This window comes from Vibrio sp. 10N.247.311.12, from assembly GCF_041467515.1.
GTDB classification, from domain to species: Bacteria; Pseudomonadota; Gammaproteobacteria; order Enterobacterales; family Vibrionaceae; genus Vibrio; species Vibrio crassostreae_C.
This window is the reverse complement of record NZ_JBFSUV010000027.1, coordinates 1-56,676: the sequence shown is the minus strand read 5'-3', so window position 1 is coordinate 56,676 and position 56,676 is coordinate 1. Positions and strand designations below refer to the sequence as shown.

59 protein-coding genes (1 of these 59 only partly in view) are annotated in these 56,676 nt (G+C 46.0%); 35 read left to right on the top strand and 24 right to left on the bottom strand.

All coding sequences use genetic code 11. The annotated features are described in order from the left end of the window. The 3 genes from recF to dnaA all read right to left on the bottom strand — a co-directional run. Window positions 1-292: the beginning of a DNA replication/repair protein RecF gene (recF, locus tag AB6E30_RS13320; protein ID WP_372103880.1), read on the bottom strand. It extends 788 nt beyond the left edge of the window; the window shows 292 of its 1,080 coding nt (coding positions 1-292); its start codon is at window positions 290-292; its stop codon lies beyond the left edge, outside the window. A 53-nt stretch (window positions 293-345) separates the two neighbouring features. Continuing rightward, a complete protein-coding gene (gene dnaN, locus AB6E30_RS13315) occupies window positions 346-1,446 on the bottom strand; it encodes a DNA polymerase III subunit beta (protein ID WP_017058809.1) in 1,101 nt (366 codons plus the stop codon). Between the two features lie 81 nt (window positions 1,447-1,527). After that, a complete protein-coding gene (gene dnaA, locus AB6E30_RS13310) occupies window positions 1,528-2,949 on the bottom strand; it encodes a chromosomal replication initiator protein DnaA (RefSeq protein ID WP_017058808.1) in 1,422 nt (473 codons plus the stop codon). 311 nt (window positions 2,950-3,260) lie between these two features. On the opposite strand from dnaA, the gene AB6E30_RS13305 reads away from it, so the two are divergent. The 23 genes from AB6E30_RS13305 to glmU all read left to right on the top strand — a co-directional run bounded on the left by AB6E30_RS13305 (window position 3,261) and on the right by glmU (window position 23,455). Then, window positions 3,261-4,010 (top strand): amino acid ABC transporter substrate-binding protein, encoded by a 750-nt coding sequence (locus AB6E30_RS13305; RefSeq protein ID WP_009848135.1) that lies wholly within the window; start codon window positions 3,261-3,263, stop codon window positions 4,008-4,010. Between the two features lie 135 nt (window positions 4,011-4,145). Beyond that, window positions 4,146-4,817 carry an amino acid ABC transporter permease gene (locus AB6E30_RS13300; protein ID WP_009848134.1) on the top strand — a complete coding sequence of 224 codons (672 nt, stop codon included), beginning with the start codon at window positions 4,146-4,148 and terminating at the stop codon, window positions 4,815-4,817. After that, window positions 4,814-5,551, top strand: a complete 738-nt coding sequence (locus AB6E30_RS13295; protein ID WP_017063027.1) for an amino acid ABC transporter ATP-binding protein — start codon at window positions 4,814-4,816, stop codon at window positions 5,549-5,551. The genes AB6E30_RS13300 and AB6E30_RS13295 overlap by 4 nt, the downstream gene beginning before the upstream one ends. Before the next feature lie 206 nt (window positions 5,552-5,757). Beyond that, window positions 5,758-5,892, top strand: coding sequence for a 50S ribosomal protein L34 (rpmH, locus tag AB6E30_RS13290; RefSeq protein WP_004735800.1), 135 nt, complete (start codon window positions 5,758-5,760; stop codon window positions 5,890-5,892). Window positions 5,893-5,937: 45 nt separating this feature from the next. Next, entirely contained in the window at window positions 5,938-6,261 is a 324-nt protein-coding gene (rnpA, locus tag AB6E30_RS13285) for a ribonuclease P protein component (protein ID WP_017055478.1), read from the top strand. Next, the gene (gene yidD, locus AB6E30_RS13280) at window positions 6,228-6,485 is read left to right on the top strand and encodes a membrane protein insertion efficiency factor YidD (RefSeq protein ID WP_004735802.1); all 258 of its coding nucleotides are present in this window, start codon (window positions 6,228-6,230) and stop codon (window positions 6,483-6,485) included. The genes rnpA and yidD overlap by 34 nt, the downstream gene beginning before the upstream one ends. A gap of 2 nt (window positions 6,486-6,487) precedes the next feature. After that, complete coding sequence (gene yidC, locus AB6E30_RS13275; protein ID WP_017058806.1) at window positions 6,488-8,110, top strand: membrane protein insertase YidC; 1,623 nt, start codon at window positions 6,488-6,490, stop codon at window positions 8,108-8,110. 130 nt (window positions 8,111-8,240) lie between these two features. Next, on the top strand, window positions 8,241-9,602 hold the full coding sequence (gene mnmE, locus AB6E30_RS13270) for a tRNA uridine-5-carboxymethylaminomethyl(34) synthesis GTPase MnmE (RefSeq protein ID WP_029235098.1): 1,362 nt from the start codon (window positions 8,241-8,243) through the stop codon (window positions 9,600-9,602). A 50-nt stretch (window positions 9,603-9,652) separates the two neighbouring features. Next, entirely contained in the window at window positions 9,653-10,087 is a 435-nt protein-coding gene (gene mioC / locus AB6E30_RS13265) for an FMN-binding protein MioC (RefSeq protein ID WP_017058804.1), read from the top strand. Between the two features lie 481 nt (window positions 10,088-10,568). Further along, window positions 10,569-12,464, top strand: coding sequence for a tRNA uridine-5-carboxymethylaminomethyl(34) synthesis enzyme MnmG (mnmG, locus tag AB6E30_RS13260; RefSeq protein WP_017058802.1), 1,896 nt, complete (start codon window positions 10,569-10,571; stop codon window positions 12,462-12,464). Further along, window positions 12,464-13,096, top strand: a complete 633-nt coding sequence (rsmG, locus tag AB6E30_RS13255) for a 16S rRNA (guanine(527)-N(7))-methyltransferase RsmG (protein ID WP_017058801.1) — start codon at window positions 12,464-12,466, stop codon at window positions 13,094-13,096. Before mnmG ends, rsmG begins: the two co-directional genes overlap by 1 nt. A gap of 14 nt (window positions 13,097-13,110) precedes the next feature. Next, complete coding sequence (locus tag AB6E30_RS13250; protein ID WP_029235097.1) at window positions 13,111-13,884, top strand: ParA family protein; 774 nt, start codon at window positions 13,111-13,113, stop codon at window positions 13,882-13,884. A gap of 23 nt (window positions 13,885-13,907) precedes the next feature. Next, complete coding sequence (locus AB6E30_RS13245) at window positions 13,908-14,789, top strand: ParB/RepB/Spo0J family partition protein (RefSeq protein WP_372103878.1); 882 nt, start codon at window positions 13,908-13,910, stop codon at window positions 14,787-14,789. 191 nt (window positions 14,790-14,980) lie between these two features. Then, on the top strand, window positions 14,981-15,370 hold the full coding sequence (locus tag AB6E30_RS13240; protein ID WP_010433210.1) for a F0F1 ATP synthase subunit I: 390 nt from the start codon (window positions 14,981-14,983) through the stop codon (window positions 15,368-15,370). 8 nt (window positions 15,371-15,378) lie between these two features. Then, the gene (atpB, locus tag AB6E30_RS13235) at window positions 15,379-16,176 is read left to right on the top strand and encodes a F0F1 ATP synthase subunit A (protein ID WP_017058797.1); all 798 of its coding nucleotides are present in this window, start codon (window positions 15,379-15,381) and stop codon (window positions 16,174-16,176) included. 48 nt (window positions 16,177-16,224) lie between these two features. Beyond that, window positions 16,225-16,482: a F0F1 ATP synthase subunit C gene (gene atpE / locus AB6E30_RS13230; protein WP_004411110.1), complete on the top strand. Its 258-nt coding sequence runs from the start codon at window positions 16,225-16,227 to the stop codon at window positions 16,480-16,482. A gap of 59 nt (window positions 16,483-16,541) precedes the next feature. Then, window positions 16,542-17,012: a F0F1 ATP synthase subunit B gene (gene atpF, locus AB6E30_RS13225; protein WP_136977451.1), complete on the top strand. Its 471-nt coding sequence runs from the start codon at window positions 16,542-16,544 to the stop codon at window positions 17,010-17,012. A gap of 15 nt (window positions 17,013-17,027) precedes the next feature. Continuing rightward, window positions 17,028-17,561: a F0F1 ATP synthase subunit delta gene (atpH, locus tag AB6E30_RS13220; RefSeq protein ID WP_010433233.1), complete on the top strand. Its 534-nt coding sequence runs from the start codon at window positions 17,028-17,030 to the stop codon at window positions 17,559-17,561. Window positions 17,562-17,574: 13 nt separating this feature from the next. After that, window positions 17,575-19,116 (top strand): F0F1 ATP synthase subunit alpha, encoded by a 1,542-nt coding sequence (gene atpA, locus AB6E30_RS13215; RefSeq protein WP_102321083.1) that lies wholly within the window; start codon window positions 17,575-17,577, stop codon window positions 19,114-19,116. Between the two features lie 48 nt (window positions 19,117-19,164). Continuing rightward, window positions 19,165-20,031 carry a F0F1 ATP synthase subunit gamma gene (atpG, locus tag AB6E30_RS13210; protein ID WP_016794171.1) on the top strand — a complete coding sequence of 289 codons (867 nt, stop codon included), beginning with the start codon at window positions 19,165-19,167 and terminating at the stop codon, window positions 20,029-20,031. 34 nt (window positions 20,032-20,065) lie between these two features. Beyond that, on the top strand, window positions 20,066-21,469 hold the full coding sequence (gene atpD, locus AB6E30_RS13205) for a F0F1 ATP synthase subunit beta (protein ID WP_048610850.1): 1,404 nt from the start codon (window positions 20,066-20,068) through the stop codon (window positions 21,467-21,469). A gap of 18 nt (window positions 21,470-21,487) precedes the next feature. Further along, complete coding sequence (locus tag AB6E30_RS13200; protein WP_004735742.1) at window positions 21,488-21,910, top strand: F0F1 ATP synthase subunit epsilon; 423 nt, start codon at window positions 21,488-21,490, stop codon at window positions 21,908-21,910. 183 nt (window positions 21,911-22,093) lie between these two features. After that, window positions 22,094-23,455 carry a bifunctional UDP-N-acetylglucosamine diphosphorylase/glucosamine-1-phosphate N-acetyltransferase GlmU gene (gene glmU / locus AB6E30_RS13195; protein ID WP_017071780.1) on the top strand — a complete coding sequence of 454 codons (1,362 nt, stop codon included), beginning with the start codon at window positions 22,094-22,096 and terminating at the stop codon, window positions 23,453-23,455. A 124-nt stretch (window positions 23,456-23,579) separates the two neighbouring features. On the opposite strand, the gene punC is transcribed toward glmU, so the two are convergent. Beyond that, a complete protein-coding gene (gene punC / locus AB6E30_RS13190; RefSeq protein WP_017063021.1) occupies window positions 23,580-24,791 on the bottom strand; it encodes a purine nucleoside transporter PunC in 1,212 nt (403 codons plus the stop codon). A gap of 163 nt (window positions 24,792-24,954) precedes the next feature. On the opposite strand from punC, the gene punR reads away from it, so the two are divergent. Continuing rightward, window positions 24,955-25,869, top strand: a complete 915-nt coding sequence (gene punR / locus AB6E30_RS13185) for a DNA-binding transcriptional activator PunR (RefSeq protein ID WP_372103875.1) — start codon at window positions 24,955-24,957, stop codon at window positions 25,867-25,869. Between the two features lie 97 nt (window positions 25,870-25,966). On the opposite strand, the gene ilvA is transcribed toward punR, so the two are convergent. Genes ilvA through ilvG form a run of 5 tightly spaced genes read right to left on the bottom strand, consistent with a single transcriptional unit; the run spans window position 25,967 to window position 32,302 of the window. After that, a complete protein-coding gene (ilvA, locus tag AB6E30_RS13180; RefSeq protein ID WP_372103872.1) occupies window positions 25,967-27,511 on the bottom strand; it encodes a threonine ammonia-lyase, biosynthetic in 1,545 nt (514 codons plus the stop codon). A 2-nt stretch (window positions 27,512-27,513) separates the two neighbouring features. After that, window positions 27,514-29,355: a dihydroxy-acid dehydratase gene (ilvD, locus tag AB6E30_RS13175; RefSeq protein ID WP_136977456.1), complete on the bottom strand. Its 1,842-nt coding sequence runs from the start codon at window positions 29,353-29,355 to the stop codon at window positions 27,514-27,516. 33 nt (window positions 29,356-29,388) lie between these two features. Next, window positions 29,389-30,357 carry a branched-chain amino acid transaminase gene (locus AB6E30_RS13170; RefSeq protein WP_136977458.1) on the bottom strand — a complete coding sequence of 323 codons (969 nt, stop codon included), beginning with the start codon at window positions 30,355-30,357 and terminating at the stop codon, window positions 29,389-29,391. Between the two features lie 12 nt (window positions 30,358-30,369). Beyond that, window positions 30,370-30,654 (bottom strand): acetolactate synthase 2 small subunit, encoded by a 285-nt coding sequence (gene ilvM / locus AB6E30_RS13165; RefSeq protein WP_017055442.1) that lies wholly within the window; start codon window positions 30,652-30,654, stop codon window positions 30,370-30,372. A gap of 1 nt (window position 30,655) precedes the next feature. Continuing rightward, window positions 30,656-32,302 carry an acetolactate synthase 2 catalytic subunit gene (gene ilvG / locus AB6E30_RS13160; RefSeq protein ID WP_102321080.1) on the bottom strand — a complete coding sequence of 549 codons (1,647 nt, stop codon included), beginning with the start codon at window positions 32,300-32,302 and terminating at the stop codon, window positions 30,656-30,658. A gap of 472 nt (window positions 32,303-32,774) precedes the next feature. Here ilvG and AB6E30_RS13155 point away from each other — a divergent pair, with 472 nt between their 5' ends. Next, window positions 32,775-34,298, top strand: coding sequence for a YifB family Mg chelatase-like AAA ATPase (locus AB6E30_RS13155; RefSeq protein ID WP_017058783.1), 1,524 nt, complete (start codon window positions 32,775-32,777; stop codon window positions 34,296-34,298). Between the two features lie 62 nt (window positions 34,299-34,360). Here AB6E30_RS13155 and AB6E30_RS13150 read toward each other — a convergent pair whose 3' ends face one another. The 6 genes from AB6E30_RS13150 to AB6E30_RS13125 all read right to left on the bottom strand — a co-directional run bounded on the left by AB6E30_RS13150 (window position 34,361) and on the right by AB6E30_RS13125 (window position 39,483). Then, complete coding sequence (locus AB6E30_RS13150; RefSeq protein ID WP_017066751.1) at window positions 34,361-35,317, bottom strand: DUF2860 domain-containing protein; 957 nt, start codon at window positions 35,315-35,317, stop codon at window positions 34,361-34,363. 142 nt (window positions 35,318-35,459) lie between these two features. Further along, window positions 35,460-36,059, bottom strand: a complete 600-nt coding sequence (locus AB6E30_RS13145) for a thiol:disulfide interchange protein DsbA/DsbL (RefSeq protein ID WP_017063015.1) — start codon at window positions 36,057-36,059, stop codon at window positions 35,460-35,462. A 55-nt stretch (window positions 36,060-36,114) separates the two neighbouring features. Continuing rightward, entirely contained in the window at window positions 36,115-37,101 is a 987-nt protein-coding gene (locus AB6E30_RS13140) for a serine/threonine protein kinase (RefSeq protein WP_137001712.1), read from the bottom strand. 74 nt (window positions 37,102-37,175) lie between these two features. After that, entirely contained in the window at window positions 37,176-38,594 is a 1,419-nt protein-coding gene (gene ccoG, locus AB6E30_RS13135) for a cytochrome c oxidase accessory protein CcoG (RefSeq protein WP_372103869.1), read from the bottom strand. 326 nt (window positions 38,595-38,920) lie between these two features. Then, window positions 38,921-39,184 (bottom strand): YihD family protein, encoded by a 264-nt coding sequence (locus AB6E30_RS13130; RefSeq protein ID WP_009848104.1) that lies wholly within the window; start codon window positions 39,182-39,184, stop codon window positions 38,921-38,923. A 131-nt stretch (window positions 39,185-39,315) separates the two neighbouring features. Next, window positions 39,316-39,483 carry a hypothetical protein gene (locus tag AB6E30_RS13125; RefSeq protein ID WP_004739323.1) on the bottom strand — a complete coding sequence of 56 codons (168 nt, stop codon included), beginning with the start codon at window positions 39,481-39,483 and terminating at the stop codon, window positions 39,316-39,318. Window positions 39,484-39,766: 283 nt separating this feature from the next. Here AB6E30_RS13125 and AB6E30_RS13120 point away from each other — a divergent pair, with 283 nt between their 5' ends. Both AB6E30_RS13120 and AB6E30_RS13115 read left to right on the top strand, forming a co-directional pair. Then, window positions 39,767-40,558 carry a sporulation protein gene (locus AB6E30_RS13120; RefSeq protein WP_017071762.1) on the top strand — a complete coding sequence of 264 codons (792 nt, stop codon included), beginning with the start codon at window positions 39,767-39,769 and terminating at the stop codon, window positions 40,556-40,558. Between the two features lie 156 nt (window positions 40,559-40,714). After that, the gene (locus tag AB6E30_RS13115) at window positions 40,715-41,368 is read left to right on the top strand and encodes a hemolysin III family protein (RefSeq protein WP_017058777.1); all 654 of its coding nucleotides are present in this window, start codon (window positions 40,715-40,717) and stop codon (window positions 41,366-41,368) included. On the opposite strand, the gene AB6E30_RS13110 is transcribed toward AB6E30_RS13115, so the two are convergent. From AB6E30_RS13110 to def, 6 genes are all read right to left on the bottom strand, one after another. Further along, entirely contained in the window at window positions 41,365-41,955 is a 591-nt protein-coding gene (locus tag AB6E30_RS13110; protein ID WP_136977463.1) for a DUF3157 family protein, read from the bottom strand. The genes AB6E30_RS13115 and AB6E30_RS13110 overlap by 4 nt on opposite strands. Window positions 41,956-41,981: 26 nt before the next feature. Continuing rightward, a complete protein-coding gene (locus AB6E30_RS13105; RefSeq protein WP_048618336.1) occupies window positions 41,982-43,427 on the bottom strand; it encodes a TrkH family potassium uptake protein in 1,446 nt (481 codons plus the stop codon). An 80-nt stretch (window positions 43,428-43,507) separates the two neighbouring features. Beyond that, entirely contained in the window at window positions 43,508-44,884 is a 1,377-nt protein-coding gene (trkA, locus tag AB6E30_RS13100; protein ID WP_004735766.1) for a Trk system potassium transporter TrkA, read from the bottom strand. A gap of 109 nt (window positions 44,885-44,993) precedes the next feature. Next, entirely contained in the window at window positions 44,994-46,274 is a 1,281-nt protein-coding gene (gene rsmB / locus AB6E30_RS13095) for a 16S rRNA (cytosine(967)-C(5))-methyltransferase RsmB (protein WP_372103866.1), read from the bottom strand. Window positions 46,275-46,366: 92 nt separating this feature from the next. Beyond that, complete coding sequence (fmt, locus tag AB6E30_RS13090; RefSeq protein ID WP_017058773.1) at window positions 46,367-47,314, bottom strand: methionyl-tRNA formyltransferase; 948 nt, start codon at window positions 47,312-47,314, stop codon at window positions 46,367-46,369. A gap of 37 nt (window positions 47,315-47,351) precedes the next feature. Next, window positions 47,352-47,864 (bottom strand): peptide deformylase, encoded by a 513-nt coding sequence (def, locus tag AB6E30_RS13085; protein ID WP_017058772.1) that lies wholly within the window; start codon window positions 47,862-47,864, stop codon window positions 47,352-47,354. A gap of 140 nt (window positions 47,865-48,004) precedes the next feature. Here def and AB6E30_RS13080 point away from each other — a divergent pair, with 140 nt between their 5' ends. From AB6E30_RS13080 to AB6E30_RS13065, 4 genes are read left to right on the top strand one after another with little or no spacing between them, the layout of a single operon-like run. Then, window positions 48,005-49,096 carry a LysM peptidoglycan-binding domain-containing protein gene (locus tag AB6E30_RS13080; protein ID WP_372103863.1) on the top strand — a complete coding sequence of 364 codons (1,092 nt, stop codon included), beginning with the start codon at window positions 48,005-48,007 and terminating at the stop codon, window positions 49,094-49,096. Next, window positions 49,093-50,205, top strand: a complete 1,113-nt coding sequence (gene dprA / locus AB6E30_RS13075; protein ID WP_372103860.1) for a DNA-processing protein DprA — start codon at window positions 49,093-49,095, stop codon at window positions 50,203-50,205. The genes AB6E30_RS13080 and dprA overlap by 4 nt, the downstream gene beginning before the upstream one ends. Window positions 50,206-50,208: 3 nt before the next feature. Further along, window positions 50,209-50,685 (top strand): DUF494 family protein, encoded by a 477-nt coding sequence (locus AB6E30_RS13070; protein WP_029235095.1) that lies wholly within the window; start codon window positions 50,209-50,211, stop codon window positions 50,683-50,685. Window positions 50,686-50,697: 12 nt separating this feature from the next. After that, window positions 50,698-51,267: a type I DNA topoisomerase gene (locus AB6E30_RS13065; RefSeq protein WP_017063003.1), complete on the top strand. Its 570-nt coding sequence runs from the start codon at window positions 50,698-50,700 to the stop codon at window positions 51,265-51,267. An 88-nt stretch (window positions 51,268-51,355) separates the two neighbouring features. Here AB6E30_RS13065 and AB6E30_RS13060 read toward each other — a convergent pair whose 3' ends face one another. Continuing rightward, window positions 51,356-52,486 carry a 5-(carboxyamino)imidazole ribonucleotide synthase gene (locus AB6E30_RS13060; protein WP_372103857.1) on the bottom strand — a complete coding sequence of 377 codons (1,131 nt, stop codon included), beginning with the start codon at window positions 52,484-52,486 and terminating at the stop codon, window positions 51,356-51,358. Window positions 52,487-52,491: 5 nt separating this feature from the next. Further along, on the bottom strand, window positions 52,492-52,977 hold the full coding sequence (purE, locus tag AB6E30_RS13055) for a 5-(carboxyamino)imidazole ribonucleotide mutase (protein WP_004735777.1): 486 nt from the start codon (window positions 52,975-52,977) through the stop codon (window positions 52,492-52,494). A 195-nt stretch (window positions 52,978-53,172) separates the two neighbouring features. On the opposite strand from purE, the gene AB6E30_RS13050 reads away from it, so the two are divergent. The 4 genes from AB6E30_RS13050 to AB6E30_RS13035 all read left to right on the top strand — a co-directional run bounded on the left by AB6E30_RS13050 (window position 53,173) and on the right by AB6E30_RS13035 (window position 55,862). Further along, window positions 53,173-53,730 carry an L-threonylcarbamoyladenylate synthase gene (locus AB6E30_RS13050; RefSeq protein WP_017058767.1) on the top strand — a complete coding sequence of 186 codons (558 nt, stop codon included), beginning with the start codon at window positions 53,173-53,175 and terminating at the stop codon, window positions 53,728-53,730. Between the two features lie 19 nt (window positions 53,731-53,749). After that, window positions 53,750-54,667, top strand: a complete 918-nt coding sequence (hemF, locus tag AB6E30_RS13045; RefSeq protein ID WP_372103854.1) for an oxygen-dependent coproporphyrinogen oxidase — start codon at window positions 53,750-53,752, stop codon at window positions 54,665-54,667. A 77-nt stretch (window positions 54,668-54,744) separates the two neighbouring features. Then, window positions 54,745-55,575 carry a shikimate dehydrogenase gene (aroE, locus tag AB6E30_RS13040; protein ID WP_017067739.1) on the top strand — a complete coding sequence of 277 codons (831 nt, stop codon included), beginning with the start codon at window positions 54,745-54,747 and terminating at the stop codon, window positions 55,573-55,575. 17 nt (window positions 55,576-55,592) lie between these two features. Then, window positions 55,593-55,862 (top strand): DUF1488 domain-containing protein, encoded by a 270-nt coding sequence (locus AB6E30_RS13035; RefSeq protein WP_017058764.1) that lies wholly within the window; start codon window positions 55,593-55,595, stop codon window positions 55,860-55,862. On the opposite strand, the gene AB6E30_RS13030 is transcribed toward AB6E30_RS13035, so the two are convergent. Continuing rightward, window positions 55,859-56,404, bottom strand: a complete 546-nt coding sequence (locus tag AB6E30_RS13030) for a gamma carbonic anhydrase family protein (protein ID WP_017058763.1) — start codon at window positions 56,402-56,404, stop codon at window positions 55,859-55,861. The two genes, AB6E30_RS13035 and AB6E30_RS13030, sit on opposite strands and share 4 nt — an antisense overlap. Window positions 56,405-56,676: the final 272 nt, after the last annotated feature.

Here is a 56,676-nt window from a genome sequence, read left to right as displayed (position 1 = left end):
TTTTAACCTCTGTCGTGCCATCGCGCTGCTTATTAATGCCAATTGGCAGCTCAAATTGATCCGAGGTCATAAAACGACCATGTACAAACAGCTCACTACACTCGTTTTGTATGATACGACCGGTAAGTGAACTCTTGAATGAGCGACCATGTCCGAGCAGATACACAGCTTCAAGGATACTGGTTTTGCCGCTTCCGTTAGCCCCTATAAGAAAGTTAAAGCCTGATGACGGTTGAATGTCACAGGCTTCAATATTTCTAAACTGCTTAACGATTAAGCGCGATAAAGGCATAACGTCTTCATATTAATCTTCAATCACGACTCGGTAGGTCAACATAGGGCTGCTTATAAGCGAATTGGCATAACAACGTACATCGCGCTGTCATCTTGTGCGTTCTCGATAAGAGCACTCGCATTGGCGTCTGACATTGAGATGCGAACCTGTTCACAACGCAGTGTGTTCAGAACATCCAATACGTAGCTTACGTTGAAGCCAATCTCTAGCGCGTCACCGTCGAAGTTAACATCGAGTACTTCTTCTGCTTCTTCTTGCTCTGGGTTGTTCGCGGTAATGCGCATCTCGCTATCCGCAAGGTTAACGCGAACACCACGGAATTTTTCATTCGATAGAATCGCAGCACGAGAAAATGCTGAACGTAATTCATCACAGCCAGCTTCAAGTGTCTTGGTGGTATTTTGCGGCATTACGCGGCGATAATCAGGGAAACGACCATCAACCAGCTTAGAAGTGAAGACATAGTTGTTCACTTCAGCTCGCACGTTAGAGTTACCAATTTGCAGTGTTACTGGCTGTTCAGGTGCATCCAATAGCTTCACTAACTCTTGAACACCTTTACGAGGAACAATGATCTGCTTCTGAGCAAAATCCGCACCCAGTTGTGCTTGAGATACTGCCATACGGTGACCATCGGTCGCTACGCTGCGCAGGATAGAGCCTTCAATCTCAAACAACATACCGTTGAGGTAGTAACGAACATCTTGGTTCGCCATTGAGAATTGTGTTTTCTCGATAAGACCGCGAAGTTCAGCTTGTGTCACTGACACTTCAACTTCACTGCTCCAGTCTTCAATATTTGGAAAATCTGCCGCAGGTAATGTTGCTAAAGAGAAGCGGCTACGACCAGAGCGAACCTGAATACGGTCACCATCCAATACCACAGTGATCACTGAGTTATCTGGCAATCCACGGCAGATATCTAGGAATTTACGTGAAGGTACGGTAATGCTACCCGCTTCGAAATCACCTTCAAGCGTTACACGGCTGATCAGTTCAACTTCTAGATCCGTCGCTGTCATCGACAACACGTTATCTTCTACTTTAATCAGTAGGTTTCCTAGAATTGGAAGCGTTGGCCTGCCACCGAGTGCGCCAGATACTTGTTGTAATGGCTTAATCAGGTGACTACGTTCAATGGTAAATTTCATATCTTGCTCTTACGGTCTAAATGGCACTGCGTAATAGTACGTGGCCAAGATTCTGCTTATTAAGGTTAAGAATACTGTGTATTAAGAAGAAAGGGTACGAATCAAGTTCGAATAATCTTCTTTAATGTCGTGGCTCTCTTCACGCAGCTGAGCAATCTTACGACAAGCATGCAGTACCGTCGTGTGGTCACGACCACCGAATGCATCGCCAATCTCAGGCAAGCTGTGGTTTGTTAGCTCTTTCGCCAGTGCCATCGCCAATTGACGTGGACGAGCAACAGAACGAGAACGACGCTTAGACAATAGATCAGCGACTTTGATTTTGTAGTACTCGGCTACTGTCTTTTGAATGTTATCAATCGTGACCAGTTTTTCTTGCAGTGCAAGTAGGTCACGCAGTGCTTCACGCACGAAGTCGATCGTGATCGGGCGGCCAGTGAAGTTTGCATTCGCAATAACACGGTTCAATGCGCCTTCCAGTTCACGAACGTTAGAGCGTAGACGCTTGGCAATAAAGAACGCCACTTCATCCGCAAGGTGAATTTGGTGGTCTTCGGCTTTCTTCATCAAGATCGCAACACGTGTCTCAAGCTCTGGTGGCTCAATCGCTACCGTCAAACCCCAGCCGAAACGAGATTTAAGACGATCTTCTACCCCGTTGATCTCTTTTGGATAACGGTCAGACGTTAGGATGATCTGTTGATTGCCTTCAAGCAGCGCGTTAAAGGTATGGAAGAACTCTTCTTGAGAACGCTCTTTATTAGCAAAGAATTGGATGTCATCGATAAGCAATGCATCAACACTACGGTAGTAGCGCTTAAATTCTTCGATCGCGTTGTTTTGCAGAGCCTTTACCATATCCTGAACAAAACGCTCTGAGTGCATGTAAACCACTTTCGCATTCGGCTTATTATCAACAATGGCGTTACCCACCGCATGCAACAAGTGCGTTTTACCTAAACCAGTGCCGCCGTATAGGAACAACGGGTTGTAGGCTGTACCTGGGTTATCAGAAACCTGACGTGCCGCAGCCAAACCGAGTTGGTTCGACTTACCTTCAACAAAGTTATTGAACTTATGTTTTGGGTTCACGTTTGAGCGGTGATTCAAGTCAACCGCGACAGGCTCTTCATCACGCCAGATATTATGGACAGGTTTGCGAGCTTGTAATTGCGCAGGTGCTGATGACTCAGCGGCCACATCAGCTGCAGTGCGAGTCTGAGTTGGTGTCGGTGTCGCAGGCTTTGGTGCAATCACACGCTTGCTTCCCACTTCAAAATGAAGATGTGGGATATCGTTACCGCAATATTCTTGCAGCAGACGGTTAATGCTATTTAGATACTTATCACGAACCCAATCGAGTACGAAACGGTTCGGTGCAAATAGAGTTAGAGTATTGTCATTGAGTTCCGCTTGTAACGGACGAACCCACATACTGAATTCTGTAGCTGGTAACTCTTCTTGAAGCTGTTGCAAACACTGCAACCAAAGCGAAGATGACACGGTGCCCTCACTCTATTTAAAGTAATATGAAATGACCGCTAATTTTACCTGTTGATAAGTCAGATCACCAGCAATTGATCACAGATCCAGTGAATAAGATCCAAGTTATTCACAATAAATTTGTAATTTATCGGTGGATCCACACATCTTGCCCCTAATTTACTCACACAATGATCCACTTATGCCCGGATCCTTGCTAGTTATCCCCAAATCGGGAATTCAATCTGGTTATGGTTAATAACATCTGGTTATTTATTCTAGTGAGCATTTTCCCAGTAACATCCAAACCCATAAATATAAGGAGTTACCAAATGAATAACTGGATTAAGGCTGCAATTGCGGCTATCGCACTCTCTGCTGCTACTGTTCAAGCTGCGACTGAAGTTAAAGTCGGCATGTCTGGTCGCTATTTCCCGTTTACGTTCGTTAAACAAGACCAACTACAGGGTTTTGAAGTGGATTTATGGGATGAGATCGGTAAGCGTAACGATTACAAGGTTGAATACGTAACGGCAAACTTCTCTGGTCTGTTTGGTCTTCTTGAAACGGGTCGCATCGATACCATTTCAAACCAAATTACAATGACGGATGCACGTAAAGCGAAATACCTATTCGCAGACCCATACGTAGTAGACGGCGCACAAATTACCGTTCGTAAAGGTAATGACAGCATTAAAGGCATCGAAGACCTTGATGGCAAGACAGTTGCGGTAAACTTAGGCTCAAACTTTGAACAACTGCTTCGCAGTTACGACAAAGATGGCAAGATCAATGTAAAAACCTACGATACAGGTATTGAACATGATGTGGCACTGGGCCGCGCCGATGCATTCGTAATGGATCGCCTATCAGCACTAGAGCTTATCAAGAAGACTGGTCTACCATTACAACTGGCGGGTCAGCCATTCGAAACAATTGAAAACGCTTGGCCTTTCGTCGACAACGATAACGGCAAAAAACTGCAAGCAGAAGTAAATGAAGCATTAGCAGCAATGCGCGCAGATGGTACGCTAGAAAGTATCTCTCAGAAATGGTTTGGTGCGGACATTACTCAGAAGTAATTACTCACTTTCACCATTCAAGGCCCACTGCTTTATACAGCGGTGGGCTTTTTGCTTTTATGCACTGATTAAAAAACCTGATAGAACAGTACTTACATATAGAACAACACTGCCAATAAAAATACGAGATAGATTATGGGATTTGACTTTAATTACATGCTAGAGCTGTTGCCGATACTACTGAAGTATTTAGGCACCACGATGGAGATGGCGACTTGGGGCTTGTTCTTTGCTCTGATCCTGTCTCTGATACTGGCGAATATTCGTGTATTCAAAATCCCAGTGCTCGACCAACTGAGCCAGCTGTACATTAGCTTCTTCCGAGGCACACCATTGTTGGTGCAGCTGTTCCTCCTTTATTACGGCTTACCACAAGTCTTCCCGTGGATGGTTGGGTTGGATGCCTTCAGCGCCGCTGTGATTGGCTTAACCCTGCACTTTGCCGCGTATATGGCAGAAAGTATTCGTGCCGCGATTATCGGTATTGATCGCAGCCAGATGGAAGCCAGCCTTTCGGTCGGTATGACAACCAGCCAAGCGATGCGCCGAGTGATCTTACCGCAAGCAACTCGCGTGGCACTGCCGTCGTTGATGAACTACTTCATCGATATGATCAAGTCGACTTCACTTGCCTTCACCCTAGGTGTCGCCGAAATCATGGCTAAAGCTCAGATGGAGGCTTCTTCAAGTTTCCGCTTCTTCGAGGCTTTCTTAGCAGTCGCACTGATTTACTGGGGCGTGGTGGTTATCCTCACTCGTATTCAAATTTGGGCCGAAGTGAAACTGAATAAGGCGTATGTACGATGATCAAATTACAAAGTATCCACAAGCAGTTTGGTGACACCGAAGTTTTGAAAGGGATCGACCTAGAAATCAAACAAGGTGAGATAATTGTCATCATAGGTTCAAGTGGTACGGGTAAATCTACCCTACTGCGTTGTGTGAATTTTCTAGAGCAAGCCGATCAAGGCACGATTTCGATTGATGATATCAAGGTTGATACTCAGAAACACACTAAGGCAGAGGTGCTTGCACTGCGTCGTAAGACCGGTTTTGTGTTCCAAAACTATGCACTGTTCGCTCACCAAACCGCGAGACAGAATATTGCTGAAGGTTTAATTACCGTTCGTGGTTGGAAAAAACAGCAAGCCCATGAAAAAGCACAACAAATACTTGATGATATTGGCTTAGGTGACAAAGGTGATAGCTACCCAGCCGCGCTCTCTGGTGGCCAGCAACAACGGGTGGGTATTGGCCGTGCAATGGCACTACAACCCGAGCTTTTACTGTTTGATGAGCCGACTTCAGCGCTCGATCCTGAGTGGGTTGGCGAAGTGCTTAACCTAATGAAAAAACTGGCAAATCAGCATCAAACCATGCTGGTGGTTACCCATGAAATGCAGTTCGCGAGAGAGGTCGCAGACCGAGTGATCTTCATGGCTGACGGTCATATTATCGAGCAGGGATCTCCACAGGATATTTTTGGTAATCCACAGGATCCTAAATTAAAAAAATTCTTAAATAAGGTTGGGATCGACTAAGGATCCTTGTGATTTTAGTTATTCTACGTATAATCCCCCGACCGGAATTTTAGTTAACCCAATCATTGACACTTTTTGTGACAGTGATTACAATTCCGCCTCTTTGTTGAGAGGCGTCGGTTTTCCTTTCTTATATAAAGAAGAGAAAAAATGCCCACGCCGGGTTTAACAAAAACCTAAAACTACTGATCAGTAAGGTAATTACAATGAAACGCACTTTTCAACCTACAGTTCTAAAGCGTAAGCGTACTCACGGTTTCCGTGCTCGCATGGCTACTAAGAACGGTCGCGCAACAATCAATGCACGTCGTGCAAAAGGCCGTAAGCGTCTTTCTAAGTAATCTTTGATTATTTTGAATAAGCTAGCCTTCGGTCGGGAGTTACGCTTGTTAACTCCCGAACATTATCAAAATGTCTTCAAGCAAGCTCATCGAGCTGGCTCCCCTCATTTCACCATCATTGCCCGAAATAACTCTCTTTCAAATCCTCGTCTTGGATTAGCCGTTCCGAAAAAGCAGATTAAAACCGCCGTGGGTCGTAACCGATTCAAGCGTCTTACTCGTGAAAGCTTTCGTAACACTCAACACAAACTTCCTAACAAAGATTTTGTTGTAATCGCTAAGAAGAGCGCGCAAGATTTAAGCAATGAAGAAATGTTCAAGCTACTCGACAAATTATGGCTTCGCCTGTCTCGCCCTTCGCGTGGATAGCGCTAATACCCATCTATTTTTATAGATGGTTTATTAGTCCACTCATCGGCCCACGCTGCCGATTTACTCCAACCTGCTCTTTATATGCGATAGAAGCGTTGAAAGCTCACGGTTTTGTAAAAGGGTGTTGGTTATCAGGCAAACGTCTATTAAAATGCCATCCTTTGAACGAAGGGGGCTTTGACCCCGTTCCACCAGTCCAAAAACAAGACAGAGATAAATAACGATGGATTCTCAACGTAATATCCTGTTAATCGCATTGGCTTTGGTTTCTTTCCTACTGTTCCAACAATGGAACGTAGCTCAGAATCCAGCACCACAAGCGGTTGAGCAGGCACAATCTGGCAGCACCCTACCAGCGCCATCTTATGCAGATGATCTAGACCCGGCTCCTGGTCAAGTTGCTTCTTCTGCTAAAACTATCACAGTAACAACTGATGTACTGACTCTGTCAATTGATACGGTTGGTGGTGATGTCGTTAAAGCAAACCTAAACGATTACTCTGCTGAGTTCGATTCTGAAGATACGTTTGTTCTTCTTAAAAACGAACCAGGTCACCAATTTATCGCACAAAGCGGTCTAGTGGGTCCTCAAGGTATCGATTTAAGCAGCACAAACCGCCCAAGCTACACAGTTTCAGCAGACAGCTTCACGCTTGCTGATGGTCAGGATGAACTACGCATCCCGATGACTTACCAAGCGAACGGCCTTGATTACACGAAAACATTCATCCTTAAGCGTGGCAGCTACGCAATGGATGTTGAATACGATGTAGTCAACAACTCTGGTAACAACGCGACATTCGGCATGTACGCTCACCTGCGTCAGAACGTAATGGATGACGGCGGTAGCCTAACAATGCCAACTTACCGTGGTGGTGCTTACTCTACGGAAGATACGCGTTACAAAAAATACAGCTTCGACGACATGCAAGATCGCAACCTGTCTCTTAACCTAGCAAACGGTCAAGGTTGGGCAGCGATGATTCAGCACTACTTTGCAAGTGCATGGATCCCACGCGACGAAGCAGGCAGCAACCTTTACACTCGTGTAATTGGTAACCTTGGCGACATCGGTGTTCGCATGCCGAACAAAACCATCGCTACTGGCGACGAAGCAAACTTCAAAGCAACGCTTTGGGTTGGTCCTAAACTTCAAGACCAAATGGCTGCTGTTGCACCTAACCTAGACCTAGTAGTTGACTACGGTTGGTTATGGTTCATTGCTAAACCACTTCATACTCTGCTTTCGTTCATTCAAGGCATCGTTGTGAACTGGGGTCTGGCAATCATCTGTCTAACTTTCATCGTTCGTGGTGCTATGTACCCACTAACGAAAGCTCAGTACACGTCTATGGCGAAAATGCGTATGCTTCAGCCTAAGCTGACTGCAATGCGTGAGCGTATCGGCGACGACCGTCAACGCATGAGCCAAGAAATGATGGAGCTTTACAAGAAAGAGAAAGTAAACCCACTAGGTGGCTGTTTACCTATCCTTCTGCAAATGCCTATCTTCATTTCGCTATACTGGGCACTAATGGAGTCTGTTGAACTGCGTCACTCACCGTTCTTCGGTTGGATTACTGACCTTTCAGCACAAGACCCATACTACATCTTGCCACTTCTGATGGGTGCTTCAATGTTCCTAATCCAGAAGATGAGCCCGACAACTGTAACGGATCCAATGCAGCAGAAGATCATGACCTTTATGCCGGTTATGTTCACATTCTTCTTCCTGTTCTTCCCTTCAGGTCTGGTTCTATACTGGCTAGTATCGAACATCGTAACTCTGATTCAGCAAACGCTTATCTACCGCGCGCTGGAAAAGAAAGGCTTACATTCTAAGTAAGTTCGATAATAGAAAGAGACAAAGAAAGGCGACCAAAAGGTCGCCTTTTTGTTTTTAGCTGATTACAATTCAGCTAATTGATTAATCGTGAGCGCCCCTTTTTGGCTTTCACATGCTAGCAGGCACAACTATGACTACAGATACGATTGTTGCTCAAGCGACTGCACCCGGCCGTGGCGGCGTCGGTATTATTCGCGTTTCAGGCCCACAAGCAGCCCAAGTTGCGCTTGAAGTTACCGGCAAAGTACTGAAACCACGTTACGCTGAGTACACCCCTTTTAAATCTCACGATGGTTTAGAGCTAGACCAAGGCATCGCGCTTTACTTTCCTAACCCGCACTCGTTTACCGGTGAAGACGTTTTAGAGCTGCAAGGCCACGGTGGTCCTGTGGTAATGGATATGCTCATCAAGCGCATCCTCGCTATTCCAGGGCTACGCGCAGCACGCCCAGGTGAGTTCTCGGAGCGTGCCTTCTTGAACGACAAGATGGATTTAACCCAAGCAGAAGCGATTGCTGACCTCATTGATGCCAGTTCAGAAGAAGCGGCGAAATCAGCTCTGCAATCGTTACAAGGCGAGTTTTCAAAACGCATTAATACGCTGGTGGATTCTCTGATTCACTTACGCATCTATGTTGAAGCCGCTATCGACTTCCCAGAAGAAGAGATTGATTTCCTTGCTGACGGTAAAGTAAGTGCTGACTTACAAGCTATCATCGACAACCTCGAAGCGGTTCGCCAAGAAGCCAATCAAGGTGCCATCATGCGTGAAGGCATGAAGGTGGTGATTGCAGGTCGTCCTAATGCCGGTAAGTCGAGCTTACTGAATGCATTATCGGGTAAAGACTCCGCGATTGTGACTGATATTGCAGGTACAACCCGTGATGTACTTCGTGAACATATCCATATTGATGGTATGCCACTGCACATTATTGATACCGCAGGCCTGCGTGAAGCCTCGGATGAAGTCGAAAAAATCGGTATTGAACGCGCTTGGGAAGAAATTGCTCAAGCCGATCGCGTTTTATTTATGGTCGATGGCACCACTACCGATGCAACCGACCCGAAAGATATCTGGCCAGATTTCGTTGATCGTCTGCCGAATAACATCGGAATGACCGTGATTCGTAACAAAGCCGATCAAACCGGTGAAGATCTCGGGATTTGCCATGTTAATGATCCAACTCTGATTCGACTATCAGCAAAGACGGGACAAGGCGTTGATGCACTACGTAATCACTTAAAAGATTGCATGGGCTTTGCTGGTGGCAATGAAGGTGGCTTCATGGCACGTCGTCGCCACTTAGATGCCCTAGAACGCGCATCTGAGCATCTAGATATTGGCCAGCAACAGCTCGAAGGCTATATGGCAGGGGAAATCTTGGCAGAAGAACTGCGTATAACGCAGCAACACCTTAACGAGATTACTGGTGAATTCAGTTCCGATGACCTACTCGGCCGTATCTTCACCTCTTTCTGTATTGGTAAATAACCTTTAAAGGCCGGCTCATGCTGGCCTTTTTCTTTAGTAAGGACAGCTTAATGATCCACATTATTACAGGCAGCACCTTAGGTGGTGCAGAGTACGTTGGCGATCACCTTAATGATCTTCTTGAAGAGCAAGGCCACGAGATCACCCTTCATAATCAGCCTGAATTCGATGATATTCCCCAACAAGGCTTTTGGTTGCTGGTGACTTCAACTCATGGTGCGGGTGAATTTCCAGATAATATTAAGCCGTTTATCGACGCATTGACCCAGCAATCTCCAGATTTAAGCCCGGTTCGCTTTGCTGTCGTGGCGCTTGGTGATTCGAGTTACGATACCTTCTGTTTGGCGGGAAAATCAGTCCACAGCCAGATGAAAGAGCTCGGTGCTCAGCCTATTTCTGACTGTTTTACCATCGATGTATTGGAAACTCCGGTACCAGAAGACGCAGCAGAAGCTTGGTTCAACGATCATAGCGACCAGTTTTAACCTCTCTCCTCTCTCAAAAAGCGGCTTATGCCGCTTTTTTTGTCTCTGAACATCGTGATTGTGAATAACTTTTTTCAAAAACATCGAAAATTAGCGATCTATTTTCAATTTCTGCTGTGGATAAGATCATACATATACGGTGATTAACCTATAGTTATCCAAATAACAAGTTTTAGGCTAATTTCCTCCTGTGAATAAGTAGCCATTTTGATCCCAGCTAATCCTCATCCTGATCAAAGTTAGATCACATCATTTGATCCAAAAAAGATCCATGATCTCGTTGATCATTTCCGACTTATCCACAGACACCCTCGATCCTAATAATAGATCTAATAAAAGATCTCCTTAAAGATCTTATCTATATTAATTAAAAACAGCTTTTTCGAAAAATCCCAAAAACGTTTTCTCAGGCTATGAAAACAGGTAGAATATCGCTCCTTTTTATCAATCTAGAAAACGTTTGAATACCTGAGGTCGGTTCATGCTTTATCACGAAAAATTTGACGTCATCGTTGTTGGTGGTGGCCATGCAGGAACGGAAGCCGCACTCGCATCTGCACGTACTGGTCAAAGTACGTTATTACTTACTCATAATATCGATACACTAGGACAAATGTCTTGTAACCCAGCCATTGGCGGGATCGGTAAGGGCCACTTGGTAAAAGAGGTCGATGCAATGGGTGGATTAATGGCGCAAGCTATTGATCATGCAGGTATTCAGTTCAGAACATTGAACGCATCAAAAGGCCCTGCGGTTCGTGCTACTCGTGCACAAGCTGACCGCGCACTGTACAAAGCCTTTGTTCGTAACGTTCTTGAAAACACGCCAAACCTGACTTTGTTCCAACAGTCGGTTGATGACTTGATCGTTGAACAGGATCAAGTGGTAGGTGTGGTAACGCAGATGGGCCTTAAGTTCCGCGCAAGCGCTGTGGTTCTGACTGTGGGCACATTCCTAGGCGGCAAGATCCATATTGGTATGGAAAGTTCTTCAGGTGGCCGTGCTGGTGATCCACCATCGATCGCACTGGCTGACCGTCTTCGTGATCTTCCATTCCGAGTTGATCGCCTGAAAACAGGTACTCCTCCTCGTATCGATGCGCGTAGCGTTGATTTTTCTGAGCTTGAGGTTCAGCACGGTGATAACCCGACGCCTGTTTTCTCGTTCATGGGCAGCCGAGCTCAACAACCTCGTCAAATTCCATGTTACATCACGCATACCAATGAAAATACGCATGACGTAATTCGTGCCAACCTTGATCGCAGCCCTATGTACGCGGGTGTGATTGAAGGCATTGGCCCTCGTTACTGCCCTTCGATTGAAGACAAAGTAATGCGTTTTGCTGACAAGAACAGTCACCAAATTTTTATTGAGCCAGAAGGTCTAACGACTCACGAGCTATACCCGAATGGTATCTCTACCAGTCTGCCGTTTGATGTACAGGTTCAAATTGTTCGTTCGATGAAGGGCTTTGAAAATGCTCATATCGTTCGCCCTGGCTATGCGATTGAGTACGATTTCTTTGATCCTCGCGACCTTAAGCTGACTTACGAAACTAAGTTTATCAAAGGTCTATTCTTTGCGGGTCAAATCAACGGTACCACTGGCTATGAAGAAGCGGCTGCACAAGGCTTGATGGCCGGTCTGAATGCAAGTTTGTTTACTCAAGGCAAAGAAGGCTGGAGTCCACGTCGTGACCAAGCTTACATGGGCGTGCTTATCGACGACCTATCTACCATGGGTACCAAAGAACCTTACCGCATGTTTACGTCTCGCGCGGAATACCGTCTGCTGCTTCGTGAAGACAACGCCGATATCCGCTTGACTGAAAAGTCGCGTGAACTTGGCCTTGTTGATGACGCTCGTTGGGCTCGTTTCAACGAGAAGATGGAAAACATGGAGAAGGAGCGTCAACGTCTGAAAGAGACTTGGATTAATCCAAAATCTGAAGATATTGATCAACTGAACCAAATTCTGAAAACACCAATGTCTCGTGAAGCGAGCGGTGAAGATCTTCTTCGTCGCCCTGAAATGACTTATTCACAACTAACGGCATTGGATCGTTTTGGCCCTGCACTGGAAGATCAACAAGCGTCTGAGCAAGTTGAGATCCAAGTGAAGTACGATGGTTACATTCAGCGTCAACAAGACGAAATTGAAAAATCACTGCGTCATGAAAACACCAAACTGCCTGCTGATATCGATTACAGCAAGGTAAAAGGACTTTCTAACGAAGTGGTTCTTAAACTAACGACAGCTAAGCCTGACTCAATTGGTATTGCTTCGCGAATTTCAGGTATCACACCTGCAGCAATCTCAATTCTGTTGGTTTACTTGAAAAAACACGGCCTGTTGAAAAAAGGTGAGGAAGCATAATGAGCGCATTACGCGAAAAACTGGATCACCTTATTGGCCAGACTGAACTTGAAGTATCTGAAAAACAACGTGGCCAGTTGGTTGGCTACGTTGAGTTACTGAACAAGTGGAACAAAGCTTATAACCTAACATCAGTTCGTGACCCACAAGAAATGATGGTGAAACATATCTTAGATAGCATCATTGTTAGCACTCACTTACAAGGTAAGCGCTTTATCGATGTGGGTACGGGACCTGGTCTTCCTGGGATTCCGCTCTCAATCATGAATCCAGACTGCGAGTTTTACTTGCTAGACAGCCTAGGTAAGCGTATTCGTTTTATCAAACAGGTGATTCATGAGCTGGGTATCGACAACGTGGTACCGGTTCAAAGTCGCGTTGAAGAATTTCAACCAGAAGAAAAGTTTGATGCAGTGCTCAGTCGTGCATTTGCGTCAATGACAGACATGGTAGAGTGGTGTCACCATTTACCTAAAGAGCAATCCGGTGTATTTTTGGCTCTTAAGGGACAACATCCTAGAGACGAAATCGACCTGTTACCTGAATGGTGTTCAGTGACAGACATTAAAGCTTTGCAAGTGCCAGAGCTTGATGGAGAGCGTCATCTAGTTACTTTATCGCGTCAGGGATAATCAGCGAGGCCATAGTGGGTAGAATCGTAGCAATTGCCAACCAGAAGGGTGGCGTAGGAAAAACAACAACTTGCATTAATTTAGCAGCATCAATGGCGGCAACAAAACGCAAGATATTGGTTGTTGACCTCGATCCTCAAGGTAATGCCACTATGGCGAGCGGTGTCGACAAGTATCAAGTCGAAGCAACAGCTTACGATTTGTTGGTTGAAGACACCCCATTTGATGAGGTGGTTTGCCGGAGTACATCTGGCAATTATGACCTCATCGCCGCGAACGGTGATGTTACTGCGGCAGAAATCAAGCTGATGGAAGTGTTTGCTCGTGAAGTTCGTTTAAAAAATGCACTCGAACCCATTCGCAATAACTATGATTTTATCTTTATTGATTGCCCGCCCTCATTAAACCTTCTTACAATCAACGCGATGGCTGCGGCCGACTCCGTATTGGTTCCTATGCAATGTGAATACTTTGCTTTGGAAGGTTTGACTGCATTGATGGATACCATCAGTAAGCTAGCGGCTGTTGTAAACGAGAACCTGAAGATCGAAGGTCTTCTGCGTACTATGTACGATCCTCGCAACCGCTTATCGAACGAAGTATCTGATCAACTCAAAAAACACTTTGGTAGCAAAGTCTACCGAACTGTGATCCCTAGAAATGTGCGTCTGGCAGAAGCCCCGAGTCACGGCAAGCCAGCAATGTACTACGACAAATATTCCGCAGGAGCTAAGGCTTACCTTGCTCTTGCTGGCGAAATGTTGCGTCGTGAAGAAGTCCCAGTATAGGTCCAACCAAAGGAATTCGCTCAATGTCTAAGCGTGGTTTAGGAAAAGGGCTAGATGCATTGCTTGCAACTAGCTCATTGGCTCGTGAAAAACAGCAAGTTGCTTCTCATAGTCAGGCGTTGTCGGCTGATGGTGAGCTTATTGAACTGGCTGTTGGTTGCTTGAAGCCTGGTGTATATCAACCGCGTAAGGATATTGCGCCTGAAGCGCTAGAAGAGCTGGCAGCATCAATTCAATCTCAAGGCATTATCCAACCGATCGTAGTTCGCCCATTGGCGCACGACCAGTTTGAGATTATTGCAGGTGAACGTCGTTGGAGAGCGGCTCGTGAAGCTGGTCTTAAACAAGTTCCATGCTTGATCAAGAGAGTAGAAGACAAGGCCGCGATTGCGATGGCATTGATCGAGAACATTCAACGTGAAGATCTGAATGTTATCGAAGAATCACAAGCGCTAGAGCGCTTGCAGAACGAGTTTTCACTGACACATCAGCAGGTCGCCGATGTGATTGGTAAATCCAGAGCTACCGTTAGTAACTTATTACGTCTAAATCAGCTCGAAAATGAAGTAAAAGGTTTAGTTTCCAGTAAACAACTAGAAATGGGGCATGCTAGAGCACTGCTTGCGCTTGAAGGTGTTACCCAGGTTGAGGCAGCGAATACTGCAGCAACCAAAAAAATGACCGTGCGTCAAACTGAGCAACTTGTCAAAAAGTGCTTAAAACCAGACGTTGAAGCGGAATCGAAGCCCGAAGACACTGAGGCCATCGAACTTTCACGAAGACTCACGGAAAAATTGCAAGCAAACGTTTCAGTTACTCGTTCTGTTAGCGGTAAGTCAAAAGTGACAATTACTCTTGATGAGCCTCACAAATTAGAGCAACTTATTGCTAAACTAGAGTACTAAATGAGATAATTGATTTAGGTCAATTATGTAATAAACAAGTAATTTCTTACAAAAGTTGTCGGTTTGTATACAGAAATGTAAATGATTGCTGCATTCTTATTGCAATCAATTTGGCTGAACGTATAATTTTCGCCAATTTCTCAGCACGCTTTTAAGCGAGTGGTAAAGTGGGCTTAAAGAGGAACGAATACATGGTAGCGGCGTTAGCAAGACCAGGACGAGTGCTTGCAAAGCAAATGTTATTGATCGAGCTTAGCGCGGTTATATTAGTGGCGATAGGGTTAGGTTTAGCTGTTAATCCTGATTGGGGTTTTGCTGCATTGGTTGGTGGCGGTATTTTTGTCATCGCGAATGTGGTTTTTTGTGTGTGTGCTTTCCTATTTTGTGGAGCTCGCGCAACTAAGTTAGTTGCGGCGTCGTTCTATGCAGGTGAAGCACTAAAGATCCTTATCACAGTTCTACTATTCTCTATTGTCTACATGTATATGCAGGTGGAATTAATTCCCCTCAAACTGACCTATTTACTGGTTCTAGGTATTAATATCTTTGCGCCAGTGCTTTTCATTAACAATAAAAAATAGGATGAGTTATGGCTGCGCCAACAGCATCCGGATACATTGAGCACCACTTACAAAACCTTTCTTTAGCTAAGTTTGGTCTTGTAGAGGAGACAAGTTTCTGGAACGTACATATAGACAGTCTGTTTTTTTCGGTGTTGACAGGGATGTTATTCCTTTGGGTTTTTCGCTCAGTCGCTAAGAAAGCAACAGTAGGTGTACCTGGTAAGCTTCAGTGTTTTGTTGAAATGGTAGTTGAATTCGTTGATGGCAACGTTAAAGACACTTTCCATGGCCGCAACCCTCTGATTGCTCCATTAGCACTGACTATATTCTGCTGGATTATTTTAATGAACTTGATGGACTTAGTGCCTATCGATTTCTTACCATATCCTGCGGAGCATTGGCTAGGTATCCCTTATTTGAAAGTGGTTCCTTCAGCTGATGTTAATATAACCATGTCAATGGCCTTAGGTGTTTTTGCTCTGATGATCTACTACAGCATCAAAGTAAAAGGCTTAGGTGGATTCGCCAAAGAACTTGCTTTACATCCATTTAATCACCCAATCATGATCCCGTTTAACCTACTGATTGAAGTGGTATCGCTACTCGCGAAGCCTCTATCACTTGGTATGCGTCTATTCGGTAACATGTTCGCAGGTGAGGTTGTATTCATTCTTTGTGCGGCAATGCTACCGTGGTATTTACAATGGGTAGGCTCTCTACCTTGGGCTATCTTCCATATCTTGGTTATTTTGATTCAAGCATTTGTTTTCATGATGTTAACAATTGTTTATTTATCAATGGCCCATGAAGATGGCGATCACTAAAAATTTTTAAGTTTTATTCTAACTATTAATGTTAATCGGAGAACGTAAATGGAAACTGTACTAAGTTTTTCAGCAATCGCTGTTGCTATTATTGTTGGTCTTTGTGCCGTAGGTACTGCAATTGGTTTTGCTATTCTTGGTGGTAAATTCCTAGAAGGCGCTGCGCGTCAACCTGAAATGGCTCCAATGCTACAAGTTAAGATGTTCATCATCGCTGGTCTACTGGATGCTGTTCCAATGATCGGTATCGTAATCGCACTACTATTCACGTTTGCTAACCCATTTGTTGGTCAACTAGCAGGCTAATTAACTGTTAATTAGTTAATTAAATTTTTGTAGTTGATTCTTAACGAGGGGTAGCTGTTGTGAATATGAACGCAACTCTGTTAGGTCAAGCAATTGCTTTTTCTATGTTTGTTTGGTTCTGCATGAAATATGTATGGCCACCAATCATGCAAGCAATTGAAGAGCGTCAGAAAAAAATTGCTGACGGTCTTGTAGCCGCTGAACGCGCTGCTAAAGACTTGAACCTGGCACAAGCCAACGCTTCTGAGCAAATGAAAGAAGCAAAGCGCACTGCAACTGAGGTTATTGATCAGGCAAACAAACGTAAAGCTCAAATTATTGATGAAGCACGCGAAGAAGCTCAGGCAGAACGCCAGAAAATCTTAGCGCAAGCGGAAGCAGAAATTGAAGCAGAGCGTACACGTGCCCGTGATGACCTGCGCAAACAAGTCGCAACTCTGGCTATAGCTGGTGCTGAGAAAATCCTTGAGCGTACAATCGATAAAGATGTACACGATGATCTTCTTAACAACATTACTGCAAAACTTTAAAGCAAGGGGCTGTATATGTCTGATTTGACTACAATCGCACGCCCCTATGCTAAAGCAGCGTTTGACTTTGCGGTAGATAAAGGTGAGCTAGACCAATGGGGTCAAATGCTTACTTTTGCTGCCGAAGTGGCACAAAATGATGATGTTCATAATTTATTAAGCGGTTCTATGACTGCTGAAAAATTAGCTGAAGTATTCATTGTAATTTGTGGCGAACAATTTGATGAATTCGGCCAGAACTTAATTAAAGTGATGGCAGAGAATGGCCGCTTAATGGCTTTTCCTGATGTTTGTAAAGAGTTCTTTATACTCAAAAAAGAGTATGAGAAAGAGATCGACGTTGAAGTTACTTCAGCTGTTGAACTTTCTGAAGAACAACGCACAAGCATTATCAGCAAATTGGAACTGCGCCTTGCGCGCAAAGTTCAGCTGAATTGCAGTATAGATGAGACTCTACTTAGTGGAGTTATTATTCGAGCCGGAGACCTAGTCATCGATAACTCAGCGCGCAGTCGTTTAGACCGCCTGAGCGATGCATTGCAGTCTTAATGGGGATTGGAGCATGCAACTTAATTCCACTGAAATTAGCGATCTAATTAAACAACGTATTGAATCTTTCGACGTTGTTAGTGAAGCTCGCAATGAAGGTACTATCGTTTCGGTAAGCGATGGCATCCTTAGCATTCACGGCCTAGCGGACGTGATGCAAGGTGAAATGATTGAACTACCGGGTGGCCGTTACGCGCTAGCACTTAACTTGAACCGTGATTCGGTTGGTGCTGTTGTAATGGGCCCATATGCTGACCTACAGGAAGGCATGAAAGTTACAGGTACGGGTCGTATTCTCGAAGTACCAGTAGGTCCTGAAATGCTTGGTCGTGTGGTAAACACGCTAGGTGAGCCAATTGATGGTAAAGGTCCTATTGATGCGAAATTGACTTCGCCTGTAGAAATTATCGCACCAGGTGTAATCGACCGTAAATCGGTAGATCAACCTGTTCAAACTGGTTACAAGTCAGTTGACTCAATGATCCCTATCGGTCGTGGTCAGCGTGAACTTATTATCGGTGACCGTCAGACTGGTAAAACAGCGATGGCGATCGATGCGATTATTAACCAAAAAAATTCTGGTATTTTCTCTATCTACGTTGCAATCGGCCAAAAAGCGTCGACTATCGCTAACGTAGTTCGCAAACTAGAAGAGCACGGCGCACTAGCAAACACTGTTGTTGTTGTTGCATCGGCTTCTGAATCTGCAGCGCTGCAATACCTTGCACCGTATGCTGGTTGTGCGATGGGTGAATACTTCCGTGATCGCGGTGAAGATGCACTGATTGTTTATGATGATCTATCTAAGCAAGCTGTCGCTTACCGTCAGATCTCACTACTGCTTAAGCGTCCACCAGGTCGTGAAGCGTTCCCTGGTGATGTTTTCTACCTTCACTCTCGTCTACTAGAGCGTGCTGCTCGTGTAAGCGAACACTACGTAGAAGAATTCACTAAAGGCGAAGTGAAAGGCAAGACGGGTTCTTTAACTGCTCTTCCTATCATCGAAACGCAAGCTGGTGACGTATCTGCATTCGTACCGACGAACGTAATCTCGATTACCGATGGTCAGATCTTCCTACAAACTGAGCTATTCAACGCGGGCGTACGTCCAGCTGTTGACCCTGGTATCTCAGTTTCTCGTGTAGGTGGTTCGGCGCAGACTAAAATCATCAAGAAGCTATCTGGCGGTATCCGTACTGCTCTAGCTCAATACCGTGAACTTGCAGCATTTGCTCAGTTCTCTTCGGATCTTGATGAAGCGACTAAGAAGCAGCTAGACCACGGTCAAAAAGTTACAGAACTGATGAAGCAGAAGCAATACGCTCCTATGTCTGTATTTGACCAAGCTCTAGTAATCTTCGCTGCAGAGCGTGGATACCTTCAAGACGTTGAACTTTCTAAAGTTCTAGACTTTGAAGCTGCTTTACTGTCGTTTGCTCGTGGTCAATATGCCGATCTAGCAACACAGATCGACACAACGGGTGCTTTCAATAAAGAAATCGAAGCTGAGCTGAAGAAGCTTGTTGACGATTTCAAGGCAACCCAGACCTGGTAATTGGTAGGTGGTCTTAGGGCCACCTCATACCATTAACGGAGAGTAACGATGGCCGGCGCAAAAGAGATACGTAATAAAATCGGTAGTGTTAAAAGCACACAGAAGATTACGAAAGCAATGGAAATGGTAGCAGCTTCAAAAATGCGTCGTTCTCAAGACGCAATGGAAGCTACTCGTCCATATGCAGAAACAATGCGTAAAGTGATCGGTCATTTGGCTAATGGTAGCCTCGAGTATAAGCATCCTTATCTTGAGGAACGTGAAGCCAAACGTGTTGGTTACATCATCGTTTCTACAGACCGTGGTCTTTGTGGTGGTTTGAACATTAACTTGTTCAAAAAAGCCATGAACGACATGAAAGATTGGTCTGAGAAAGGTGCTGACGTTGAACTTGCAATTGTAGGTTCAAAAGCGACAGCATTTTTCAACAACAGCGGCGCGAAAGTAGCAGCTCAAGTTTCTGGTCTGGGCGATCGTCCAAGCCTTGAAGACTTGATTGGCTCTGTAAGCGTTATGCTGAAGAAATATGATGAAGGCGAATTAGATCGCCTGTTCGTAGTGTTCAACAAGTTTGAAAACACTATGGTTCAAGAACCAACGATCGATCAATTACTTCCTTTGCCTAAATCAGACAGCGAAGAAATGAAACGCAGTCATTCTTGGGACTACATTTATGAGCCCGAGCCAAAACCACTACTAGATGCACTATTGGTTCGCTATGTCGAATCTCAAGTGTACCAAGGTGTGGTTGAGAACCTTGCTTGTGAGCAAGCGGCTCGAATGATTGCAATGAAATCAGCAACAGATAACGCTGGTGACATTATTGATGACTTAGAACTTGTGTATAACAAAGCGCGTCAAGCGGCGATTACACAAGAACTTTCTGAGATCGTTTCAGGCGCAGCTGCGGTTTAAGCTTAGGTAAAACTAAATAGTTAGAGGATTAACGATGGCTACAGGTAAGATCGTACAGATCATCGGTGCGGTAGTCGACGTAGAGTTCCCACAGGGTGAAGTACCTCGTGTATACGACGCTCTGAATGTTAATGAAGTACAAGAACGTCTAGTTCTTGAAGTTCAGCAACAACTTGGCGGTGGCGTAGTTCGCGCAATCGTAATGGGTAGCTCTGATGGTTTACGTCGTGGTTTGACAGTTGAAAATACTGGCGCTCCAATCTCAGTACCAGTAGGTACTAAGACATTGGGTCGTATCATGAACGTCCTAGGTGACGCGATTGATGAGTGTGGCGAGATTGGTGCTGAAGAGCATTACGCCATTCACCGTGAAGCTCCAAGCTACGAAGAGCAGTCTAACGAGACAGCTCTTCTAGAAACTGGTGTTAAAGTAATCGACTTGATTTGTCCATTCGCTAAGGGTGGTAAAATCGGTCTATTCGGTGGTGCTGGTGTAGGTAAGACCGTTAACATGATGGAACTTATCAACAACATCGCACTTCAACACTCAGGCCTATCTGTATTTGCAGGTGTAGGTGAGCGTACTCGTGAAGGTAACGATTTCTACTTTGAGATGCAGGAAGCAGGTGTTGTAAACATCGAAAAACCTGAAGAATCAAAAGTAGCGATGGTTTACGGTCAGATGAACGAGCCACCAGGTAACCGTCTACGTGTTGCACTGACTGGTCTAACAATGGCAGAGCGCTTCCGTGACGAAGGTCGTGACGTTCTACTGTTCGTTGATAACATCTACCGTTACACACTAGCAGGTACTGAAGTATCAGCACTTCTAGGTCGTATGCCTTCTGCGGTAGGTTACCAACCTACACTAGCTGAAGAAATGGGTGTTCTCCAAGAGCGTATCACGTCAACTAAATCTGGTTCTATCACGTCTGTACAGGCGGTATACGTACCAGCGGATGACTTGACTGACCCGTCTCCAGCAACAACGTTCGCTCACTTGGATGCAACGGTTGTACTTAACCGTAACATCGCATCTATGGGTCTATACCCAGCGATCGACCCGCTAGATTCTACTTCACGTCAACTGGATCCATTGGTAGTTGGACAAGAGCACTACGACATCGCTCGTGGCGTTCAGTCTACTCTTCAGCGCTATAAAGAGCTGAAAGATATCATTGCTATCCTAGGTATGGACGAGCTATCTGAAGAAGATAAGCAAGTTGTATCTCGTGCTCGTAAGATTGAGAAGTTCCTAACTCAGCCTTACCACGTAGCGGAAGTATTTACAGGTGACCCAGGCGTTTACGTACCTCTTAAAGAGACTCTACGTGGCTTCCAAGGTCTTCTATCTGGTGAATACGATGACATTCCAGAGCAAGCGTTCATGTACTGTGGTGCAATTGACGAAGCTATCGAGAATGCTAAGAAGCTATAAGGCTAACTAGGAGGCGATATGGCAGCAATAACCTTTCACCTAGACGTTGTAAGTGCAGAGAAACAAATTTTCTCAGGCCTTGTTGAGACGTTTCAGGTGACCGGTAGTGAGGGTGAGCTTGGTATTTTCCATGGTCATACTCCACTGCTGACCGCTATCAAGCCTGGTATGGTGCGTATTGTTAAGCAGCACGGCCACGAAGAAATCATTTATGTTTCTGGTGGTATGGTAGAAGTTCAGCCTGGTACAGCGACTGTACTGGCTGATACAGCTATCCGTGGTGAAGAGCTAGACGCAGCAAAGGCGGAAGAAGCTAAACGCAAGGCTGTGGAGAATATCCAAAATCAGCATGGCGACATAGACTTCGCACAAGCGGCCGGTGAACTGGCTAAAGCCATTGCTCAGTTACGAGTTATCGAACTGACAAAACAGCGTCGTTAGTCTTTTTAAGATTATAGACTCTGAGATAAAGGCGACCTAAGGGTCGCCTTTTTGCATTTTTGATGTTCTCAAAAATGCTTCTTTTACGTATCACTACTGGTTAAATGGTTATTGCGATTTAATTTTTCGGCCAAAAACGGTTACAATATCGGCTTAATAAAAATAACGTTGGATAGGTTTACAATGAAGTTTAGCGCGGTAATTCTCGCGGCGGGCAAAGGCACTCGCATGTATTCAAACACACCAAAGGTTCTGCACACACTTGCGGGTAAGCCAATGGTGAAGCATGTTATCGATACCTGTAATGGTCTAGGCGCTCAAAACATCAACCTGGTTTACGGCCACGGTGGTGATCAGATGAAGGCTACTCTAGCTGAAGAATCTGTAAATTGGGCACTGCAAGCTGAGCAACTGGGTACAGGCCACGCGGTGGATCAAGCATCTGCACATTTCGCTGATGATGAAAAAGTATTGGTGCTCTACGGTGATGTTCCACTGATCTCACCTGAAACCATTGAAAACCTATTAGACGCTCAACCAAACGGTGGTATCGCGCTACTTACGGTCGTGCTAGACAACCCAATGGGATACGGTCGCATTATTCGTCGTAATGGCCCTGTTGTGGCTATCGTTGAGCAGAAAGATGCAACGGATGAGCAGAAGCTTATCAAAGAGATCAACACTGGTGTTATGGTGGCGACAGGTGGCGATCTGAAGCGCTGGTTGTCTGGTCTAAGTAACGACAACGCACAGGGCGAATATTACCTGACTGACGTTATCGCAGCGGCTCACGACGAAGGTCGTGCGGTTGAAGCAGTACATCCAGTAAGCCCTATTGAAGTGGAAGGCGTGAATGACCGCTCTCAACTTGCTCGTCTAGAGCGCGCTTACCAAGCTGAGCAAGCAGATAAGCTATTGAAGCAAGGCGTAATGCTTCGTGACCCAAGCCGTTTTGATCTGCGTGGTGAACTGCAGTGCGGTATGGATGTTGAGATTGATACTAATGTTATCATCGAAGGCAGCGTAAGCATTGGCGACAACGTGGTTATCGGCACTGGCTGCGTGCTGAAAGACTGTGAGATCGATGACAACACAGTTATTCGTCCATACAGCGTAATCGAAGGAGCGACTGTTGGTGAAGACTGTACGGTTGGTCCATTTACTCGCCTACGCCCTGGTGCAGACATGCGTAACGATTCGCACGTTGGTAACTTTGTTGAAGTGAAGAACACTCGCCTTGGTGAAGGTTCTAAAGCGAATCACCTAACGTACTTGGGCGATGCTGAAATTGGTCAGCGTGTAAACGTAGGGGCGGGTGCAATTACTTGTAATTATGATGGTGCGAATAAGTTTAAGACCATCATTGGCGACGACGTATTCGTTGGTTCAGACAGCCAATTAATCGCGCCTGTTACGATTGGTAATGGTGCTACCGTTGGAGCTGGCTCTACCGTAACACGCGATGTTTCTGAAAATGAGCTAGTTATCAGCCGTGCGAAAGAACGTAAGATTGCTGACTGGCAGCGTCCGACTAAGAAAAAGTAGTCTCTTAACAAATAAGATGATTTAAATGAAAGTCAGTAGTACCGCTACTGGCTTTTTCTTATTTATCTAGATATAAAAAAAGAGCGAGTAATCTCGCTCTTTTTTGTTTTCGTTAACTTAGAAACTAGTCTTGTTTCTCGTCAGCGACTACTCGAGAGTTGTCAGGTGTCGCGAAGTGTTCAGAAAGCTCTTTGTTCGAAACAATATAGCCAACCCACAACGCACCCAAACAGATCACAACGGCAATACCCGTCGCGCTTAGTGCTTGGCTAGCCATTGCCGCGACCAATGCACTTGATAGGCCACTGATACTGATTTGCAGGCTGTTTTGTAGACCAGCAGCTGTTGCTGGGCTCTGTTTAGCGCTTGATAGAGCACGGTTTACTACGATTGGGTAAAGTGCGCCGTTTGCGACAGCAATCAAACAGAAAGGCGCAAGTAGAGGCCAGATTGACGTCAGTTCCCACTGTGATGCGATAAAGATAAGCATCGCCGCTACACTGAACAAACCGATAAGGTTTCTTAGTACAACGCCATCGCCATATTTCTTCACTGCTTGCTTACCGAAGTAACCACCCGCCATGAACGCGATTGTTTGTGGGATAAAGCTCAAACCGATGTCTTTTGCTTCATAACCTAGTTGAGCCATGATCTCTGGCATACCTGTTAGGTAAGCAAAGAACGCTGCAGATGCTGACGCAAACATTAAAACATTACCCATGTAAGGCTTTGATTTAAGCAACATCTTGATGTCTGTCTTAATCGATGTCTGTTTTACTTCAGGCGCTTCTTTTGGTTGAGCCATTGTTGTCGCCACTAGCAGTGCACCCATCAAGGTTAATGTGATGAAGATGCTGTGCCAACCAAAACTATCCGCCAGTAACACACCTAGCTGAGGTGCTAGTGCAGGAGATAGCGCAACCAAAGGCATGATGGTTGCAAAAATTTGTTGGCTACTGCTTTGTGAGTAACGCTTGATAACCATTGCTTGCCAGATTACCGCTGGAGCACATACACCGATCGCTTGAATGAAGCGTAGTGTCAGTAGGTGCCATACCTCGGTGCTGAATGCCAAGCCGAATGAAGCCGCAGTAAAGATAACAAGACCAACCGCCAACGTATTACGGTGACCATACTTGTCACTCGCTAGGCCCCAAAGAAGCTGACCCATTGCCATACCGCCAAGGAATACCGTTAGAGACAGAGCAATTTGCTCTGGGCCGGTTGCGAAATCAACTTCCATTGCCTTAAATGCAGGAAGGTACATATCGGTCGCAATAAAGCCAAGCATTGAAAGAACTGCAAGGTAGACCAATTGAAATTTAGAAATATTCATAAGATGCCATTAAGCTAAAAGTAGTGATGTATTTATCATCAAAAAAATTGTTTGATAGACAGAAGTTAAAGCCCCTGTTTATTTATGCTGACATTCTATTTTTCAGACCTGATAAAATAAAACGCTAAAATATGTAGTTATCAATCAAAAAATTTGAAGGCTTATGTTCTCTAAATCCTCTTTAGAAATGCTCGATACGGTTGCCCGTTTAGGTAGCTTTACTGCTGCTGCGGAGCAATTGCACAAAGTACCATCGGCGATCAGCTATGGTGTTAGGCAGGTTGAGCAAGAGCTGGATGTTCTACTTTTCAGACGTTTACCGAGAAAAGTAGAGCTGACACCTGCCGGTGAGTTGTTCATTGAAGAGGCACGTGCGTTGTTGAGGCAGATGGAAGAGGTCAGTGCCCAGACTCGTCGAGCAGCTCGAGGTTGGAAGAAAACCTTGCGTCTGACGCTCGATAATGTGGTGAAGCTCGACAAGATGAAGCCGATGATTGAAGAGTTCTATCAAACCTTTGAGTTTGCCGAACTTCAGATCAACATGGAGGTATTCAACGGCTCATGGGAAGCGATTGCACAGGGCAGGGCGGATATCGTGATTGGCGCCACCTCAGCTGTGCCAGTTGGTGGCGATTTTGAAGTCAAAGACATGGGGCAATTAGATTGGGCATTTGTAATGTCGCCAAGTCACCCGTGTGTGCGCGAACAGAACCTCAATGAAGAGTTCGTGAGCCAATATCCAGCCATCTGCTTGGATGATACCTCCAGTGTGCTCCCTAAGCGACACACAGGCCATTACTCAAATCAAAGACGCCTATTGTTACCTAACTGGTATAGCGCCATAGAGTGTCTTAAGAATGGAGTTGGGGTGGGTTATATGCCGAGGCACATTGCCGCGCCAATTATCGAGCAAGGCTTGTTGGTGGAAAAAATACTGCCTGAACCGAGCCCGCAGAGTCATTGTTGTTTGGTCTGGCGAAAAGACGATAACCATAAACTGATCGAATGGATGGTGAAGTACCTAGGATCGAGTGAGCAACTTCACCAAGATTGGTTGGATCATCGCAAGGCGGTCTAATGATCTTAGCGAGAAGATCCTTTTCAAGTTTGAGTTGAATCAGCACCAATAAAAAGAGCGAGTAAATACTCGCTCTTTTTGATTCGGTCGTTAACTCTTATGACAAGAAGAACTTGTAGGAAGGGTTATCGGTTTCATCTTTACACTGATAGCCAAGCTCTCGTAGATGTGTTGAGAACTGAGCTAAATCATCATCATCCAGTTCGAATCCACACAATACACGGCCGTAATCAGCGCCGTGGTTACGGTAGTTGAACAGGCTGATATTCCAATGGGTACCTAAGGTATCAAGGAACTTAATCAATGCTCCTGGGTATTCAGGAAACTCGAAGCTGTATAGGCGCTCTTTCAATGGTTTTGATGGTTTGCCACCAATCATGTAACGAATGTGCAGTTTTGCCATCTCATCATCAGACAGATCGACGACTGGATAGCCACCTTCACGCAGGTCGTTGATGATGTGATCGAGTTCTTCTTGTCCACCATTGAGACGTACACCGACGAAGATGTTCGCTAGGCTGTCATCGTTATGACGGTAGTTAAACTCAGTCACAGCACGGCCGCCAATGATATTACAGAACTCTAGGAATGCTCCTTGTCGCTCTGGAATCGTAACCGCAAGTAGACCTTCTCGCTTCTCACCTAGTTCACAACGTTCAGAGACATAACGCAGACCATGGAAGTTGGTATTAGCACCAGAAAGTACAGTTGCCAGTTGTTTGCCTTGCAGTTGGTTCTGCTCTGCAAACTTCTTTAAACCAGCCAGAGCAAGCGCACCAGAAGGCTCGGCAATCGCACGAGTGTCTTCAAAGATGTCTTTGACCGCAGAGCAGATCTCATCGCTAGACACGGCAATGTGACCATCGATGTACTGCTGACACAGACGGAATGTCTCTTCACCAATGCGCTTAACCGCAACGCCATCGGCAAACATGCTGACTTGATCCAGTACTACTGGCTCACCGGCATCCAGTGCTGCTTTCAAGCAAGATGAATCTTCAGGTTCAACCGCGATGACTTTTATTTCCGGCATCAATTGCTTAACTAGCACGGCAACACCCGCAGCCAAACCACCACCACCGACAGGCACAAAGATGTAATCCATGTGACCATTTTGCTGAAGCATTTCCATACCCATGGTGCCCTGTCCGGCGATCACCAATGGGTGATCGAATGGAGGCACAAAGGTAAAGCCATGTTCAGCAGAAAGACGCTCGGCTTCTGCCTTGGCTTCATCAAAGTTGCTGCCGTGTAGAACCACTTTACCGCCAAATCCACGTACCGCATCAACCTTGATGTCTGGTGTGGTTTTTGGCATCACAATCGTAGTCTGAATTCCCAACTTAGAACCAGACAGCGCCATACCTTGAGCATGATTACCCGCCGATGCAGCAATCACACCTGCGGCTTTTTGCTGCTCAGAAAGGCTTGATACCATGTTGTAGGCACCACGTAGCTTGAACGAGTGCACCGGCTGACGGTCTTCTCGTTTAAGCTGAACCTGATTACCAATGCGCGCGCTTAAACGCGGCATATCCTGTAGAGGTGTTACGATTGCAGCTTCGTAAACCGGCGCTCTCAGGATCTGACGCAGATAGTCTGCGCCAGTTTGTTTCTGGGGACTGGAGGTGTCATCACTCATAGTTAGCCCTCAAGTTTAGACTTATCACGTACTGCGCCTTTGTCGGCACTGGTCGCCATGCTTGCGTAAGCTTTCAGTGCGAAAGACACTTCACGCTGACGGTTTTCTGGTTTCCAGCCTAGTGCGTCTTGCTTAACACGACGCGCTTCTAGTTCAGCTTCAGGCACATCAAGTGTGATCGAACGGCTAGGGATGTCGATAGTGATGATATCGCCAGTGTTTACTAGACCAATCACACCGCCACTTGCTGCTTCTGGAGAAGCGTGACCGATAGACAGACCCGATGTACCGCCAGAGAAACGTCCGTCAGTTAGAAGAGCACAAGACTTACCTAGACCCATAGATTTTAGGTAGGTAGTTGGGTAGAGCATTTCTTGCATGCCCGGACCACCTTTAGGACCTTCGTAACGAATAACAACCACTTCGCCCGCTTTCACTTTGCCACCTAAGATGCCATCAACAGCACTATCTTGGCTTTCAAATACGATAGCTGGGCCTTGGAATTTCAGGTTTTCTTCATCAACGCCTGCTGTCTTAACGATACAGCCATCAACCGCGATGTTGCCCGAAAGAACCGCCAGGCCGCCTTCTTGGCTGAATGCGTTCTCTTTAGTACGGATACAACCTTCTTTACGGTCGTCATCAAGACGATCCCAACGGCAATCTTGTGAGAAGGCTTTGGTGGTACGAATACCTGCTGGGCCCGCGCGGAAGAACTTAAGTACCGCTTCGTCTTCTGTCTGCATGATGTCGTATTGAGCTAGCTGCTCTTGCATGCTTAGGCCAAGTACAGTGCGAGTTTGGTTGTTCAGTAGGCCTGCGCGGTCTAGTTCACCTAGGATAGCCATAACACCACCAGCGCGGTGAACGTCTTCCATGTGGTATTTAGGTGTTGAAGGCGCAACCTTACATAGGTGTGGAACGCGGCGAGACATCTCGTCGATATCACCCATATCAAACTCGACTTCACCTTCTTGAGCTGCTGCCAATAGGTGAAGAACGGTGTTACTAGAACCGCCCATTGCGATATCCAGTGCCATCGCGTTTTCAAATGCTGCGCGGTTTGCGATGTTACGAGGCAGTGCTGATTCGTCATCTTGCTCGTAGTAACGCTTGGTTAGGTCAACGATGCGCTTACCAGCATTGATGAATAGCTCTTCACGGTCTGCGTGCGTTGCTAGCATAGAACCGTTACCAGGCTGAGATAGGCCTAGCGCTTCAGTTAGACAGTTCATTGAGTTAGCCGTGAACATACCTGAACAAGAACCACATGTCGGACACGCAGAACGTTCTACTTGCTCACTTTGCTCATCAGAAATCGTTGGATCGGCACCTTGAATCATTGCATCAACAAGGTCTAACTTGATGATTTGATCGGAAAGCTTGGTTTTACCTGCTTCCATTGGGCCGCCTGATACAAAGATCACTGGGATGTTAAGGCGCATTGCAGCCATCATCATTCCCGGAGTGATTTTGTCACAGTTAGAGATACATACCATCGCATCCGCACAGTGAGCATTCACCATGTACTCTACTGAGTCTGCGATAAGCTCACGTGATGGCAGTGAGTACAGCATGCCACCGTGACCCATTGCGATACCATCATCAACTGCGATGGTGTTGAATTCTTTAGCGATACCGCCCGCTTTCTCGATTTCACCTGCTACCAATTGACCCATATCTTTAAGGTGAACGTGGCCTGGTACGAATTGAGTGAAAGAGTTTACAACTGCGATGATTGGCTTACCGAAGTCATCATCTTTAACGCCAGTTGCACGCCATAAAGCGCGCGCACCAGCCATGTTGCGTCCGTGGGTAGTCGTTGCTGAACGATAGATTGGCATTGCTTAAATCCTTATAAAATATTTGGCTGTTGCTTACTTAGTTGTTTGCGTTTGGTTTTCTGAAGTTTGGTCTGCTGGGTAAACGTAGTCTAACCAGCCCCACTTATCTTCAGTGGTTCCATTGAATAGACCAAAGTAAGCCGCTTGAACTTTTTCAGTGATAGGACCGCGTTTGCCTTCACCTACTGTAATTTTGTCTACGCTGCGAACCGGAACGATTTCCGCCGCTGTGCCTGTCATGAATACTTCATCGGCAAGGTATAGCGCTTCACGAGCAATGTTCTCTTCACGGATCTCATAACCCATGTCTTTTGCTAGTGTCATGATCGAATCACGAGTGATACCCGGCAGAATTGCGCTGGTCGCTGGTGGCGTTGATAGCACGCCATTGCGTACTACAAAGATATTCTCACCTGCACCTTCAGAAAGGTAACCATCAACACTCAGAGCGATGCCTTCATCGTAACCATGACGGCGAGCTTCACCACCAACCAGTAGTGAAGATAGGTAGTTACCACCGGCTTTTGCTGCGGTTGGGATCGTGTTTGGAGCGGCACGGTTCCAGCTAGAAATCATTGCATCAACGCCGTTTTCTAGTGCTTCTTCGCCTAGGTAAGACCCCCAAGGGAAAGCAGCGATGATCAGTTCCATCTCAGTATTTTCTGGCGGGCAGACACCCAAACCAACGTTACCTACGAAACCTAGAGGGCGGATGTACGCTGACTCTAGCTTATTTTGGCGTACCGTTTCGCGAGTCGCTTCCATAATTTCTTCCTCAGTGTAAGGAATAGGGAAGCGATAGATTTTTGCTGAGTCTTTTAGGCGCTTAGCATGTTCAGGGTGACGGAAAATAACCGGCCCTTTTGGTGTGTTGTAACAACGAACACCTTCAAACACAGAAGTACCGTAGTGCATTGCGTGAGTCAGGACGTGAACGTTCGCCTCTGCCCAAGGAACCATCTCACCGTTAAACCAAATATAGTCTGCTGTTTTAGCTGTCATGTTTGCGGTTCCTTATGCGTTTATCTTTTGTTGTAAGTTGTTGTTTGGCAGTTCATTACGGCTGATCGAGATAACGTCAACGGTACGTACATCCCACAGCTTTTCGATTTGGTTTACCAAGAACGAGATCGGACGGTCACTGTCTACGATGATCTCAACACTCGCCACTTTGCTTTCGTGGTTTTGAGTGCCCGCAACTTGCTTAACAATAAAGCCACGGTGGCGGATAACACGAAGAACACGCTCTAGTAGTACAGGCTTATCATCGGCTTTGATGTCTAATAGGTATCTTTTCATGTTATGTGTTCTCCAACATCTCACTGTTTGAAGCACCTGGCGGTACTAGTGGCCATACGTTTTCTTCTTCATCGATAAGAACATGAAGTAGGTAAGCGGTTTTGCTCTCTAGCATCTCTTTCAATGCTGGTTCTACTTCTTCTTTACGAGTGATGGTTTTGCCCGGGATATCGAACGCTTTCGCGAGCATCACGAAATCAGGGTTGTCATCTAAGATAGTTTCACTGTGGCGGCCATCAAAGAACAGCGATTGCCATTGGCGAACCATGCCCAAACGAGAGTTATTAAGCAGTACCATCTTCACTGGGATCTGACGACGCTTCAATGTGCCAAGCTCTTGAATGTTCATCATGAACGAGCCATCACCAGAGATAAGAATAGATTGGTCATCAGGACGCCCAACCGAAGCACCCATTGCAGCTGGCAAGCCAAAGCCCATGGTGCCTAAACCGGCAGAGGTAATGAAGTTCTGTGGATCGCGAGGCTGAATGTGCTGAGCTGCCCACATTTGGTGTTGGCCCACATCAGTCGATACGATAGAGCTTGCTGGCATCATGTCTGACAGTTGCTTCAACAGCAGTGGAGCAAAAATCAGATCACCAGGGTGGTCGTAACGCCATTTGAATGAGCTACGAAGACCTTCAGAGTGATGAACCCAAGAGGAGATGTCTTGGCTTAGCTCTAGTTGAGGCATGATCTTGTTGATGTCACCGCGAATTGGCGCATTGGCAAGACGCAGTTTGCTGAACTCAGCGGCATCGATATCGATATGGATAACCTTAGCATGCGGCGCAAAGGTATCGAGTTTGCCAGTTACTCGGTCATCAAAACGAGCACCGACAACAATCAACAGGTCACTCTCTTGAACCACAAGGTTAGCGGCTTTAGTGCCGTGCATACCCAGCATGCCAAGGTAGTGTGGGTCGTCACGTTCGATAGTGCCCAAGCCTTTCAGTGTGCTTACTGCTGGCATTGGGTTTAGGCGTAAAAACTCACGAACCGCATCGGTTGCTTTAGCAAGTTGAACACCACCACCTACGTATAAAACAGGACGGGTCGCTTGAGACAAAAAGTACTGTGCCTGTTCAATGGCATCAGTTGTCGCAACAGGAATTGCGGGTGGAGTAAATTCAGGAAGAGCGTTAACAGGTGCTTCTGCTAGTTGAACGTCTTTAGCGATATCGACGATAACCGGGCCAGGGCGGCCAGACTTTGCTACCACAAACGCTTCAGCGAGGGTTGGAGCTAGCTCTTCAATATCAGTTACTAGGTAGCTGTGTTTAGTACATGACAGAGACATACCAATCACATCCATTTCTTGGAATGCATCGGTACCAATGTGGGAACTTGCAACCTGACCTGTGATAGCAACCAATGGGATTGAATCCATAAAGGCATCAGCAAGGCCAGTGACTAGGTTGGTTGCACCTGGTCCCGAGGTTGCCATACAAACAGCGACATCTTGTGTTGCTCTAGCCATGCCGATCGCGGCCATAGCGGCGCCTTGCTCATGGCGACATAGGATATGTTCAACCCCGCCGTCATAGAGTGCATCGTAGATTGGCATGATGGCACCACCGGGGTAACCAAATACGGTCTCAATTCCTTGTTGCTTGAGTGCGGATACGACTAGTTCTGCGCCTTTCATCGGAATTCTCCCGTATTACCTTTATTTTGGTAACTGTTTCCTTTGTCTCTGCACATCTTGTGCTCCCATTCTTCCTGTAAATCGGCAAAGCCGAAAATGCTCAAAAATATAAAAATCGAATGTTTAAATTAGAAAAAACCCCCGGACTTGTCAGTGCGGGGGTTTTTTCTAATTCGTGGTTACTTTCTTCCCACTCGCCCCCGCGCAGTCTTAATAATGACTACGATAATCAGGTTAATCAGTGCGTAAATGCGAGCGTTAAAAATCATAATATTCGAGTTTTCTCGTTTATTGTCTTCAGTAAATGTCTACATCTCTAGTGTTATCACACAAATCTGCCGCATGACAAGGGAAATGTCATTCTTTTTTCACATTAAAATACCATTCCACCAAGCTATATAACAACCTTATCGCTTTGGTGAGCAACGAATATCCAGAGCGAATACTTTTAAATCAAAGACAAAGGAAAGTTATGGGACTCGCGATAATTCATAGCCGAGCTAGTGTGGGTGTAGAGGCGCCAGAAGTGACCGTTGAGGTGCATATAAGCAACGGAATGCCTGGCTTCACGCTGGTGGGTCTACCTGAAACAACGGTCAAGGAATCTAAAGATCGAGTGAGAAGCGCGATCATCAATTCTCGCTTTGAGTTTCCATCGAAAAGAATCACGGTCAATCTCGCCCCAGCCGATTTGCCCAAAGAAGGTGGCCGTTTTGACCTGCCCATCGCGCTTGGGATTTTGGTGGCGTCAGATCAGCTTCCGACATCAAAAATAGCTCAACATGAATTTATCGGTGAGTTGGCATTGTCAGGAGAACTTCGCTCGGTAAAGGGCGTTTTGCCTGCGACGTTAGCCGCCGACAGTGTAGAGCGATGCTTAGTTGTCCCACATCATAACGGTGATCAGGCTGCGCTGGTGGGCAAGGGAGCGCATAAATCTGCACAAACCTTGTTGGAGGTTTGTGCTGACATGTGTGGACAGGCTCAGCTTGGGCTATATAGAACGGAACATCATCAGGCTGATGTTTCAGTGCTTCGCGACCTACAAGATATTATCGGCCAACAACAAGGAAAGCGAGCTCTAGAGATAGCCGCTGCTGGGAATCATAACTTATTGTTTCTTGGCCCACCCGGAACCGGAAAAACTATGCTCGCTTCTCGACTGCGTGACCTATTACCTGAAATGAGTGATGACGAAGCGATGGAAACCGCGTCGGTGGCCTCGTTAACGCAACAAGAAATCAATCAATACAACTGGAAGCAACGACCTTTTCGCTCTCCTCACCATTCCAGTTCAATGGCGGCATTAGTGGGTGGTGGTTCGGTGCCTCGCCCCGGAGAGATCTCTTTAGCGCATAACGGCTTATTGTTCTTAGATGAGATGCCGGAGTTTGAGCGTAAGGTGCTTGATTCACTGCGAGAGCCGCTAGAGTCGGGCGAGATCATTATCTCCCGTGCTGCGGGCAAGACTCGTTTTCCTGCGCGTTTTCAATTGGTCGGTGCACTTAACCCAAGTCCAACGGGTTATTACGAAGGTAACCAGGCACGCGCCAACCCACAGATCATCCTGCGTTACCTCAATCGCTTATCTGGGCCCTTGCTGGATAGGTTCGATATGTCATTGGAGATACCTCTGTTGCCAAAAGGAATGTTGGCCGAAGGTGGTGATCGCGGTGAAACCACTCAAGTAGTTAAGCAAAGGGTTAGGCAGGCGCGAGAGTTAATGCTATCTCGCAACCATAAATCGAATGCACTGTTAGGTAGCCGAGAAATTGAGAAGTATTGCCCACTGCGACGCGAAGATGCAGAGTTTCTTGAGACAGCACTACATCGCTTGGGTTTATCGATTCGTGCTTATCATCGAATTATTAAGGTGGCACGAACCATTGCCGACCTTGACGGTAACGAGCAGATCGAAAAGAAACATCTATCAGAAGCGCTAGGCTATCGCGCGATGGATCGCTTGCTGAAACAACTCACGGCTCAAGCTGTCTAGCAAGCAGAAAAAGCCTGCTTAGATGCAGGCTTTCGTTGGATTGCAGTTCATACTCGCTAAGGTTAGAACTTGTAGTTCAAGCCAACTGAAACTATATATTGAGACTCGTCGTAGAAGGTAATGTTCGAGTCGCTGGTGCCGTAGCCTGCCAGTGAAATAAACGACCAGTTTTCCCAATCCATGAATTGATCATACTCATAGGCGGCGAATAGGTTGATATTGTCGTCGCTGCGTTTCTTGTCGTAGATCGGGTTGCTCGCATCGTAAGAGCGTTGGTTGTAACCCGCTGTTAGTGCGTACTTGTGACGCCCCATGCCACCAAACAAGCTTACCTCACCACCGAATTGGTCGTAAGATTCAGCTTTACCATCAGCATCACGTGTTTGATAGATGACGGATGGAATAAGCATCATGGTACGACTAAGTGGCAGGCGATATTGACCTTTCAAGTAGAGAGTATTGGCATCTCGTTTGAGCTCTTGATCTTGAATATCATCCTTGTCGACATCTTTGGTCGCATAGGCCATGTCTAGCGAGAAAGCTGAGCCCGCAATGTTGCTTAGCTTCAAACGAAACGCATTGCCAGTTTCATCGGTCTTGGTGCGAGCTGATGTGGTGTTGTATGGATCAGCCCAAGTTTCACCAGACATAATGGTTGGCAGCAGTGAAGCGTCGATCACCATGCCTGACTCAAGTTGGTATTTGTAACCGACTTCGAGAACTACAGTACCTGTTGCTACATCATCTCGCGCGGTACCTGTGTATACCTGATGGTTTAGCTTTTCACCAAAGGTATAAGCAACACTACCTAAAGGAGCAACCAGAAAAGAGCTTTCCGAAGAAGCCTTCTGATCTGTGGATGAAAGATTGCTATCAGCATCGGTATTAAAGTTCGAGGTGGAAGAGGTAACCCCGGTATTGAGAGAGATTTCACCACTGAAACCTTGTTGGTCTGCAAGCTTGGCAAAAGCGGGAGAAGCCGCAACGCTCAATGCCAAGAGAGTTATTTTTATTTTCATTCAAGGGCTCCTTGCCCACCGGTTCTTAGGACGGGTTATTAATAGCAGTAAAGCTTTAAACTTCCAGGTTAATTATTTATCAATAATGATTTTTGAACTAGCAAAAAAAAAAAGGAAGCCGAAGCTTCCTTTCATCAATGGCTTACTTCTTTAATAAGAAGTTCACGAGCTCGAAGTACTCATCAAGAGAGTTGATACCTTGAGCTTCTACTAGGTAGCGGTTGTTAACCACAACAGCGGGTACACCTGAAAGGCCGCTGTCTTTGAATGCTTTGTCGAAGCGACGAACCATAGAATCTACAGCAAAGCCGTTATACGCAGCATCGAATTTCTTCGCATCAACGCCTTCGTCTAGGAAGATTTGACGCAGTTCTTCTTCATCACGTGGTGGCTTGTTCATTGTGTGGATGCGGTTAAACATCACTGGCACCATTTTATCTTCAACTTTCAGTGCAATCATTGTCGCGTAAGCTTTGCTCATTGGCAGACCCATGTTGCCACCCATGAATGAAACATGGTTCTTCTGTAGCTTAGCGTCTTTAGGTAGCTGTTGTTTTAGCTGCTGGATGATTGGCTCAAAGCTATTACAGTGTGGGCAGTAAAAAGAGAAGAACTCTGTCACCATTGGTTTTTTTGATGCTTCTAGGTCGAGAACTTTGTAGTGTTCACCTTCGTTAAATTTCGCAGCGTGAGCGGTAAGGCTCAACATGATCAATGAGAAAAATGCGAATAGCTTTTTCATTTATCCAATCTCCATTATGTTTGAATTTTTATCTAGTTGTATGTTGCGATTGCTGTTACCACTGAGGCATTAACGAAAGTGGTGGCTCTTGCAGGGTAGCAATTTGCTCTTTACAAGCAAGTACTTGTTGCTCCCAATATTTCGGATCATTAAACCACGGGAAGGCCAGAGGAAACGCAGGATCGTGCCATCGTTTCGCCAACCATGCCATGTAATGCACCATACGTAGACCGCGTAGTGGTTCGATTAGTTTCAGTTGTGCGGTATTAAAATCGCAAAACTCTTGGTAACTCTCTAGCAAAATATCCAGTTGCATCAGCTTATCTTGGCGCTCGCCATTGAGCAGCATCCACAGATCTTGTATCGCAGGGCCGTTACGTGCGTCATCAAGATCGACGAACATTGGCCCATCGCGCCACAAAATATTGCCAGGGTGGCAGTCACCGTGCAGGCGGATATTCTCAATGTTGCTCGGCCACTGGCTCTCTAGCTCTTTGATCAGAAGGTCAACGTCATTGAAGAAGGCATTTTCTAGGTGCATCGGGATAAACTGAGAGTTCTCTAGAATCTTACGTGGCTGATAAAGGTATTCATCTAAGCTGATGGTCGGGCGATGCTGGAATGTTCTTCCCGCGCTGGCTTTATGAATACGACCAAGAAAGCGTCCTACGCCTTCCAATTGATCTAGATTGTCAACTTCATACTGTCTGCCGCCAACACTTTCAAATAGTGCAAATAGGTAGCCTTGGTATTCATGTAAGGTTGCACCGTTGATTCGCATTGGAGGAGCAACAGGCATCTCTTGCTCGATAAGCTCGAGTGCGAAGTCATGCTCTTCTTGGATCTGTGCCTTGTTCCAGCGTTGCGGACGATAAAACTTAACGACGTAGCGCTTACGGTCTTCATCGGTGAATTGATACACCCGGTTTTCGTAGCTGTTGAGAGCGAGAAGCCCGGATTCAGCACGAACTCCAATGCTCTCCAGTGCGTACCACATGAAGTCAGGGGTTAGGTTATCAAAGTTAAAGGCTTGCATCGTCATATAATAAAAAAGGCTCATTACTGAGCCTTTTTCCATTTATTGGGTTGTTATACCTAGTACTAAGGTGACTGGTATCAGAGCTTCTTGATAAAGCGGCTTTCGACTTCCATCGTAAACTCTTCATTATCCGAGAGTATAAACTGAATTGTCGAAACTGGTGAGCTCAGTTTTTCTGGGTCGGCGCCCAAACTGATAGGTAGGTTCAAAACCTCGCCTGGATCGACAGTAATCGTCTGTTTACCATACCAGATAGAATCGGGCAGTCCGCTAACATCGAGTTTGTACTCTTGCTCTTGTTGAGTCTTGTTGATCACTTTCAAGGTGTAGGTGTTTTCAACCAACCCTTGGTTATTGACTCTAGACAGTTGGTTTCTATCACGCAGAACGCTCAAGCCTGCAGGGTCGACACTGGCGATTTGTACGAAGAACAAGCCAAGCATGAGAACAAGTATTGCACCGTAGCCCAATAATTTAGGACGCATCACCTTAGTTGAGTGACCTTCAAGCCTATGCTCCGTGGTGTAGTTAATCAGACCTTTCTCATAGCCCATACGCTCCATCGTGTTGTCACAGGCATCAATACACGCGCCGCAGTTAATACACTCATATTGCAGGCCGTCACGGATATCGATACCCGTAGGGCACACTTGTACACACAGATTACAGTCAATACAGTCGCCTAGACCAAGCTCTTTTGGATCGGCTTTACGAGAGCGAGGGCCACGGCTTTCACCACGTTCTGTGTTGTAACCAACGATGAAGGTGTCTTTATCGAACATTGCCGACTGGAAACGCGCGTAAGGACACATGTGCAGACAAACAATTGAACGCATCCAACCCGCATTGGCATAAGTACATCCAGCAAAGAACAGTACCCAAAACACCGGCCAGAAAGACGAGTTAAAGGTAAAGAAGCCAACCACTAACTCTTTGATTGGGATGAAGTAACCAACAAAGGTTAAGCCCGTCGCAATGGCAATCGCCCACCACGCAATGTGTTTGAGGGTTTTTCTGAGGATTAAATTGCTCGTCAGTTTGCCCGAGTCTTGTTTTCTTCGCTTATTGGCAGCGCCTTCTAGCTTCTCTTCGAACCAGATATACATGAAGGTCCAGACGGTTTGTGGGCATAAATAGCCACACCAGACACGGCCTAAGAAGGTGGTTATGAAAAACAGGCCAAACGCGGCAATCATAAATAGGATCGCGAGTAGGGTCAGATCTTGCGGGTATAAGGTGGTGCCAAAGAAGTTGAACTGTTGGCTGCCGATATCGAGCAAGATCGCTTGACGTTCACCAAAGGGAATCCATGGGATAAGCGCAAAAAGTAAAAGTAAGAACCAACCGCCATAGCGACGCAGTTGTTGGAATTTACCTTTGCTTTCTCGAACATAGATTCGGTTACTTGGGTTAAATCGATCTCCATTACCTTTATGTGTTTTCGGGTTAAAGGTTTTAGGAGTCACATCTTTGATATCGATTTTATCCTGACTCATGGACTATCCTTTTTGTGGCTTGTTTGCCCGGTTAAGTCGGGCATGACGACATTACTTGAAAGTATGGTTTAGAGAACCTGTTGAAATTGAGCTTGGTGCATTTGTTGTTATCGCACTCACTCTTATTATTTTAGAAGATTCTTATGGATGGCGATTATAGCGACAATCTTGTTCTCATTTCTTTAACGCTATCAACCTTTAACAACAAAAGTCATAACAGTTGTGACGAAAAAATAGCGAACAGAAACAAAAAAGCGACCTGGTGGTCGCTTTTTAAAATTGAGTGTTTTATCTATACGGCAATTGAGCTCTAAACTAACGGGCGACTAAAGAAGGCCACGTGCTTTTAGAATTGCGGTTTTGAAATCATCTTCTTGGTCTTTTTTCAGGCCCGGGATCATCTCATCTTTTTCGCTGTTGCGCATTTTTAGGTGATAGATAAGAACATCGTCAGTCAGTTCTTCAAGCTTGCCTTGGTAGCCCGCTTCTTTTGATAGCTTAATGATGAACTCTAATAGGTTAAGCTCTTGATCTTTCTGCCACTCAGGCTCCATCAGTTCAAGCAGTTCTTCAATGCGGTGACACTTCATACTTTATTTCTCCACAAATTTTATAATGATTTGTGGCTAAGGTATCAAATCGGGTAGGGAATACCAATGTGTAAACACATTTCAAGATGGGAGCGGGCAAGAAAAAAGCGCAGTAAAAACTGCGCTTTTTGTTAAGCGGCTTTAATCACTTTCGTTGTAGTCGGTGCTAATAAAGCAGTCTTCTCAACTAGAGTCATTGTAGGAGCCAATTTCTTAGCCGTTGGAGCAGCAACAAAGCCACTACGACGACGCATCGCACTACGGTTGGTGTGCGAGAACCTGACAGCTGTTGGGCGCATTAATTTACCTAACGGTCAGGCATATCCATTGCCAATCTAATGGCCTGATTTATCATGAGCTCCACCTCAATTGCTTGAAGCGTCACTCGTCTGGCTTTCGCCAATCCGAAAAATAAATCAGGATAATGATATGCATGCATATCAAGGCTTAGATTATCACTATCTAAGTTATCGATCGACGCCTGAGTGATAAATAGACGATATTAGAGCTAAAATAGTGTGAGCAGTATATTTGAGTTTGAACCTCTTTCAGGCTTAAGATGATGCTTTAAAGGAGGTGCATATGTCGTTCTTAAAGAAAACGTTAGCAAGTTTTGGAATTGGATCTGCCAAGGTGGATTCTGTATTGCAACAGGAAGTGCTTTATCCAGGCAAGAAGGCGAGCATTATTGTGCATGTCTATGGTGGCGCTCAGCCACAAGAGATCGACAATATCGATCTCAACTTGTGCTGTCGTTACGTCAAAGAAATTACTATGAATTCGCAAAGGCAAGAGGGCGGTCAAACACGTCGAATGCACCAGACATACTCGTTGGCCAAATGGAGCCTGCCGTATGCCTTTGTTATTCAGCCGGGTGAAACCCGTGATTTTGAATGTGAGTTTGATGTCCCGCTGAACACACCTGTCACGGTTGGTGATTCAAAGGTGTGGCTAGAAACCGGGCTCGATATTGCGATGGCGATTGATCCATCGGATAAAGACATCTTAACGGTGCGCCCTGACGCACTCCTCGATGGTATTTTTAACGAGCTTGAAGCTCAAGGGCTGCGTATTCGCCAAGTTGAGTGCGAAGCAGTAGAGGGCTTTGAACTGCCATTTGTTCAAGAGTTTGAGTTTGTCCCTACCACTGGTCCATATCATGGCCGCTGGCGTGAACTGGAAGTGGTTGCTCATCGTGATGAAACTGAGCTTAAGTTGTGGTTTGAGATAGACCGTAATCGCGATGGTGCAAAAGGCATGTTGGCGAGCTTGTTAGGCATTGGCCAACTGCAGCGTCAATTGAGTGTGCCATTGGATACGTCACCACAAGATGCGGGCAAGATGGTACTTGAGTATCTAGACAACGCATCTTAGTTAGCTCTTTGGTTCTGTAGCTTTAGAGACCTTAGCTTCATCACACCGTTTAGGCGTTATTAATGTCATAAAAGATGTCATAAAAATTTAAGCTTACACGTGTAAGCTTAATGTGCAATACTAGGCAAATCGAACATTTACTCTAGTAGGATAATCATGTCTGCATCATCGGCGAGCGAATACAGTGACATCGAAGAACGCGCCAATGCGATAACCCATGGCTTGGGTGTTGTGCTTGGCGTGGTTGGTTTAGTCCTGCTGCTGATTCGTGCGTTTGACCATCAAGCCGACATACTGACTATTGCGAGCATGGCGGTATATGGCAGCAGTATTATCCTACTCTTTCTCGCTTCCACGCTTTATCACTCGATCACCACAGAAAAGACCAAGCGATTACTGAAAACTCTCGATCACTGTGCGATCTACTTATTGATCGCGGGCAGTTACACGCCATTTTTATTGGTGAGTTTAAGAACACCATTGGCGATGGGTTTGATGGCAGTGATTTGGGGTATCGCGCTAGTCGGAATCATTATGAAGATTGCCTTCGTCTACCGATTTAAGCGTTTGTCATTGGTGACTTACTTGGCGATGGGTTGGTTATCGCTGATTGTGGTTTATCAACTGGCGATGAATATCGAGATGGGTGGTTTGGTGCTACTAGCACTCGGTGGCGTGATTTACTCGTTGGGTGTGATTTTCTATGTGGCAAAACGCATCCCTTACAATCATGCCATCTGGCATTTGTTTGTGTTGGCGGGCTGCGCTTGCCATTTCTTCGCTATTTATTTGTACGTGACTCCGGTTTAGCGAGCCAGTACCTCAGTAATCTCAGCTTTAATCTGATATTCAGGGTGTTGTTCTAGGTCGAGCTTGATGAGCTTGCCTTCTTCACCCGTCTTTGGTCGTAGGTATGTGTCGGCCATTCGTTTGATTGATTTCCACACAGCAACTTCTTCTTCTGCCAACAACTCACCTTCTGCAGTAAATACGCTGATGTTAAGTGATACCAAAATGACCGCTTGAGTGCCTTGGTTAGTGATGGCTGTCGGAATGATAAGCTCACCATCTTCATAGCGACTTGCACCCAGTACAACATCCACTCCTGACTGAGACAGCTGTAAGCTTGGCTTTTTACTATTAACCACAATCGTAGTGCCACGCGTGTTCGTTGCGACAGGTACGGCTACGACAGGGGCTGCTGCAATAGGCGCTTCGATCTCTGATGTTGTCGTTGCTGTTTCCGTTTGCTTCGGTGCCACGTATTGCCAAGTAAAATCATCTTTGAGTAACACTTGTTTTCCATCAGGCAGTGTGACCATTTGATCAGCAAAGGCAGAACTTACGAATACTGAGTTTGCGAGCAATGCGCTAGCGAGAAGTACGTATGATTTCATCTGTGTTTCCTTGATTTTGTGCTTGGTTAACGTCGCCAAAAGGCTGGGAAGAATAGAACGATCAGCGTCAGTATCTCAAGCCTTCCCATCAACATACCAAGGCTTAATAACCACTTAGCAGCGTCGGGCAGTGGAGCAAAGTTCCCGGTTGGACCGATAACGCTGCCCATACCAGGACCAACGTTGGCAACGGCTGTGATAGCGCCAGATATACTGGTCACGGGATCAAGCCCCATCGCGCTCAAGCCACCTGCAATTAAGATAATCGTAATAAAAAACATCAAACCAAATGCGACCAGTGAACGCACAATGTCGTCATTCACAGGTCGCTGATTGTAACGTTGAACAAACACGCCCGACGGGTGAATCAGCTTCATCATTTGTTTATGAAGCATGGTCATCGCGATCTGGAAGCGGAAGATTTTGATACCGCCAGAGGTTGAACCTGAGCACGCGCCCGCCATCATTAAAAAGGCAAACAGCGTGGTAGGCAAAGCGCCCCACGCGGTGAAGTCTTCTAAGCCAAAACCGGTTGTAGTCACAACAGATACAATGTTGAACATCGAAACACGCATCGCATCCATGACTGTGTAGTCATCTCTAACCACCAACCATGTCGATATCACGGCACTGGTGACCAAGAATAGATAGGTGAAGCCTCTCACTTGCGCGTCTTTGTAGAGGATTGAGAGTTTTCTACCACGCAGTGCGCTAACAAACAGTAGGAATGGCAGACCACCAAGGAACATGAACAGGGTTCCCACCCAGTGAGCACTGTTGGAGAAATGGTTCATCGAGCCATCTGATGTTGAGTAACCACCTGTAGACAGTGTTGTGAAGGCATGATTGATCGCGTCAAAGATGCCCATACCTGCAAACAAATAGCTAATGATGCACAAGCCAGTCAGAACCAGATAAACCGCTACGATGTTCTTCGCGACCGTTTTTGCTCGTGGGCTGCTTTTATCTGACCAATCTGATGATTCGGTTTGGAACAGGCGCATGCCACCGACGTTGAGCATTGGCAGAACCGCTACCGCCATAACGATGAAGCCGATGCCACCTAACCATTGCAGTATAGAACGCCACAACAGAATACTTGGTGCCATGCTGTCTAAGCCGCTTAATACGGTTGAGCCTGTTGTGGTGATACCAGACATGGTTTCAAAATAGGCGTCAGTGAAGCTGATGTGGTTGATGAAGACAAACGGCAGTGCGGCAAAGGCACTGGCTATCGTCCATACCAGAGAGGTGATCAGGAACATGTCCCGCACCCCAAGTCGGAACTTAGCTGAACGGCCTAAACTCAAGCAGATGAACGCCACAATGTGCGTGATCACTACCGATTGACCAAACTCGAGGAAGCCACCGGTGCCTGTGAAAAAGGCAACCAATGTAGGGATGTACATGAAAAGGGCGAGTTTTGATAACACTAACCCTATCACTAATAATATCGGACGAAAGTTGACCATAGCTTAATAGACCATCGCTTTGTGCCGAAGCGTCGTTCTCACAAGAAGAAGGTTGCGAGAAGATACTTACGAGAACAAGGCTATAAGAAGAACGGGCTCGGTTGGAATAGAGACTCAACATCCGGTACGTATTTCTTGTCCACTAGGAACATCACTACGTGGTCATCCTGTTCGATTACGGTTCTATCGTGCGCGATAAGTACTTCTTCTCCGCGAACAATCGCACCAATAGTGGTGCCCGGTGGTAACTTGATGTCGCCAATCGCTCGGCCAACCACTTTAGAGGTGGTTTCGTCACCGTGAGCAATCGCTTCGATCGCCTCTGCAGCGCCGCGACGTAGAGAGGATACGTTTACGATATCAGCACGACGAACGTGAGTAAGCAGCGCAGAAATGGTCGCTTGCTGTGGCGAGATAGCAATATCAATCACACCACCCTGAACAAGGTCTACGTAAGCACCACGCTGAATCAGTACCATTACCTTCTTGGCACCCATTCGCTTCGCCAGCATGGCTGACATGATGTTGGTTTCATCTTCATTGGTTAGGGCGATGAACACGTCCACTTGATCGATGTTCTCCTCGGTCAGCAGCTCTTGATCGGCGGCATCACCACAGAATACGATGGTGTTTTCTAATTCTTCAGACAGCTTCTCGGCGCGAGTGTAGCTGCGCTCGATAAGCTTGATACTGTAGCTCTGCTCAAGGCGTTTTGCCAAGCTTGCACCAATGTTACCACCACCGACAATCATGATGCGGCGGTACGGTTTCTCTAGGCGCTGTAGCTCACTCATTACTGAGCGGATGTGGTTACTCGCTGCGACGAAGAACACTTCATCATCGGCTTCAATGATGGTGGTGCCTTGTGGACGAATAGGGCGACCTTGACGGAAAATAGCGGCAACACGGGTATCAATGTGCGGCATGTGCTCACGCAAAGCAGACAATGCGTTACCAACCAGTGGACCACCGTAGTAGGCTTTTACTGCTACTAGGCTAACCTTCTGTTCAGCAAAGCTCACAACCTGCAGTGCGCCTGGGTATTGAATCAGGCGCTCGATGTAGCTGGTCACTAGCTCTTCGGGTGCGATCAGGTGATCGACTGGGATGGCACCTGATTTGAATAACGCTTCTTTCTCTTCTAGGTATTGAGGAGAGCGAATACGAGCAATTCGGTTCGGCGTATTGAAAAGAGAGAAAGCAACCTGACACGCAGCCATGTTGGTTTCATCCATGTTGGTTACGGCAACCAACATGTCGGCATCTTGCGCACCCGCTTCACGTAGTGTGTTTGGGTGGCTGGCATAACCGTTTACAACCCTAAGGTCGTACTTATCCTGAAGTTCACGAAGTCGGTCAGCATTACGGTCGACAATGGTGATGTCGTTGTTTTCACCAACCAGGTTTTCAGCAAGGGTACCGCCAACTTGTCCAGCACCTAGGATAATGATCTTCATAGCCTTTCTCTTTTCTTTACCGTGGTAATTCTAGTTATCTAACTTTATTTTGATAATGCACTAGAAAGAAACAGCGGCTAAGAAATAAATTCTTAGCCGCTGTTAGTTGTTATGCCTGTTTTACTAGAACTGCGTAGTAGAAGCCATCCATATCTTCTTCTCCAGGTAGTATTTGACGACCCGGATTTTCGATATCAGACCCAACCAACCTAGCGTTCTCAGTGCGTGCTAGGAATGCTTTCACTTGCAGCACGTTTTCTTGCGGCGTGATAGAACAAGTCGCATAAACCATGGTGCCGCCTTCTTTCAGCTGACGCCACATTGCATCCATAATCTCGCTTTGCAGTTCAGCCAGCGCATCAATGTCAGACGCACGACGTAGCCACTTGATATCAGGGTGACGGCGAATTACGCCAGTCGCTGAACAAGGTGCATCAAGTAGGATACGGTCGAACTTATCACCCATCCACCACTCTTCAGGGTAGCGAGCATCACCACAAATTACGTCGGCACGCAGTTGTAGACGCTCAAGGTTATCGTAAACGCGGTCTAGACGTTTAATGTCGCAGTCAATCGCAACCACTTCAGTGTCTTGAGTGTGCTCAAGAATGTGTGCCGTTTTACCACCTGGCGCAGCACAACAATCTAAGATCAGCTCACCATCTTTTGGTGTTAGGTAGTCAACCGAAAGCTGAGCGGCAGCGTCTTGCACTGATACCCAACCTCTGTCGAAGCCAGGAAGCAAAGTAACATCACAAGGTGCAGCTAATTTTATGGCATCGGCTGCTTCTGGGTGCAATGTGTATTCAATGTTTTCGTTTTTAAGTAGTTCAACATACTCGTCACGAGTGTGGTGTTGGCGGTTAACGCGCAGCCACATTGGTGCCTTACTGTTGTTTGCTTCAACCAGTTGCTCCCATTGATCTGGGTAGCTCTCTTGAAGCATTTTTAGAATCCAGCTTGGGTGGCCGTATTTGCCTGCATTGTGACTAACGGCTTTCTCGTCCAGTTCTTCTTGGTCACGTAGGTAGCTACGTAGCACAGCGTTGATCAAACCACTCAGGCTTGGACCACGCAGTGTTTTAGTGCCCTCAACCGTTTCAGCAACCGCGGCATGCGAAGGGATACGCATGAAGCTTAGTTGGTAAATGCCCACCAAGATTAGGTGGTGGAATACACGCTTTTTACCTTTAAGCGGGTTTTCCATCAGTTCGTTAGCGATTGACTCTAAACGAGGCAGGTAACGAAGTGCGCCGTAGCAAATCTCTTGCAGTAGAGCATGGTCTCGTGGACGGATCGTTTTTTGAGCCGCAGGGAGAGCGTGTGACAGAGAGTGGCCTTTATCGACAACTTGGAATAGGACATTTGCAGCAGCAGCGCGAACATTCATGAGGGGTACCGAATATTTATTTGAATACATGAGGGCATCTCTGCCCTCGTAAAGGTTTTCTTAGCTGCGTAATTAGCAGCTTTAAAAGCGGATTAAGAAAGCTGTGTACCAACTTCAAACCAGCTTGCACGTGAGTTCAAGATATCCTGAACTGACATGGCTTTTTTACCTGGAACTTGCAGCTGTTCAAGAACAAGTACACCTTGTCCTGTCGCTACATAGATACCAGTTTTATCCGCTTGCAGAATGGTACCTGCAGGCTTATCAGAAGTTTGCTCTGCCACACGGCTTTGCCATACTTTAATGCTGTTCTCAGCGGCTTCAAAGTGGCTCATTGGCCATGGGTTGAAGGCACGAACGCAGCGCTCAATATGCGCAGCTTCATCACTCCAGTTGATACGCGCTTCTTCTTTACTTAGCTTCTTCGCGTAGTTAGCAAGCTCATCGTCTTGCTTTTCTGCAACTGCTTTGCCAGAAGCGATGTCCGCTAGACATTCAACAAGCGCGTCAGGGCCAAGACCCGCTAACTTCTCGTACATTGATGCGCTAGTATCTGTCGCTTCGATAGGCAGCGTTGCGATGCTTAGCATGTCGCCAGTATCTAGGCCGATATCCATCTGCATGATCGTCACGCCTGTCTCTTTATCACCTGCCCAAATAGAGCGTTGAATCGGAGCAGCACCACGCCAGCGCGGTAGGATAGAGCCATGTACGTTGATACAACCTAAGCGAGGCGTATCTAATACAACCTGCGGAAGCAATAAGCCGTAAGCGACAACAACCATGATGTCAGCGTTCAATTCAGCTAGCTCTTGCTTAGCCTCATCTGACTTGAAGTTTTCTGGTTGGTAAACCGGAATATTGTTTTCAAGTGCGATGTTTTTTACTGGGCTCGCAGTGAGTTTTTTACCGCGGCCTGCTGGGCGATCTGGCTGTGTGTAAACAGCAACAACTTCATGCTCCGAAGACAACAACGCCGCCAAGTGACGGGCGGCGAAATCCGGAGTACCTGCAAAGACAATTCTTAAAGACTGACTCAAGGTAGGCTTCCTTCTAATTTAGTAATAGCAGCGGTTATTAACCTTGTTTCTCGTTGAAACGTTTAATCTTCGCTAGCTTATCTTGGATACGTTTACGCTTTAGTGGCGATAGGTAATCAACAAACAACTTGCCTTCTAGGTGGTCAAGTTCGTGCTGAACACAGATAGCCAGAAGGTCGTCAGCGTCGAATGTGAATTCGTTGCCGTCACGGTCTAGTGCTTTAACCGTTACTTCTGCAGCGCGAGGTACTAGAGCTCGAGCGCCTGGTACAGATAGGCAGCCTTCTTCGATTCCATCTTCGCCGCGCTTCTCAGTAATTTCAGGGTTGATAAGCACCATTGGCTCATCACGTGTTTCTGAAATATCGATAACAACGATGCGTTGGTGGAAATCTACTTGCGTTGCCGCAAGGCCGATACCTTCTTCGTCGTACATGGTTTCAATCATGTCATCAACGAACTTTTGAATCTCTGGGGTAACTTCTTTTACCGGTTTCGCCACGGTACGTAGACGATCATCTGGTAATGTTAATACTTGTAATACAGACATATACACTCGAAATATTGAACTGTGCCGAAACAGCTTAAACCTTGTTGGCTCAATTCTAGACATTTTAGAGGTCAAATGACAGCATCCTGAAGGTAATTCTCCAATCAGATGTCATATATTCAGACCAAGGAACCTAGGTCATGCGTCATTTATTGCCTGCTTTATCTCTTATTTGTGCCTCGATTTCGTTCGCCGCTACGGCTGAAAATAGTGAGCAACCTTTAACCATTAAACAGGGCGCACCTGAGGCGTATGTGGTGGTTAAGGGCGATACTTTGTGGGATATCTCTGCGATGTATCTCGATAGTCCATGGTTGTGGCCAAGGTTATGGCAGGTCAATCCAGAGATAGAAAACCCTCATCTCATTTATCCCGGAGATAAACTGTCTTTGGTTTGGATTAATGGCGAGCCTGTATTGAGCCTCAAGCCTGTTATCAAGCTTAGCCCTAAGATTCGTGTCTCTGAGAAGAAAGCAGTACCTACCGTCAACGAGGGACTGGTTCTACCTTATTTACAGTCTGATCGCTTGGTAGAGCAGCAAGATATCGAATCGGCACAACGAGTATTAGGAACCAGTGATGGTAAACGTTTCTTATCGGGTGCAGACCGGTTGTTTATCTCAGGTAACCAACAATATCAAAAGTGGGGTATCTACCGCGCAGTTGAAACCTACCAACGGCAGCAACCCCAAGCAAGTATGACCTCTTTGCGTTTGGTCGCCACGGCGCGCTTAAAAGAAGTGGATGCTGAGTTCAGCAGCTTGCAGATAGACACTCAGCTGCAAGAGGTATTGCTGAACGACCTTGTGCTACCAGAACTTGGTGTTGATCAGGTGAAGCTCTCTACCACGTTTTATCCTGCACCTAGTGCGGCGGGTCAATTTGCTAATATCTTGGGTTCGTTAGATGGCAGCCAATACAGCGCAAAGAATCAGGTTGTGGTTATTAACAAAGGCTCGCAAGACAATCTTCGCCAAGGCTCTATGTTTACCCTCAGCGAAAGCGGCGCGGTGGTGTTTGGTAAGCAAGGCAAATACAGCTACAAAGAGTCTGCGGCGAGCGATAAGGTGCAATTGCCAAGTACCTCGCTGGGTAGCTTGATGGTCATTCGTCCTTATGAGTATTTTAGCCTCGCGTTGATCACTCAGAGCTCTAAGCCTGTTAGCAAGGGCATTCTGGCAGTATCGCCTTTGGATCTTGCTTTGACAGAAGAGGTTAAGGGCACCGAGTGAATGAGCAACAACTGAGTGCTTGGCTAACTCTAAGTTTTGTTCCTCAATTGGGTGGCAAACGCCTTTCTCGCCTGCTGAGTATCGATTCCCCTTCGAACATTGTTGGCTACTCAAGCCAGCAGCTGCAAGTGATGGGTTTATCAGGCAAACAAATTTCTTATCTAAGAGAGCAAGCCCCAAGAGAAGTGGAGGCTTGCTTATCATGGCAAGCAAAACAGCCTAACCATCACATCATTACCCCTAATTGCCCACATTATCCCAAACTGCTTAATGAGATTGCCTCTGCGCCCAGTGTTCTTTTCGTTAAAGGTCACGTTGAAAAACTGATCGAGCCTCAAATCGCGATGGTCGGCAGCCGCAATGCCAGTATTGAAGGACTGCAGACCGCCAAGTCCTTCGCCAAAGAGTTTGTCCAAAACGGTTTAATTGTCACCAGTGGCTTAGCTTTAGGTATCGATGGCTATGCTCATGATGGTGCTCTAGATAAAAGAGGGGAAACTTTTGCAGTGTTGGGGTCTGGCTTGGACTCCATTTACCCTGCACGTCACCGAAATCTAGCGGATAGAATTTGTGAGAATGGCGCGCTGATCTCAGAGTTCCGTCCAAGCGCTAAACCTCGACCTGAACATTTCCCGCGGCGTAACCGTATTATAAGTGGGTTATCGCTCGGAACCTTGGTAGTTGAAGCGGCTGAGAAGAGTGGCTCTTTGATTACAGCTCGCTATGCCATGGAGCAAGGTCGAGAGGTGTTTGCGCTGCCTGGTTCAATTCATAGCCCAACCAGCCGAGGAGGTAATAGCTTAATTAAAGCTGGCGCATGTTTGGTGCAAAATGCTCAAGATGTTCTGATCGAAATAAAGAGTCTGTTAGACTGGTCTATAGATCAGCAGCCGAGCTTATTCGAACCTACGCCGAATGAGGGTGAAAATGAACAATTGCCATTTCCACAGCTGTTAGCTAACGTAGGATTAGAGGCGACACCCGTTGATATTTTGGCACAGAGAACCCATATACCTGTGCATGAAGTCATGATGCAGCTTTTAGAGCTTGAGCTCTCAGGGCATGTTGTTGCAGTTTCCGGTGGCTATATTCGAAAGGGGAGAGGCTAAGCTATGATGATGGACATACTGATGTACTTGTTTGAAACCTACATCCATAGCGATTCTGAATTGCAGGTGGATCAAGACGAACTTGAAGATGAACTTCTTCGAGCGGGGTTTCACCAAGATGATATTTATAAGGCTCTCCATTGGTTAGAAGACCTTGCTGCACTGCAAGATACCGATAACCAAGCGGCGATTACTATGTGCTCTAATACCTCGATGCGTGTTTACACAAGTAAAGAGATATCACGTATTAATATGGAGTGTCGTGGTTTCTTGTTGTTCCTTGAGCAGATCAACGTCCTCACGACAGAGATTCGTGAAATGGTGATTGATCGTGTCATGGGGTTAGAGACCAATGAATTTGAGTTGGATGATCTGAAGTGGATTATCTTAATGGTACTGTTCAATGTACCGGGTAATGAAAGTGCTTACACGCAAATGGAAGAGCTGTTGTACACCAAAGAGCAAGGTATCTTGCATTAATACAGGCTTATCATGAGTAGTAAGATTGATAATCAGCTTTTTTCAGCACATGAACATGCGTTAGAGCATGAACCATGTCCACAGTGTGGTGGGGAGCTTCAGCTTCGCCATGGTAAGCACGGCCCATTTTTAGGCTGTAAGCAGTATCCGAGCTGTGATTACATCAAGCCTCTTCATCAAAATGATGGTCATGTGGTGAAAGAGCTGGGCGTTCCGTGTCCTAAATGCCAAAACGAATTGGTATTAAGGCAAGGTCGCTTTGGGATGTTCATTGGCTGTAGCAGTTATCCAGAGTGTAATCACATCGAATCTTTGGACCAACCGAAAGAACAACCTGAAGAGCAGCCACTTGTTGCCTGCCCTGAGTGTGGTCGAGGCCACTTGGTTGAGCGTAAATCTCGCTATGGCAAAACCTTCTATGCGTGTGATAACTACCCTAAGTGTAAGTTCGCCGTTAATCAGCCACCTGTTATAGGTCGTTGTGAACAGTGCCAGTTCCCGTTGTTACTTGAGAAGAAAACAGCCAGTGGTACCAAGAAGCAATGCGCTGATCGCAAGTGTCACCACATTCAATCTCAATAACTCGATATTATAGACACAAAAAAACGGCGCTCACTGAGCGCCGTTTTTGTATCCAATAAACTTTTTATATCAATAAGCCAATGTAGGCTTACTTCATCTGCTCAGCAAACTCATGCACAGCAGGGTAGGCTTGCTTATCAAGAATCTCAGCCAATGAGCACAAAGCTCTTTGTAATTCTGCGTTGTAGTCAGCGCTCACGTTAATGTGACCCATCTTGCGACCTGCACGCTTTTCTTTGCCATACCAATGAACATGACAACCACCTTGAGCAAGAATAGCCTCAGGAAGAGTATCTTCGCCAAGAATGTTGATCATTGCGGTTGGACGAATCAGTTTAGTGCTACCTAGTGGCATGCCACACACTGCACGTAGGTGGTTTTCAAACTGACAAGTCTCTGCGCCTTGTTGCGTCCAGTGGCCCGAGTTATGAACACGTGGTGCAATCTCATTAACAAGCAGTGAACCTTGAACATCAAAGAACTCAAGTGCTAGCACGCCAACGTAATCTAAACGCTCAGCAACGGCAGTGAACATGGCTTTAGCTTGCTCTTGCAGTTCAATGTCATCAATCGCTGTCGATAAGCTCAACACGCCGTCGGTGTGAACATTCTCAGCCAGTGGATACACTTGAACCTCGCCATTGGTATCACGAGCACCAACCAGTGATACTTCGCGGTCAAACGGAACAAACTCTTCAGCCACAATCGCTTGATTGTCGGTCGCGGTAATGCACTCAGCCATTTCTGCCCAAGTTGCTTCAACGTTGTCTAAGGTCTTTAAACGCCATTGGCCTTTGCCATCGTAGCCACCAAGTGTGCTCTTCAACACCATAGGTAGGCCAACATGAGCAATTGCTGCGTCAAAGTCTTCACGAGCATTAATCACATAGTACTTAGCGTTTTTTACGTTCGCTTCGTCTAACAGCGCTTTTTCAAGGCGACGGTCACCGCCAGCTTTGATTGCTTCTGTTGTCGGTAAGAACTTACCGCTGCGCTCACACACCTCAAGTACATCGTGAGGAATATGTTCGAATTCAGCAGTAATGACGTCCGCACGCTCAATCGCATTTTCTAAGCCGTTACCTAGAATCGCTTGCGTTAATGGGTGAACAATATTTTTGCTGCCAACATCAAAAGCAGAAATTTCAATATTCAGCGGTGCCCCAGCTAGGGACATCATGCGAGCAAGTTGGCCCGCGCCTAACACAAGAACATGCATGGAAATTAGTCCTCTGCAGGGTTTGGATTAGCCAAAACCGTTTCTGTTTGCTCAGAACGGAATGCTTCTACTTTTGCCATTACTTCTTCATTGTGTGTACCAATGATTTGAGCGGCTAGGATACCTGCATTGGCAGCACCAGCTTCACCGATAGCCAAAGTACCTACCGCGATACCTTTTGGCATCTGCACGATAGAAAGCAGAGAGTCCATGCCTTTCAGTGCTTTAGACTGAACTGGAACACCCAGAACTGGTACGCTTGTGAAAGCAGCAGCCATGCCCGGAAGGTGCGCTGCACCGCCAGCACCAGCAATAATTACTTTAATACCGCGCTCTTTCGCACTGGTTGCGTAGTCTGCAAGCAACTGAGGTGTGCGGTGAGCAGAAACCACTTTTGTTTCGTACGCCACGCCAAACTGATCCAACATTTCTGCAGCTAGCTTCATTGTTGGCCAATCAGATTTAGAACCCATGATAATACCGACAGTCATCTCAAACTCCTTCAGGTACGATTTAATTAGTGATTAGATATTTTGCGCGCATTATACGGGTAAAATTACTTAAGGAAAACGTTTGCGTCAGTCTAAGTTGTTAATTGATACATTTTATAAACAAATAGCTTTAGTAACAGTGAATGATAATTTGTACACTTAGCGAGTTCGATAACTGACTTAATGAGGCAACCCGTGGATAACTTTCAACATACATTGCAGGCATTACAACAAGGTGAAGTCATTGCTTACCCGACCGAAGGCGTTTTTGGGGTTGGTTGTGATCCTGATAATCCACATGCCATCAAGAAATTACTCGAGTTAAAACAGCGTCCAGTTGAAAAGGGCTTGATCTTGATTGCTGCAAGTTACGAGCAGCTGCTTCCTTATATTGATGAAAGCCAGTTGACGGAAGAACAGTTGGTAACAGTGAAAGCGACATGGCCAGGTCCGGTCACTTGGATTATGCCAACCAGCAGCAAAGTTACTGACTGGGTCAGCGGCCAGTTTGATTCCATCGCGGTACGAGTGACGGATCACCCTTTGGTTCAAAGAATGTGTAATGAGTTCGGCAAGCCGTTAACCTCTACCAGTGCCAACCTGACTGGCGAGCCGCCTTGTATGACGACTGAAGAAGTTCAACAGCAACTGGGTCAACACTTAGTCGCGATTCTAGAAGGCCAAACGGGTGGCCGTGAGAAGCCAAGCGAAATTAGAGATGCAAAAACGTCGAAAATATTAAGACAGGGTTAAACCCTGCAAAGGAAGTAAGATGTCAGCAATTGATAAAGAAGCAGTAAAGCAGTTTTTACTGAGCCTACAAGATTCGATTTGCCAGCAGCTTGAGCAAGCTGATGGTGTAGCGTTGTTTGAAGAAGATGCATGGGAGCGAGAACCTGGCGATTGTCTAGGTGGCGGTGGTCGTACTCGCGTGATGACCAATGGTGCTTTATTTGAACAGGGTGGAGTTAACTTCTCTCACGTCGCTGGTAAAGCAATGCCTGCCTCTGCAACCGCTCACCGTCCTGAGTTAGCCGGACGTAAGTTTGAGGCGATGGGGGTTTCATTAGTTATCCACCCTAAAAACCCATATATCCCAACCTCACACGCGAACGTTCGATTCTTCATTGCGGAAAAAGAAGGGGAAGACCCGATTTGGTGGTTTGGTGGTGGTTTTGACTTAACGCCATTTTATCCTGTCGATGAAGATTGCCAATCTTGGCATCAAACTGCTAAAGATCTTTGTGCGCCGTTTGGTGATGATGTTTATCAAGAACACAAAGAGTGGTGTGATAAGTACTTCTATCTTCCTCACCGAGACGAAACACGTGGTGTTGGTGGTCTGTTCTTTGATGACTTAAATGAGTGGGGTTTCGATAAGAGCTTTGCTTATATGCAGGCTGTCGGTGAAGGTTTTGCTGCGGCGTACTTACCTATTGTCGAGCGTCGCAAAGATACACCTTATGGCGAACGTGAGCGTGACTTCCAACTATACCGTCGTGGCCGCTATGTTGAATTCAACCTAGTTTACGACCGTGGTACCTTATTTGGCCTGCAAAGCGGTGGGCGCACAGAGTCTATATTGATGTCGATGCCGCCGTTGGCTCGTTGGGAATATCGCTATGAACCGCAAGCGGGCTCACCAGAAGCTCTGCTTTATAGTGACTACCTCAAACCTCGAGTTTGGTAGTTCTTCCTTCCTTATAGGGATAGTGATAGGGTCATCTATATAGATGACCCTTTTTATTATTTCTGTTAGGTAAGGATATGACACAGCAAGTAGATCGTTATGCCGTTTTCGGTAATCCTATTGGGCAAAGCAAATCGCCATTCATTCACACATTATTTGCTCGCCAAACCAGCCAACAACTTACCTATACAGCATTACAGCCAGAGCACGGTCAATTTATCACTGCTGCCAAAACCTTTTTCAGCGAAGGTGGTCGAGGGTGCAATGTCACAGCGCCTTTTAAAGAAGATGCCTATCAGTTAGCCAATCGCCTAACTGAGAGAGCTGAACTAGCTGGTGCCGTAAATACCCTTAAGAAGTTAGATGATGGAGAGATCATTGGTGATAACACCGATGGTGAGGGCTTAGTTCAAGACCTGCTTCAACATCAAGTCACGCTAAAAGGAGCACGTGTTCTTCTTCTTGGCGCTGGTGGTGCTGCGAGAGGAGTGATTCAACCTCTTCTCGACCAAAAGCCACAACAGCTGGTGGTCGCTAATCGAACCAGCTCCAAGGCTGAACTTCTGGCTGAGATGTTTTCGTCGCATGGCAACATCAAGGGGATGGGGCTAAGTGATGTTAATGAAGGCTTTGATGTCATTATTAACTCTACCTCATCTGGTCTAAGCGGGCAGCTTCCTGAAGTGTCTGAGGTGATTTTCAATTCTACTAGCGCCGTTTATGACATGGTTTATGGATCTGGAACGACGGTATTCAATCAATGGGCATTAGATAATGGTGTTCATGCTGCTTATGATGGTTTGGGTATGCTAGTGGGGCAGGCAGCAGAAAGCTTTATGCTTTGGCGTGGTCTTCGTCCGGGAACAAAACAGATTTTAAGAGAATTACGTAAAAATCTAGAGATGTAATGGGGTGTTTATAAAAAATGAATCAATCAATTCTATTTCCTGATATCCAAGATTGGGATGAAGAGAGCCGAACAATCACGTTCCCAGCACAACAGTCGGGCGCATTGATTGAATGTGTCATGTCTATTGAGGAATTATCACGATTGGCAGGTAAAGATATAGAAGAAGGCGATCAAGCTTTAGTTATCTTTTCAGAGTTACGTTTCGATATTGAAGAGCTAGCGGAAGAGTTAATAGAAGAAGAGGAGTATGACTCCTCTAATCGGATTCAGATCAAAGCGCTTTAGACTGAAATTACAGAGTCTAGATAGTCATTTTTATTCTGAACGTAGTTGTCTGCAGACTTCTGTAGAAAGGCACGCTCTTTATCATTTAATGGGCGAGCTTGTTTTACTGGGCTTCCTACATAGAGGTAACCGCTTTCAAGTACCTTGTTTGGTGGCACTAAGCTACCAGCACCAATCATCACTTCTTTTTGGATAATCACGCCATCCAACACGATCGCTCCCATACCAACAAGTACACGATCCTCAATAGTGCAGCCATGCAGCATTACTTTATGCCCGATAGTGACATCATTACCTATTAAGAGAGGATAACCGTCAGGGTTTTCAGCATTCTTATGGGTGACGTGCAAGACACTACCATCTTGGATATTCGTTCTCTCTCCAATATGAATGTGGTTCACATCCCCTCGAGCTGCAACCAAAGGCCACACGCTAGAGTCGTTACCGATTTTGATATCACCAACCAGTACTGAACTGGTATCTATATAGACACCTTGCCCAATCTGAGGGGATATTCCTTTATAACTGCGTATTGAACTCATAAATCCTCCTTTATATAGGCACCTTAAGCCCTTAATTAAGAGGAATACTAGTGAAAATGGGGTGTTTTGAACAAAAAACGCTCGAACAATCAAAAAAGTAAGAAAAACTTCAAAAAGGGCTTGCCAGTGTGATCGAAATCTCTATAATGCCACCTCGCTAACACGGGATGGCTTCGTAAGAAACCAAAACGAATCAGCAGGTCAAATTAGCCAAGCTAAGCGCTTGAAAAAAGTTTTGAAAATAGTGGTTGACACTAAAACTTAAATCGCTA

Excerpts from the sequence above, each read along its gene's own strand:
- rpmH (WP_004735800.1), top strand. The coding sequence starts at position 5,758 with ATGAAACGCACTTTTCAACCTACAGTTCTAAAGCGTAAGCGTACTCAC.
- AB6E30_RS13115 (WP_017058777.1), top strand. The coding sequence starts at position 40,715 with ATGTCTGCATCATCGGCGAGCGAATACAGTGACATCGAAGAACGCGCC.
- AB6E30_RS13060 (WP_372103857.1), bottom strand. The coding sequence starts at position 52,486 with ATGCATGTTCTTGTGTTAGGCGCGGGCCAACTTGCTCGCATGATGTCC.
- AB6E30_RS13150 (WP_017066751.1), bottom strand. The coding sequence starts at position 35,317 with ATGAAAATAAAAATAACTCTCTTGGCATTGAGCGTTGCGGCTTCTCCC.
- aroE (WP_017067739.1), top strand. The coding sequence starts at position 54,745 with ATGACACAGCAAGTAGATCGTTATGCCGTTTTCGGTAATCCTATTGGG.
- AB6E30_RS13200 (WP_004735742.1), top strand. The coding sequence starts at position 21,488 with ATGGCAGCAATAACCTTTCACCTAGACGTTGTAAGTGCAGAGAAACAA.
- AB6E30_RS13295 (WP_017063027.1), top strand. The coding sequence starts at position 4,814 with ATGATCAAATTACAAAGTATCCACAAGCAGTTTGGTGACACCGAAGTT.
- punC (WP_017063021.1), bottom strand. The coding sequence starts at position 24,791 with ATGAATATTTCTAAATTTCAATTGGTCTACCTTGCAGTTCTTTCAATG.
- glmU (WP_017071780.1), top strand. The coding sequence starts at position 22,094 with ATGAAGTTTAGCGCGGTAATTCTCGCGGCGGGCAAAGGCACTCGCATG.
- AB6E30_RS13305 (WP_009848135.1), top strand. The coding sequence starts at position 3,261 with ATGAATAACTGGATTAAGGCTGCAATTGCGGCTATCGCACTCTCTGCT.
- AB6E30_RS13120 (WP_017071762.1), top strand. The coding sequence starts at position 39,767 with ATGTCGTTCTTAAAGAAAACGTTAGCAAGTTTTGGAATTGGATCTGCC.
- AB6E30_RS13035 (WP_017058764.1), top strand. The coding sequence starts at position 55,593 with ATGAATCAATCAATTCTATTTCCTGATATCCAAGATTGGGATGAAGAG.
- AB6E30_RS13105 (WP_048618336.1), bottom strand. The coding sequence starts at position 43,427 with ATGGTCAACTTTCGTCCGATATTATTAGTGATAGGGTTAGTGTTATCA.
- ilvM (WP_017055442.1), bottom strand. The coding sequence starts at position 30,654 with ATGAAAAGATACCTATTAGACATCAAAGCCGATGATAAGCCTGTACTA.
- mnmE (WP_029235098.1), top strand. The coding sequence starts at position 8,241 with ATGACTACAGATACGATTGTTGCTCAAGCGACTGCACCCGGCCGTGGC.
- yidD (WP_004735802.1), top strand. The coding sequence starts at position 6,228 with ATGGCTTCGCCTGTCTCGCCCTTCGCGTGGATAGCGCTAATACCCATC.
- AB6E30_RS13070 (WP_029235095.1), top strand. The coding sequence starts at position 50,209 with ATGATGATGGACATACTGATGTACTTGTTTGAAACCTACATCCATAGC.
- ilvG (WP_102321080.1), bottom strand. The coding sequence starts at position 32,302 with ATGAAAGGCGCAGAACTAGTCGTATCCGCACTCAAGCAACAAGGAATT.
- ilvD (WP_136977456.1), bottom strand. The coding sequence starts at position 29,355 with ATGCCAATCTATCGTTCAGCAACGACTACCCACGGACGCAACATGGCT.
- def (WP_017058772.1), bottom strand. The coding sequence starts at position 47,864 with ATGTCTGTATTACAAGTATTAACATTACCAGATGATCGTCTACGTACC.
- AB6E30_RS13065 (WP_017063003.1), top strand. The coding sequence starts at position 50,698 with ATGAGTAGTAAGATTGATAATCAGCTTTTTTCAGCACATGAACATGCG.
- yidC (WP_017058806.1), top strand. The coding sequence starts at position 6,488 with ATGGATTCTCAACGTAATATCCTGTTAATCGCATTGGCTTTGGTTTCT.
- purE (WP_004735777.1), bottom strand. The coding sequence starts at position 52,977 with ATGACTGTCGGTATTATCATGGGTTCTAAATCTGATTGGCCAACAATG.
- atpA (WP_102321083.1), top strand. The coding sequence starts at position 17,575 with ATGCAACTTAATTCCACTGAAATTAGCGATCTAATTAAACAACGTATT.
- atpH (WP_010433233.1), top strand. The coding sequence starts at position 17,028 with ATGTCTGATTTGACTACAATCGCACGCCCCTATGCTAAAGCAGCGTTT.
- ccoG (WP_372103869.1), bottom strand. The coding sequence starts at position 38,594 with ATGAGTCAGGATAAAATCGATATCAAAGATGTGACTCCTAAAACCTTT.
- rsmB (WP_372103866.1), bottom strand. The coding sequence starts at position 46,274 with ATGAATGTTCGCGCTGCTGCTGCAAATGTCCTATTCCAAGTTGTCGAT.
- atpB (WP_017058797.1), top strand. The coding sequence starts at position 15,379 with ATGGCTGCGCCAACAGCATCCGGATACATTGAGCACCACTTACAAAAC.
- AB6E30_RS13080 (WP_372103863.1), top strand. The coding sequence starts at position 48,005 with ATGCGTCATTTATTGCCTGCTTTATCTCTTATTTGTGCCTCGATTTCG.
- AB6E30_RS13170 (WP_136977458.1), bottom strand. The coding sequence starts at position 30,357 with ATGACAGCTAAAACAGCAGACTATATTTGGTTTAACGGTGAGATGGTT.
- ilvA (WP_372103872.1), bottom strand. The coding sequence starts at position 27,511 with ATGAGTGATGACACCTCCAGTCCCCAGAAACAAACTGGCGCAGACTAT.
- AB6E30_RS13245 (WP_372103878.1), top strand. The coding sequence starts at position 13,908 with ATGTCTAAGCGTGGTTTAGGAAAAGGGCTAGATGCATTGCTTGCAACT.
- AB6E30_RS13030 (WP_017058763.1), bottom strand. The coding sequence starts at position 56,404 with ATGAGTTCAATACGCAGTTATAAAGGAATATCCCCTCAGATTGGGCAA.
- dnaN (WP_017058809.1), bottom strand. The coding sequence starts at position 1,446 with ATGAAATTTACCATTGAACGTAGTCACCTGATTAAGCCATTACAACAA.
- AB6E30_RS13140 (WP_137001712.1), bottom strand. The coding sequence starts at position 37,101 with ATGACGATGCAAGCCTTTAACTTTGATAACCTAACCCCTGACTTCATG.
- atpD (WP_048610850.1), top strand. The coding sequence starts at position 20,066 with ATGGCTACAGGTAAGATCGTACAGATCATCGGTGCGGTAGTCGACGTA.
- AB6E30_RS13130 (WP_009848104.1), bottom strand. The coding sequence starts at position 39,184 with ATGAAGTGTCACCGCATTGAAGAACTGCTTGAACTGATGGAGCCTGAG.
- atpE (WP_004411110.1), top strand. The coding sequence starts at position 16,225 with ATGGAAACTGTACTAAGTTTTTCAGCAATCGCTGTTGCTATTATTGTT.
- atpG (WP_016794171.1), top strand. The coding sequence starts at position 19,165 with ATGGCCGGCGCAAAAGAGATACGTAATAAAATCGGTAGTGTTAAAAGC.
- AB6E30_RS13240 (WP_010433210.1), top strand. The coding sequence starts at position 14,981 with ATGGTAGCGGCGTTAGCAAGACCAGGACGAGTGCTTGCAAAGCAAATG.
- AB6E30_RS13145 (WP_017063015.1), bottom strand. The coding sequence starts at position 36,059 with ATGAAAAAGCTATTCGCATTTTTCTCATTGATCATGTTGAGCCTTACC.
- mioC (WP_017058804.1), top strand. The coding sequence starts at position 9,653 with ATGATCCACATTATTACAGGCAGCACCTTAGGTGGTGCAGAGTACGTT.
- rsmG (WP_017058801.1), top strand. The coding sequence starts at position 12,464 with ATGAGCGCATTACGCGAAAAACTGGATCACCTTATTGGCCAGACTGAA.
- trkA (WP_004735766.1), bottom strand. The coding sequence starts at position 44,884 with ATGAAGATCATTATCCTAGGTGCTGGACAAGTTGGCGGTACCCTTGCT.
- mnmG (WP_017058802.1), top strand. The coding sequence starts at position 10,569 with ATGCTTTATCACGAAAAATTTGACGTCATCGTTGTTGGTGGTGGCCAT.
- hemF (WP_372103854.1), top strand. The coding sequence starts at position 53,750 with ATGTCAGCAATTGATAAAGAAGCAGTAAAGCAGTTTTTACTGAGCCTA.
- AB6E30_RS13300 (WP_009848134.1), top strand. The coding sequence starts at position 4,146 with ATGGGATTTGACTTTAATTACATGCTAGAGCTGTTGCCGATACTACTG.
- punR (WP_372103875.1), top strand. The coding sequence starts at position 24,955 with ATGTTCTCTAAATCCTCTTTAGAAATGCTCGATACGGTTGCCCGTTTA.
- AB6E30_RS13110 (WP_136977463.1), bottom strand. The coding sequence starts at position 41,955 with ATGAAATCATACGTACTTCTCGCTAGCGCATTGCTCGCAAACTCAGTA.
- AB6E30_RS13155 (WP_017058783.1), top strand. The coding sequence starts at position 32,775 with ATGGGACTCGCGATAATTCATAGCCGAGCTAGTGTGGGTGTAGAGGCG.
- AB6E30_RS13125 (WP_004739323.1), bottom strand. The coding sequence starts at position 39,483 with ATGCGCCCAACAGCTGTCAGGTTCTCGCACACCAACCGTAGTGCGATG.